This window comes from Bacteroides sp. 2_2_4 (assembly GCF_000157055.1).
Classification (GTDB): Bacteria; Bacteroidota; Bacteroidia; order Bacteroidales; family Bacteroidaceae; genus Bacteroides; species Bacteroides ovatus.
On the sequence record NZ_EQ973360.1, the window covers coordinates 423,940 to 480,655 of the forward strand.

Here is a 56,716-nt window from a genome sequence, read left to right on the forward strand (position 1 = left end):
AAAGCTAGTTATACCCAACAAAAGCAAAGACAGATAGACAGCCTGAAAATAATATTAAGACAATCCAGGGATATTCGAAAGAAAGTTGGGACAGCACAGTCTCTTTGTTTTGAGTATTCATCTTTCCAAAAAGATTCCGCTTTAGCCTATGCCATCCACATGAACAGGTTCGCTCAAGAAAGTAATGACAAAGAACTTTTAATTGAAGCTAAACTGGATTATTCAAGAATATTATCTTCGATGGGCTTTTTCAAAGAAGCTTTGGCAATTACCAATTCGATGCAACAAAAGCAACTATCTCCTAAACTCAAAGCTGAATATTTTCTCGGACAAGTCACGATCTATAATCACCAGAAAGCTTTTGCTTCCAACGAGGACGATTCACAAGAAAATGATCTGATAGCACAAATATATCGCGATTCGCTGCTCCAATGCAAAGAAGTCCCATCAAACGTACGAGCTTTTATAACTGCACCGACTCTTCTTTTCCATAAAAAGTATGATGATGCTATTCATATACTGGACAGCACTTATCAAAGTTATACACCCTATTCAAGAAATGCCGGAATCATAGCATATTCTCTGGCATCTGCCTATCAAGGTAAAAATGACCGTGAAAATACGATTAAATATTTCGCAATATCCGCCATTTCTGATGTATTAAATGGAGCTAGAGAAAATCTCTCTTTAAAAATATTAGCCAAGCTGATCTTTGAGAGTGGGGATATAGACCGGGCATCTAAATATATGAAAAATGCAATGGAGGACGCTATCCTATGCAATGCGAGAATTAACACCATCGAAGCCTCAGATATGTATCTTTTCATAGATAAGGCATTTCAAGAAAAGGAGAAACATAAATTTATCATCATAACGGCATTGCTCATTGCATTATGCATTGTCTGCATTCTGCTATTCATCCTGTCCGTACAACTGAAAAAACAAAAAGGTAAAGTGGAACAAGCTAATGAGAGTTTGTCTTATCATCTTTACGAAATACAACAAATGAACTCAATATTGGCAGATAACAATAAAATCAAAGAAGAATATGTAGGGCTGTATATGGAACAATATACCAGTTATATCAGTAAAATTGCCAATTTTAAGAAAAGAGCACTCAAAATAGCCAAAAGTGAAGATATAAAGAAAGTAACCTCTTTCCTCCACTCCTCTCTCAATACAGAAGAAGATCTGGCTGAATTTTATAATAACTTCGACAAAGCAATCCTGAATCTCTTTCCGAATTTCGTCGAAGATTTTAACGCATTGCTTTTACCGGAAAATGCAATCATTCCAGGACCCGGCAAACTCTTAACACCCGAGTTACGGATCTTCGCACTTATCCGACTTGGAATTACAGACAGTGTGAAAATAGCTCATTTCTTACAGTATTCATTATCGACCATCTATAATTACCGCTCAAAAATGCGGATCAAAGCAAATGGAGACCGGAATGAATTTGAAGAAAAAGTAGCTCGAATCGGACAACAAATCCGGGAATAACAGTGTATTAATCATACAGCATCATTTACATTTATCAGAGACTCTCCGATCAAAGACTCTCTGATTATCAACAATATACCCCAAACAATCATTTACAATCTGCTCACTCCCCATTTAAAAAGTAACCGAAATAAGGTATTTTTGTAGAGTCACAATAAAACCTGCGAACTCATTCAAATTACTATTTATATAAACACCACTTAAATAAAAAATTATGAACGGCCTATTACTTAATGTTATTTGTGCTTTCACCATTGCAAACGCAAATCCTAACATAGAAAAAGCACAGCAAACTTTGGATGCTCTTTACCAAAACTATGCAGCAACCAACACTTGTCTGTTACGTGAGAATTATCCTTTTGACCAGGACAATAAGGCAACTTATCTGGCATCAGAAGAACAAGCAAAAAGACGCAATGAATATTCCTACCTTTGGCCGTATTCGGGTACATTCTCTGCAGTAAATGCACTACTGGAGAGCACTGAAAATAAAAAGTATAAAAAACTTTTGGAAAATAAAGTACTACCCGGATTAGAAGAGTATTTCGACACACGAAGGAAACCATTCGCTTACTCATCTTATATCAGCAGTCAACCTCTCTCCGATCGTTTTTATGATGACAACGTCTGGTTAGGTATCGATTTTACCGATTCTTATCGTATGACAGGAAAACAAGCTTATCTGGAGAAAGCTAAACTAATATGGAAGTTTATCCTTAGTGGTAAAGATGACGTACTCGGCGGAGGAATCTACTGGTGCGAACAAAAGAAGGAATCTAAAAATACTTGTTCTAATGCACCGGGAGCCGTATTCGCTCTCAAACTATTTCAAGCTACTCAAGATGATGCCTATTTAAAAGAAGGAAAAGAGTTATACGAATGGACTAAAAAGAACCTGGAAGACTCAAAAGATCATCTATACTTTGACAACATCTCACTCAACAAGAAAATCGGTCGTGCCAAATTTGCCTATAACAGTGGACAAATGATGCAGGCAGCTGCCCTACTCTATCAAATTACCAAACAGAAAAGTTATCTGGAAGATGCACAAAATATAGCAGAAGCGTGTCACAAGCACTTCTTCACTCAGTTCACCTCTCCAGACGGACAAACATTCCAATTACTGAAAAAAGGAAATATTTGGTTCACAGCCGTTATGCTTAGAGGCTTTATTGAACTTTATCAGATAGACCATAACAAGACTTATCTAACCGATTTCCAGAAAAGTCTTGATTACGCATGGCATCATGCCAGAGATGAACGGGGCTTGTTCCAGACAGATTGGAGCGGCACAGATAAAAACGAGAAAAAATGGCTCTTGACACAAGCTGCTTTCATAGAAATGTATGGAAGACTAGGCGGAATCGATTTGCAATAATCACTTTTAATAACCCTCTTAAAAACAATAGAGATATGAAGAAAAGAAATATCGGAATATGTATCATCACGACCACCCTATTAATGGGAGGTCCTGCCAAAGCTACAGAACTTATCCTGGCTAAGGATCATACCAATGTGGTCAATCAAGCAGCTGAAATTGCCGCTTATAAAAGTAATCGTCCACCCGTAAACAAGCGGCTTTTTAAATCAAAAGCCGTGGAAGCAGAAATCATCAGGGTGAAAAAGCTACTTACTAATCAAAAATTGGCATGGATGTTCGAGAATTGTTTTCCAAATACCCTTGAGACAACAGTTCATTACCGTACAACAGACGGTAAGCCTGATACTTTCGTCTACACAGGAGATATCCATGCCATGTGGTTACGTGACTCAGGAGCACAGGTTTGGCCTTATATACAATTAGCGAATAAAGACCCGGAATTGAAGAAAATGCTCGAAGGAGTGATACGCAGACAATTTAAATGTATAAATATCGATCCATACGCCAATGCTTTCAATGATGGGGCTGTGGGAGGAGATTGGATGTCCGACCTGACCGATATGAAACCGGAACTGCACGAACGTAAATGGGAAATAGATTCTTTATGTTATCCATTACGTCTGGCCTATCAATATTGGAAAGAAACCGGTGATGCAAGCATCTTTGATAATGAATGGATACAGGCTATCGCCAACATACTGACAACTTTCAAGGAACAACAGCGCAAAGAGGGAGTGGGTCCCTATAAATTCCAGCGTAAGACAGAACGCGCACTCGACACATTAAACAATAACGGTCTAGGTGCTCCTGTAAATCCTGTCGGACTCATTGTTTCAGCTTTCCGTCCGTCTGACGATGCAACCACTTTACAGTTCCTCGTACCGTCTAATTTCTTCGCTGTTTCTTCTCTAAAGAAAGCTGCGGAAATTCTGAATGTTGTAAACAAAAACACCAGTCTGGCGAAACAATGCACAGATTTGGCACAAGAAGTAGAAACCGCATTAAAAGAATATGCAACTTACAATCATCCTAAATATGGTACAATCTATGCTTTTGAAGTAGACGGATTCGGAAATCATCTCTTAATGGACGACGCCAACGTACCAAGCCTGCTGGCAATGCCTTATCTGGGAGATGTAGACATCAACGATCCTATTTATCAAAACACACGTCGTTTTGTATGGAGCAAAGACAACCCCTACTTCTTCAAAGGAAAGGCAGGAGAAGGTATTGGAGGACCTCACATCGGTTATGATATGATATGGCCTATGAGTATCATGATGAAGGCATTCACCAGTCAGGACGACCAGGAAATTAAGTCTTGCATAAAAATGCTGATGGATACAGATGCAGGAACAGGATTCATGCACGAATCTTTCCATAAGGATGACCCTAAAAACTTCACACGCGCCTGGTTTGCATGGCAAAACACCTTATTTGGTGAGCTCATTTTAAAGTTGGTCAACGAAGGAAAAATAGATCTATTGAACAATATTCAATAAAGCAAACTTAGGTTACTTCTCATTCAGGGCGCTCTTCTATAACGAAGAAGCGCCCTTTTTTAACACGTAAATTACTATTAACTTTGGCTAATTATAGCAAAGGAATTACCACATCTTCGGGTAATTCTTATCTTTGCAGTATACGATTCAAGACAAAGAAACTATGTATAGAAACCTGTTAAGCTGGCTTACTGTTTTATTAGTGCTCCCATCATGTTCTGGCACATCACCTGCTATATCTGTGGTATGTGAAGAAAATAACGTAGGAAACTGTATTATCAAATGGGAAACAGCACCGGTATTAAAAGGACAGGTAAAAGTATACACCTCTACTTCTCCTGAAGCTATTCCGGAAGATTCTCCCATTGCAATGGCAAACATTTCCAGTGGTAAAATGACAATCGTAACCAACGATCCGTCTCAACGTTATTACTACTTGATGGTATTTAATAACAAATACCGGGTTAAAGTGGCCACCCGCAACATTAACATCCCCGGCATACAGAATTTCCGCGATTTAGGAGGATACGAATCTGCTGGTACCGGAAAATCTCTTCGCTGGGGAATGATATACCGTTCCGCACAAATAGACAGTATTCCTCCCTGCTCACGCCGGGAACTCAAGAATATGGGCGTACGGACGATTATAGACTTACGTTCTGAAAATGAACGCCACAACTACCCGCAATTGCATGATGATGAATTTAATATCATACATATCCCTATTCTCACAGGGAACATGGAAGAAATTCTGCAAGGAATTCAGGAAGAGAAGATAAAAAGTGACACTATTTATCGTTTGGTAGAACAAATGAATCGGGAATTAGTTATAAACTACCAAAAGGAATTCAAAAAGCTGTTCACCGTCCTTCTCGACCGTACTCATTATCCGGTTGTGATTCATTGTACATCCGGGAAAGGGCGTACAGGGGTCGTTTCCGCCTTATTGCTTGCCGCTCTTGGAGTCAACGAAGACGTCATTATGGAAGACTATCGTTTGAGTAATGACTATTTTAATATTCCCAAAGCTTCTCAATATGCATATAAGTTATCGGTCAATTCGCAAGAAGCCATTACAACCATCTACTCTGCAAAAGAAGATTTCCTGAACGCTGCCAAAGAACAGATTGAGGCTGAATACGGGAGCGTACAGACCTATCTGAAAAAGGGAATCGGACTTTCTGCAGAAGAAATTGAACAGTTACGCAGCATCTTACTAACTGATAATTAATAGTTGATAAGTGATAAAATAGGGTGGCGTCTATAATAATTATCTACTATCAATCATTCATTATCAACTAAATTAACTATCTTTGCAGCCGAAATAAAAGATATACAGAGATTTAATGAAGACATTTGAAGAGCTTGGCGTTTCTCCGGAGATACGTAGAGCAATTGAAGAAATGGGATACGAGAATCCCATGCCGGTACAAGAAGAAGTGATTCCGTACCTTTTAGGAGAAAATAATGATGTAGTAGCTCTTGCACAGACAGGAACAGGTAAAACAGCCGCATTCGGTTTGCCCTTGCTCCAACAAGTTGACGTAAAAAACAGAATTCCACAATCGCTTATCCTCTGCCCTACCCGCGAGCTCTGTCTCCAGATAGCAGGAGATTTGAACGACTATTCCAAATACATTGATGGACTAAAAGTATTACCTGTATATGGTGGTTCTTCTATTGACAGCCAGATACGCAGCCTCAAACGAGGAGTACACATCATTGTAGCTACACCCGGACGCCTGTTGGACCTGATGGAACGCAAAACCGTTTCCTTGTCTACCATCCACAATGTAGTAATGGATGAAGCGGACGAAATGCTTAATATGGGGTTCACAGAAAGCATCAACGCCATTCTGGCTGATGTACCGCAGGAACGCAACACTCTATTGTTTTCCGCAACAATGAGTCCGGAAATCGCACGCATTTCCAAAAATTACCTGCGCAATGCGAAAGAAATCACTATTGGCCGTAAGAATGAAAGTACCAACAACGTTAAACACGTTGTTTATACCGTACAGGCTAAAGACAAATACGAAGCTTTAAAGCGTATCGTCGATTACTACCCACAAATATACGGTATCATTTTCTGCCGTACCCGTAAAGAGACTCAGGAAATTGCAGACAAATTAATGCAAGAAGGCTACAATGCCGATTCTTTGCATGGTGAGCTTTCTCAAGCACAACGGGATGCTGTTATGCAGAAATTCCGCATCCGCAACTTGCAACTGCTCGTGGCAACTGACGTGGCTGCCCGCGGACTTGATGTAGACGATCTGACGCATGTTATCAATTACGGATTACCAGACGATACAGAGAGTTATACACATCGCAGCGGACGTACAGGACGTGCCGGAAAAACAGGAACTTCCATTGCCATCATCAACCTCCGTGAAAAAGGAAAGATGAGAGAAATTGAACGGATTATCAGCAAAAAATTCATTGTCGGAAAAATGCCAACAGCAGCAGGAATCTGTCAGAAGCAGCTGATTAAGGTTATTGATGATCTCGAAAAAGTAAAAGTAAACGAGGAAGAGATTGCTGACTTTATGCCGGAAATCTATCGTAAACTGGAATGGTTGAGCAAAGAGGACCTGATTAAACGAATGGTTTCTCACGAATTCAACCGTTTCGCCGAGTATTATCGCAACCGTGCAGAAATAGAAGTACCGACTGACATCAGAGGAGAACGTACCGGACGGGGTGACCGCAAAGAAGGTGGTTTCGAAAAAAGAAGCCGCCAAGCTGCACCGGGCTTTAACCGCCTGTTTATCAATTTGGGTAAAACAGACAGTTTCTTCCCTAGCGATCTTATCGGACTACTAAATAGTAACACAAGAGGACGTATCGAGTTGGGACGTATTGACCTAATGCAGAACTATTCTTTCTTTGAAGTGCCGGAAAAGGAAGCGACAAATGTAATCAAGGCGCTGAATAGGGCTAAATGGAACGGACGCAAGGTAGTTGTTGAGATTGCCGGTGCCGGTGAAGAAAACGGAAAAGGACGTGAAAACGGTTCAAATGAGCGCAAGGGAGGTAAACGATTCGGCGGCAAAAGCGACGAACGTGCACCGCGCTATGAAAATAAGGATAGAAAACCGAAAGATGCTTCTGCAAAAGACTCAAAGTCAACAAAAAAAGATAAGCCTAGTCGTGCTGAGCGAGGATACTCTGATGCTCGCGGTCCGAAAAAGAAAGATGACTGGCAAGAGTTTTTTAAAGATAAAGAACCTGACTTCAGCGAAGAAGGATGGGCACGTAGAAAACCTAAGAAGAAATAAATATGAAGCAAGCATAATCCGTAGATTTGTACATTATTAGTCAGAGGTCTTTATGTTACAACTAATTACCATCTTGACATTCTAATGAGAAGGAACAACATTATCCCTATTCTATCTTATTGAAAAAAGACAACTGTTCATACAGAATCTACTTTTGTGTTTCTAATAAACTTTCTTATCGTTTTTAATAAACGGTATTCCTATTTATTAAAAACGATAAGAAGTATATCTACTGCAAACAATTCAATTTTATACAACAAAAAAGGTTGCAAACTCATCAAAAGTCTGCAACCTTTAGTATATAATAAATTTCCTCTTCTTCTAAAGAGAGGTAAATCGTCGGCAACTCTGTTCTAATATTATACTATTCATACACATAATTTCCAATCAATAAGTTTCTTTTCTGATCACAAAGATACAAAATAAAAAGTCGTTTGTCAAGTTCTTATTTCAAAACACTCCATCTATTAGTTATAAAGCAGCTATACAAAAGCACGAAATTGGGACAAACCTCTCTATTGTAACGTGATCTATCCATTCTGCGATTATAGCAAAGGAGTGCAGTGGCCCAATGTCATCCAGCCTCGTCCGGCAGATTATACTTTCGCTTCCATGCCCAATCCGGTAGGTAGCTATCGGAAGGATTTCACTCTGCCCGATTCATGGAAGGGGAGAGATATATTCATCCGTTTCAATGGTGTAGAAGCAGTTTTTTACATCTGGGTAAACAGCAACCAGGATTACCAATCGAAAGACATTCAATAAACAGCTCTCTTTATAGGTAATTCCAAGATATGTTTTCCTGCTTCCAAATTTACTGCACGCTCTCCTTTCACATTGTCGGGTGCATAAAAGGTAGCAGTGCTATTTGCCGGAACAGTTACATGATAGACAATACGGTTCTTTTTACGTTCCCATTTAGAGCAGATTTCCCCATAAGGTGATTGATATCTGGCTTCGAACTCATTTAATCCACTGGGGAAATTAGGCCGAAGAAGAATATGTTTGAATCCGGGATTTTCGGGGTCAGGGAAGATCCCACCTAATCCTTTATAGAACCATCCGCCAATTTCACCGAACATCATGTGATTGTCCGATATGTCACGTGTGGCATTCAAATCCCAGTTCTCCAGTAATGTGGTAGCACCATTGGCAATCCAGCAGCCCCATGATGGATAAGTGTCTTGTGCAGCTAATTTATAAGCCGTTTCAGCTTCACCGTTCTCACTTAACGCATTCAATATAGCTTTTGCCCCCAACACACCTACATCCAAATGAAAGCCGGCTGCTTCCACCTGTTTTGCCAGATTCCGGGCTACTTTTCTCTTCAACTCTTCGGGAACAATGCCCCATTGCAAAGGAACGCTTTGTTCCGTCTGAACGCCGCTACCATAAATGCCCGTTTCTCTATTCAGAAACTTGTCATTAATCGCGTTCTTTATCTTATTGGCAAGAGCAGAATAATATTTATAGTCTTCCGTTTTATTAAACATCTTTGCGGCATTGGCAAGTATTTTGGTGTCCACATAGAAATAGACAGAAGAGGTCAGTTCCTTGGAAGAATGTGATTTAACAGGCACCCAGTCTCCTCTTCCCCATGAGGTCAATCCGGTCGGACTGGTGCGATCCACATAGTCTACATACCGCCTTATATTTTCATAACAGTCTGCCAACAGTTTATGATCGCCATAAAACATATAAATGTTCCATGGAATAATAGCGATAGTGCTTGTCCAATCCAGTCCATTATCCGTGCCATATCCCCAGCCTCCTGTAGGAATTATATCGGGAAGTACACCATTGGGCTGTTGCTCGTCTCTATGGTCGGCAAGCCATTTCTCATAAACAGTGATACCGTCATAATTGTATAATGCCGTTTCAATAGCAAAATGACCGTCGCCTGTCCATCCGTTCTTTTCACGCTGGGGGCAGTCGGTAGGATACCCCATCAAGTTGGACAAATAGGCATTATTTGTTGCCCACCAAAGACGGTTGATAAGTGCGTTCGAAGTATGAATCGTCCCTTTCTGCGGAACATCACTATGCACAAAGTAGGCAGTCAGACTATTCTCATTCAATACAAGGGGGGTAGTGCTTGTTACTTCCACGTATCTGAAACCTTTATAATTGAATCGTGCCATAAATTCATCCTCTCCCTTTCCACTCAAAACGAGGATGTCCGTTTGAAAAGGATCGGAGTTGTCTACCGGGCGGTGATACACATCAATATTTGACGTATTCACTCGTCCGTTGTCATATAACCGCTCACCATGTTTCAACCTCACCACAGTTCCCTCTTTCCCGAACACTTTAATGCGGGTGACTCCTGCCATATTGCGGGCAAAGTCGAATACATACGTTGTGTCATTAAGTTTCTTCCAGGTTTTTACGGGGATTGTTTCTACTGCACGAATCGGCTGCACTTGTTGTGACACCACATTCTGTGAAGGAACAGCCCTATATCCTACTCCATTCCATTTAGAATCATCAAAGTTCACGGCATTCCAGCCTTTCTGTTCCAAACGGGCGTCGTAATGCTCGGCAGTATAAATGCTATTAAAGATCAATGCGCCGGATGAAGTTTTCCAGTCCCGTTCTGTAGAAACGACTTCAACGGAACCATCCTCATAAGTAATCCGCACATCCATACAGAAAGCAGGACGGTTACGCCAAGGTGCACGATGAAAGTCCCACACGGCCATTGACTGATGATTATACCATCCATTGCCCAGCAACACACCAATCGCATTTTTCCCTTTCTGTATTTGGGAAGTAACATCATAAGTGACGTAGAAGTTACGCCTGTCAAACCGGGTATATAGCGGGTCCAGCCGGTGGTTTCCAATCTTCTCACCATTGATATACAGTTCATATAAACCTGCTACGGCAATATATGCCCTTGCCGACCGGATCTTCTTTCGTGCATCAAACACTTTCCGGAAATAGGGAGCAGGACGGTAATTAATATCTTTGTTATCGCTAATCCAAGCTCCTTGCCAGTGTTCCATCCCCATCATTCCCGTTTCGAAACTATTAATATCCGAAGAAGATTTCACTCCATCCTTATCCCATACATTCACTCTCCAATAATACTTGGTAAAAGGACGGAGTTCCTGTCCGGAATAAGTAATCAGAATCTGTTCGGAGTCCTTTTTGCCCGAATCCCAGATAGTTCCTTTCCCTGCAATCAATTCAAGAGAGTCTTTGTCTACGATGACTTGACAGGCTGTTTGTCGTGCTCCTTTTCGGGCATCATTCAGCATCCATGATAACCGGGGAGTAGGATTATCTATTCCCAAGGGATTCACCAAATAATCACAAACCAGATTCACAGGTTTACAGCTGCCTGACTCTTGTGAGAATGCTGCTTGCAGCATTAAAAATAGTAATCCCGGTAATAGTGTCAATCGTTTCATTTTATCAAAAAATTAGTTTGTATTTTCCTTCAATCGGATGCCATATTTATATCGCGTGCTAATTTACGAAAAATATTGTATGGACGCTTTATCTACTTGCCTCAAAAAAGCTATATCTTTGCGGCCCGAATATATACTTGACTATGAATAAAATTAATGGTTTACTATATGGGCTGCTTTCATCAGCCTCTTTTGGACTTATCCCTCTATTTACCATTCCCGCCATGCAAGCAGGGATGCAATTTGAATCGATACTTTTCTATCGTTTCCTGTTTGCCTGTCTGGCGTTAGGCGGAATCTTATTGGTGAATGGTCAATCATTTCGCATCAAGAGGCAGGATATTCCTTCCCTGTTTCTTCTTGCGCTTCTTTATTTAATGTCTGCCGTATTCCTGTTCTGGGGATATAAGTTTATGGCTAGCGGAGTTGCCACCACTATTCATTTCATGTATCCGGTGCTTACCACGTTAATCATGATGCTCTTTTTTAAAGAAAAGAAATCCGGCTGGCGGATCGCTGCCATTGCATCCGCAGTGGCAGGAGTTTATTTCTTATCCGGCGGAGATACAAAAACGGGGAGCTTTTCTTTCCTGGGACTTTTCATTGTTCTTCTGTCGGCACTCGGATATGCGCTTTATCTCGTCACAATGAGCCAATTAAAGATTGGACAGATGAAAGGGCTACTGCTTACTTTCTATGTATTCCTTTTCGGAGGTATTCTCCTTTTTATCGGAACGGAAACCATCAGCCAGCTTCAATCCATCAGCGAATGGCATACTGCCGGCAACCTGATTCTATTAGCTTTAATCCCTACCGTAGTTTCTAATCTTGCTCTAGTAAGAGCCGTAAAAAGCATCGGCTCCACACTCACCTCTGTGTTGGGAGCTATGGAGCCGGTAACTGCTGTATGTGTAGGTATCTTTCTTTTCGGAGAAGCCTTCACCACAAGTATTGGTGTAGGTATTGCACTGATTATCGCTGCCGTAATCGTTATTATATTAAAACGATAAAAAGTCCGGTTTCATCGGAATATTTACTTCATCGGCCCATTTTTAATTCCTGAATAAGATGGGCTGCCTTGCCGTATTTCTCTATGATAAAGAGCATATACCGCACATCTACCCCAATGCAACGCTGCAAATCTGGTTCGAATACGATATCACTACTCATTGCTTCCCAGTTGCCATCAAAAGCCAAGCCTAATAATTCTCCTTTGGCATTGAACATGGCGCTGCCGGAATTACCTCCTGTAATGTCATTGTTGGAGATAAAACAAACATTCATGTCTCCCTGCGCATTGGCATATCTTCCGAAATCACCGGAAGAAAGCAAACTCAACAACTCCGGCTGAACGGCAAAGTCAATATCACCCGCATGTTCTTTCACTTTCTCAAAAATGCCTTTCACGGTTGTGTAATAATCATAAGTGGCCCCATCAAAAGGAGTATATCCTCCAACCGTTCCGAAACTAAGCCGCATGGTAGAGTTGGCATCCGGATAAAAATTACGATCAGCATACATACGGCGCATGGCTGCATTGAATAAACGCTCCCCCTGCTCTATCTGCTCGGAAGCCTCGGAAATACTCTGATTCATCTCATAATACTTCACAATCAAATCCAGACTCAAGGAAACAGCCGGATCCTCTATGAGATTATATGTAGTATCTCGCTCCAGAAAACGTTTTAAGCCCTTAGGAGACGTTATATTGGAAGTTGCATACAAAGAGTCTACATAGGTCTGAATATTCCCGTTGTAGAGCGTATCTATCTTCTCATACATAGCAGGCAGAAACTTTTTATCCACTTTCGACTGATACTCTTTGAGCATGGCAGCAAAAACCTCCTTATCAATGGAAAGATCGAGATTATCATACTTCTCCAGTAACTTTTTCATGCGGGTTATCACCAACTTCTCTTCCGCCTCAAAGTCGAAATTGAGAATTTCAAGAGCGAGCTGCACTAACTCGGGACCATTTATAAACGATTCACCGAAATAAGCCAACGCACGATTGGTTTCACGGCGATTACTATAACTCAACTCTAAAGAAGAAAATAAACGAATCAGTTTCTCTCTCTCTTCCGGATGAGACTGAATCCAGTTACGAAGCTCTGCTTCAGCCACCCGCTTCTTTTCCAACACTTTCAAATGCTTGATGGCTTTATTCGTTCCGATGCTATTCTTCCAATAATTGGAGCTTTCATCGTATTTTGAAGCATACTTAATGCGAATATCCGGACGACGGTCCATCTCCCGTTTCCAGATGGTTTGTTTCACTCCCCGTACATCAATCATTGCCTGATTGATTCCATTCATCATCTCTTCGATACCATACGAGGAAAGGTAACGTTCCGTACTGCCCGGATAGCCAAGCGTCATGCAGAAAGAACCTTCTTTGTATCCATCCAAAGAAATGGGTGCTACATATTCGGGATGATAAGGGACGTTTTCAGGAGAATAATCCGCCGGACCATTCTTGGCATTAGCATAGATACGAAATACGCTGAAATCGCCCGTATGACGCGGCCACATCCAATTATCCGTATCCCATCCGAACTTCCCGACAGAAGAAGGAGGTGCAAAAACCAGGCGGACATCATTATAATCACGATAAACAGAAAGCCAGAATTCATTCCCTGCATAATAAGCATCTACAATACCAGTCAATGTAGAATCCTTTTCGGAGACTTCCATACTGATTACATTCATAATCGAATCAACAGCCACACGACGTTCTGTTTCCGTTTTAGCATGCCGGGCGGCAGACAATACGCGTTTAGTAACATCTTCCGTACGAAGCAGGAAACGAACATACAACTCCGGATTCGGCAGTTCTTCCTCAAGACTACGTGCAAAGAAGCCATCTTTCAGATAATCATGTTCCACTGAAGAATGTTGCTGAATACTGCTAAAGCCACAATGATGATTAGTAAACACCAGACCGTCTTCAGAAACCACCACTCCTGAACAGAAGCCTCCAAAACTGACAACAGCATCTGCCAGACATGGTTTCTTCGGATCATATATTTTATTCACAGGCATCTGCAAACCAAGTTCTTTCATTACCCGGTCAGTCTGTTTATTCTTTCGGAGATTTCCCAACAACCACATTCCCTCATCGGCAAATACATTCGACAGACAGAGAGAAAAGACTATCAAGACAGTTAGTCTGAACTTCATATTATTATTTTTAGATTCATTATTCTGTAATCAGCCTCAACTTCTTCGTTCCTACGCGGGCTTTCAGCCATTCGCTGATTTTCTCTTTTTCAGCAACAGACGGATGTCTGGCGAATTTAAGGACAGCCAATGTCACCGTATCCGTCTTCATCGAATCGACCCGCACTTCGAGCGAGTGAGCGATGGAAAGAGTTGTGATGGAAGGATAAAGTACCTTCAATTCGGGTACTAATGTACGACTCATAGCATCGTACGTTCTGTATTGCTCCAGTGTTGTCTCCAGTTGGGAAATTTTCACCGCCTGTTGTTGAAGCCGTTGCTCACTGTTTTTATAGAAGTCTTCCATGACCATGGCACGGATAGAAGATACATCTACCGCCTCATTGTTCATCCCCTGTAATACAATCAGTTTCGTATCTTCCAGCTTATACTCTTTCAACTTGCTACGAGCAATAGATATCGAAGCGTCAGGCACTTCAGGACCAATCAAAACAACCCGTACTTCTTTATGGTCATAGCTAATTTTCTTATCAAGTACCTGCGTATTCTCAAAGCTCAACTGATCGTTTATAAAACGATTGGCTGCTGCTTCATAGAAAGTGCTCTTTATAATTCCAAATGTCAGATAAACTGCAGGGCACATGGTAAGCACTACAATCAGAACGATGTATTTACGTACGGTCTTCTCACGGGTTTTATCCACAAACTCTTTCCGTTGGAAATGCATCACACGAACACCGAGGAAAGTAGCCAGGCTGATAAAAACAGAGTTGATAAAGTAAAGATAAAAAGCACCCAGGAAATAAATGAGATTACCGGAAGCCAGTCCGTAACCTGCCGTACAAAGCGGCGGCATCAATGCAGTAGCAATGGCAACACCCGGAATCACATTTCCTTTTTCCTTGGTAGAGAGAGCCACGACACCTGCCAAACCACCAAAAAGCGCGATGAATACATCATAAATAGTGGGCGATGTACGTGCCAGCAACTCTGACTGTGAACCGGCAATAGGGGCAAGAAGGAAAAAGATTGTTGCCGTAGTCACACTGAAAGCAGTCGTTATGAGAAAGCTCTTCAAAGAGCGTTTCATTAATTCAAAGTCATTCAGTCCGACAGACAGTCCTACTCCCATTATAGGTCCCATCAATGGAGAAATCAACATGGCACCGATAATAACGGCAGTGGAGTTCACATTCAATCCGAGTGATGCCATGAATATGGCAAAGATCAGAATCCATAAATTGGCACCTTTAAACTCTACCCCCTTACGGATAGAATCCACTGTGGCCAGTTCGTTATCCTTATCTTTCCTCAAGTCCAGATATTCTCCCAGAAAGGACTTGATAGCAAACTTATTACGTTCATCTGTCTTCATAGTTATTTCTTCTTTATAAATCGATTAATAACAGGAATCTGACTCAATGGTAAATCCTTCTTGATAACATAAGCTATAAATAGCAATAAGAGTACGGTACGGAAAGCGAGACGAAGCACTATATTAGAGATAGGAACCTGCTCTCCAATAACGTAAAGTACCGCTGCCAGCAGAACATAAAGTCCGAGGCTCTTCAAGTCATAATGAATCGGGTATTCTTTCTGTCCTATCCAGTAGGATAGCAACAAGATGACTGCATAGCCCGCAACAGAAGCCCATGCTGAAGCAAGATAACCGTAAACCGGCACAAACAGGATGTTCAATACGACAATAATAACACAACCAATCACCGAGAAGTAGGCTCCCCAATAGGTCTTATCCGTCAGTTTATACCAAAAGGAGAGGTTGAAATAGATCCCTTTACAGATCTCTGCAAGCATTACAATGGCTACTACCCCCAGGCCTTCCCAGTAACCCCTTGCCACCAGATAACGCAACAAGTCAAGGTAGAACATGACAGCTAGGAAAGCTAGCAAGGAAAATATAAGAAAATACTTCATCGCAGCGGCATACATCTTCCGGTTGTCTCCTTCTCGGTCTTTGCCAAAGACAAACGGTTCGTAAGCATAACGGAAAGCTTGCGTAAACATTGCCATCACCATCGCAATCTTACTGGTTGCCGCATAGATACCCAATTGCACCAACCCTTCCTGCCGGTCTTCAAAAAGAAACGGATAGATCATCTTATCCACAGTCTGGTTTAGAATACCTACCAAACCTAAGATTAATACCGGGAAAGAATATACGACCATTCGTTTCAGCAATACCTTGTCCAACTTATAAGCAAAACCTGTCAGTTCCGGAATAAAGAAGAACATCTGGACAACCGAAATAATCAGGTTGCTAATAAAGATATATCCCACTAAATAATCCGGATCATAAAACCAGGAGATCGTTGACGGACAATGTACATTCAGCCACGGGCACACCAATAGGAAAAATAAATTCAAACCGATGCCACCAACGATAGAGAGCAGTTTAATAGCAGCAAACTTAATAGGCCGCTTTTTATACCGTAAATAGGCAAAAGGAATGCATTGGAAAGAGTCTAAAGCTACCACAACAGCCATCATCGCTATAAACTCCGGATGATCGCCATAATCCAGTAAATTGGAAATAGGTTGCAGGAATAACAAGCAAAGGAAAACAAAAATCAAAGATACCCCTCCTACCGATAACAAGGAGTTGGCATATACTTTCATCGGGTCTTCTCCCGATTTGTTGGCAAAACGGAAGAATCCCGTTTCCATACCGAACGTAAGCAGTACAAGCATCAGGGCTGTAAACGCATATACGTTTGAAACAACTCCATAACCTCCGGTGGAAGCTGGCAATACCGCTGTGTACAAAGGCACCAGCATGTAGTTAAGGAACCGTCCGACAATACTACTCAACCCATAAATTGCCGTATCTTTAGCTAATGATTTTAGTCCAGCCATGTTTTATTAGTAATTATCATTCAGATTGGTTCAACGTTTCTTCTTTTGTTTGAACAACCAATCCATAAATCCGGGATAATTGAAAGCCGGATTCCAGCTCCCATGATTGCAACCGGGGAATTCAATATATTCCACATCTGCACCGGCAGCTTTCAGTGCTTTATACGCTTCGCGAGAACCTTTCACCGGAACTACATCGTCCGCATCTCCGTGAAAGATACGAAATTTCACATCCTTGGCAACCGATAGCCGACTTGGATTGACTGTACCGCAAATAGGAACTGCAGCTGCAAAAATCTCCGGATAACGCACGACTAAATCATACGTTCCCATCGCTCCCATTGAAAGACCGATAATATAAACCCGTTGTGTGTCCACTTCGGGCATTACCAGATAAGAGTCGAGCAACTGTTTAAGCGTTTGCAATATAGGACTGATCTCTTGTCCCACTGGCATTTCTGTAGGGATAAGCGACTTCGGACGTCCTGTATAAGCCCAGTAACCGTCTGTCGGACACTGTGGAATTAGAACGAAAGCGGGATACTTCTCTTGATTGACCGGATTAAGAAACATCTGTCCACCATGAGTCAACTGTTTCTCATTATCATTTCCCCGTTCGCCGGCTCCATGCAGAAACAGTACGAGCGGATACTTTTCACCTGGCTTCACCGATTCGGGATGAATCATCCGATAAGGTAAAGAGTCTCCTTTAGAAGAGACAAAAATATCCCTCCCATATTCCTGTTGAGCCGATAAAGACAAGCTCAAAAAGAGAAAAACAAGTAAAGTAGTCCATTGCTTCATCATCCAACTATGCTTTATAAAGTTCTTTTATACCGTTAATACCACTTGTCACATGACGCTTTATGTTAGTCATTAAACAGCGTTTTTTGACTGTTATAAAGACTTCTTCCCAAATGTTTATAGGCAAGTTCGGTCACCTCACGTCCACGGGGAGTACGCTTCATAAATCCTTCTTTTATCAGGAAAGGTTCGTAAACTTCCTCAATGGTTCCCGCATCTTCTCCCAAAGCCGTGGCAATGGTAGTGATACCTACCGGACCACCTTTAAATTTGTCTATAATGGTGCAAAGTATCTTGTTGTCTATCTCATCCAGGCCGTACTTATCAATATTCAGTGCTTCCAATGCAAACTGGGCGATCTCCGTATCGATAGAACCGGAGCCTTTCACCTGCGCAAAATCACGTACCCGACGGAGCAAGGCATTGGCAATACGGGGCGTTCCGCGGCTACGGGAAGCGATCTCCGATGCTGCACGTACCGAACAAGGCACATCCAGTATGGACGCAGAACGACGAATGATATTGCTCAAAATATCATCATCATAGTACTCCAAATGAAGATTAATACCGAAACGTGCACGAAGCGGAGCCGTCAGCAGACCGCTACGTGTGGTTGCACCAACCAGCGTGAAAGGATTCAAATCTATCTGGATGCTGCGTGCCGAAGGTCCCTTATCGATCATAATATCGATGCGGTAATCTTCCATGGCCGAATAAAGATATTCCTCCACCACAGGCGACAACCGATGAATTTCATCGATAAAAAGTACATCGTTCGGTTCGAGACTGGTTAACACTCCTGCCAGATCACCCGGTTTATCGAGCACCGGACCGGAAGTTACTTTAAAGCCAACTCCTAATTCGTTAGCAATAATATTCGAAAGAGTTGTTTTTCCTAATCCGGGAGGGCCGTGCAACAGCACATGGTCGAGTGCTTCGCCACGCAGGCGTGCCGCCTTCACAAAAATGCGAAGGTTTTCCACCACCTTGTCCTGCCCGCTAAAGTCTTCAAAACTTAACGGACGGAGTGCATTCTCGAAATCCCGTTCTTTTGAAGTAAGCTGATGTTCGCGTATGTTAAAATCTTCCTGTTCCATTTATTTCTTGAAAGTAGGAGACAAAGATAGAGATTTACATTCATTTTCAGTATAAGAAAGACGAAGATTTAGTTTATTTGAAACGTAATAACTACTTTTGCACTATCTATATACACGTTATCAACTATGGTTCTAAATTACATTTGGATAGGATTCTTCGTCATAGCCTTTATCATCGCTCTTATAAAAGTGATTGTTTTGGGAGATACGGAGATATTTACGGCTATCATGAACGCTACATTCGACTCTTCAAAGACAGCTTTCGAGATATCGCTGGGACTTACGGGTGTACTGGCCCTTTGGTTAGGTATCATGAAAATTGGCGAGAACAGCGGATTGATTAATGCACTGGCCCGCTTTCTTAGTCCGGTGCTTTGCCGTCTGTTTCCAGACATTCCTAAAGGGCATCCGGTGTTAGGCTCCATCTTCATGAATATGTCCGCCAATATGCTCGGTCTCGACAATGCCGCCACCCCGCTGGGGTTGAAAGCTATGAAAGAGCTACAGGATCTGAATCCGAAAAAGGACACTGCTTCCAATCCGATGATTATGTTCTTGGTGATTAATACCTCCGGCCTCATCATTATTCCGATCAGCATCATGGTATATCGTGCACAAATGGGGGCTGCACAGCCTACAGATGTATTTATCCCTATCCTGCTAAGTACTTTCATTTCCACTTTAGTAGGAGTCATAGCAGTTAGCATCGCTCAAAAGATAAACTTAATCAATAAGCCTATTCTCCTTTTAATGGGCGTTATCTGCCTTTTCTTTTCCGGCTTGATTTATCTGTTTCTAAGTGTCTCGCGGGAAGATATGGGTACTTATTCTACGCTGATAGCGAATATTCTACTGTTCAGTGTCATCATTCTGTTTATTTTGACGGGAGTCAGAAAGAAAATCAATGTATACGATTCGTTTGTGGAGGGAGCTAAAGAGGGATTTACGACGGCTGTGCGCATCATTCCTTATCTGGTTGCTTTCCTTGTAGGAATTGCAGTATTCCGCACTTCGGGAGCAATGGATTTTCTGGTAGGAGGCATCGGCTATATAGTAGGCTCATGCGGAGTTGACACGAGCTTTGTAGGGGCACTTCCTACTGCATTGATGAAATCGCTTAGCGGTAGCGGTGCCAACGGCTTGATGATCGATACGATGAAAGAACTGGGACCGGATTCATTTGTAGGGCGTATGAGTTGCGTAGTACGCGGAGCTTCAGATACCACATTCTACATTCTGGCCGTTTACTTCGGCAGTGTGGGTATAACCAAGACTCGTAATGCAGTGACTTGCGGTCTGATAGCAGACTTCTCGGGTATCATAGCCGCTATCTTAATCAGTTATTTATTTTTCTTTTAAATCATAACATTCAATTATGGCTGTAACTTATCAAACAGAAGGCGTAAAAATGCCTGATATCAAGAAACGCGAGACTACGGAATGGATAAAAGCCGTAGCCGCTTCTTACGGAAAAAGACTCGGTGAAATCGCTTATATCTTCTGCTCGGACGAGAAGATTCTGGAAGTAAACCGCCAGTATCTGCAACATGACTACTACACGGATATTATTACTTTCGATTATTGTGAAGGCGATCGTTTATCAGGCGACTTATTCATTAGCCTGGACACGATACGCACCAATGCGGAACAATTTGGTGCTTCATACGAAGATGAACTACATCGTGTGATTATCCACGGGATTCTTCACTTGTGCGGCATCAACGATAAAGGTCCCGGAGAACGGGAAGTTATGGAAGCTGCGGAGAATCAAGCATTGACCATGCGACAAGCGTAAGCAAGCCTCAACTGCAAACGATTTCAATAAATAAACGGTTTACTAAAACAGACTATACTGCAACATACTGTATAAATTCTGTAAAACGAAGACGCCCCATTGTAATCACTACAACGGGGCGTTTCATTAGCAACAACATGCTAATATTAACACTAAATTATTAAGAGAGAGATTTATTACTTTTTGTCGGGAGTTACTTCCGGAGTAACCAGCTTCTTGATTGATTTCGTATTCAGATACAGAAAAGCCAATCGCGGCTGTGCTTCCTGAACAACCAATTCCAATGAATCAGATGTTACGTAACCAATACGTTCACGCGTCTTATACACTTCTATTTTTCCATCGTCTTCTTTGCTGAATCCTTCTATAATCAAATAGCCGTCCTCATCTATCTTCCATGTTCTAAGATCTAAAGACGGTACGTTGATGGCAGAGCATTTTCCACCTTTTTTAAACTCAAACCCCTTGAGTTCGCCTGTTGATTCATAGGTATAAGGGTTGCACCATTTACCAATAATTTGTTTCTCCACTTTTTTCTGTCCGTAGCTGCTGAATGCAAAGCAAGACAGAGCCATAACTGTCATTAATAGTTTCTTCATTTTAATTTATTTTTCTAGTAAATCATATTTCTGATCAATTCCACGTTCTCGCAAATGAATACCCTCTTTCATCCAACGCGGCTCTTTTGTTCCTTTCAGGTAATAATCAAAGAACTGTTTCATCCGGATAGTCCAGTCTTTCTGTGCAGCCTGATTACCAAGAAAATGCCCTTCACCTTTGTAATTAAGATGCCATGCCGGACGTTGTAAACGACGCATAGCTAAATAAAGTGCACGACCTTGTTCGTAGGCAACAGCCTCATCCTTATCATTATGCCAAATTAATAATGGAGTATGTATCTTATCCGCTTCTACGATAGCAGAGCTTGCCAAATACTTATCTTTGGCTTCCCATAAACTCTTTCCCATACGGCTTTGCCATTCTTCATACATGAAATAACGCGGCAAACCGCTTCCACCACGAATACCCAAATAACCGGTTACCATATCAGTAATAGGAGCCCCGATATTAGCACAAGCGAATATATCCGTCTTCGTCACCAGATAACTAGCTTGGAAACCTGACCAACTATGTCCCTGAAGACCTATTTTTCCCGGATGCGCTATCCCCTGCTCTATCAAGTATTTCATTCCGCTTACTACTGCATCATAACTACTCTGTCCCGGTGTTCCTATGGTGAAATGCACATCCGGCATAAATACAATGTACCCATTACTTACAAAGTACATCACATCCGCCATTGCGCTACTCAACATAGGAGCGTGATAAGTGTTCAGTCCTCCGGAATGTGTTTCATAGAACTGTACCAGAACGGGATATTCTTTCTTAGCGTCATAATCTTCCGGCAAGTAAAGTATTCCCTTGTTAGGCTTATTCTCATAATTAGTCCATTCCACTAACTTTGCAGTACCCCATTTGTATTCGCTTTGTTGAGGATTAGCGTTCGTTATACGAATCGGATCAGAGAAATCCGATTTACTCCACCACAGATCACGGAATTCTGATACATTCTGACGATTCCAAATACAATACTTCTGATTGTCAGAAAAACGATGAATTGAATAGATGTAAGGACCTTCTGCGAGCTTCTTCAAGCGACCTTTCATGTCAAGTGAATAAATACCTTCATCCATTGTGTTTTCATCCCATACACTAACTATAATCGTCTCGTCCGGATTGAATACTTCTTTGTCAATATTGCTGGTCATTTTACGGATAGATCTCTGATTTTTGCGACCATACCCCTTAGTGATACATTCCGGCTGACGTTCTCCGGTCAAATCGATCTTCCACCAGTCATAAGCATCATAAATCAACACATTATTACCATCAGCAGTCCAACCAGCAATACCATAAGCAGGTGCAGGATTTGGTTTGTCATAAGTTTCCTCGAATATCGGATACCCAATAGCTGTTGAAATATCGGTAACCTCACCCGTTTTTCCGTCAAACTTATTCCATACCTGTGCAACAGGATCATACATCACAGCCCATTTGCCGTTCACCGACCACCTCGGTCTTGTCCGGTAGCTACGTCCTACCAATTGCTTTTCTCCCGTATGTACATTCACAGAATAGATGTCAAACGGCATTTCATTAAGCCAGTCTTTCTGCGAACGATAAGGCGTTTCGTCCGTATAAAGCACATAATGAATCTCTTCCGCACGGTCCGGCTCCAACAAATCAGCATGTCCAGGAGCTACTTCCGTCAATTTTTGGGAAGTAATGTCATAGATATATTTCGAATATTGAGGATGGGAATAACGGCTACGAGTCTGCAAAGTAGGTACTTCATATTCATCCCAGGTCCACAACTCCAGTTCAAAACTCTTATCCGGCTTTATTTCCTCTTCTTTCTTATCTTTATTTACTTTCTCCTGATAAGGTCTGAGTTCCATTGTCAGAAACTTCTGGCTACTTGACAGACTAGCCCGGACAAGTTCCATTCCCGCAGGAATGACAATCTCCTTACGGTCGAATACAAGGTCGCAAGTATTATTCTTCAAAGAGAAATTATACCATAATGAATCCTTCACAGTAAACTCTCCGGTCATCCGTTCTTTGTCAAGACTGAAAGAAGAAAATCCTTTCTTGACAGAACTTTGATAAATAGTCCGGTAGGGACCTACCAACGGGCCATAACACAAAGCATTTCCTTTGGCTTGTTTACGAATAAAAAGAATCGAACGATTCTGATTATACAACGTATAATAGCCTATACTATCAATCTGAAATGCAGTTCCAGTCTTAAGGTGACGTACCACCAAACAATCGAAAGACGGAATATGGTTGACCGTATCTTCCGGTACATTGCTCACAGACACCGAATAAGGAACCCCTTCCACAGGACGGAAAGATTCTTTATACGTCCACTCCGTCTTCACTCCGGAAGGTAACGACATCAATATAGTCTTCATATTTCCGGCAGTATCCGCCTGTTCGTAATAAACAGCTCGGTCTGCATCATAATATTGGATCTGTTCGACATCAGGCAATACTATTTCTTTTCGTGTACGCGAATCAAACAGATGCAATATCTTCGACTCCTTATCATCCGAATTATATTCCATCGGAGCAATGCGATAAGTCACCCATCGCCCTGTCGGGGAAATATCTGGTGATTCGACGCGCTTCCACGACATACAAGCTGCTATATCCAACGGTTTCAATAAATGAGACTGTTGTTCCGCAGACTGATCTTTCGCTTTTTGTTGTGCTTCGACAGAGGTGTATGACAGCAGCACAGCTACCAAAAACAAATACCTAAAGAAAGAGTTCTTCATATAGTTTATCGTCTTATTTACTACGGTTTATGTCTTCCCAACAGTCTGCACGAGTATCGCCCAGTAAATGTTTGGCAAAAAAGCGGTACATTTTCCTTTCAAAATACTTATCAGCAGAACCATATCCATGACCAGCCTCCGGAATCACTAACATATCAAAGTCTTTACCGGCTTCAATCAGTGCCTTAGCCATACGATAAGTATGTGCTGGATTGACATTCTTATCCATATCTCCTGTTACAAGCATCAGATGACCTTTCAGGTTCTTAGCAATTTCTGCATTCGACTTCACGCTAAACTTATATTCATACTCTTTCGTCTCATTACCCAGACTGTCTTTCACAACCTTTTCCACTTCTTTCACACCATTATAGCACTCTCCCCAACCACGATTGTAGATATTATTATCATGGTTTCCGGAACAAGAAACAGCAGCCGTATAAAAGTCCGGATAAGTACAAATAGCAGCCGCAGCCATAAATCCACCACCAGAGTGCCCGTAAATACCGACTTTCTTACCGTCAATAAACGCATGACGTTGAGCTAACTGTTCAATCGCATATTTATCATCTGCCAGCGGATAATCACGCATATTGCCATAACCATAACGGTGATATGCTTTACCACGCATCGGCGTATCACCCCTATGTCCTACTGTAATTACAATAAAACCAAGCTGCGCCATACGAGTACAATAACTATCATCCAACGTAAAACTTGTAGGTACAAATCCAAAATAAGGTCCAGGATAAACGACTGAAATAATCGGATATTTCTTTTCCGGATCAAAGTTGGACGGTTTCCACATCACCCCATACAAATCGGTAACATTATCAGCAGCTTTCACGACAAAACGTTCCGGTTTTTTCCAACCTGATGCATAGACCAGGTCCAAATCCGGTTTTGCCAGTTCCATAATCACCTTGCCTCTTCGATCCTTCAACATAATCTTAGGCTCCATATCCACTCTTGAATAGGTATCGACATAGTAATTATGAGATTTCAAGAAATTCACATTATGCTGTCCGTCTTCCGTGCTCAAAGGAGTTACTCCTTCTCTGTCAATGTCAACTTCATAAAGCATGTAATAGAAAGGATTTACTTTTTTATCTTTACCATATCCATACAGATAAACTTTGCGTTTCAGCGTATCAATAGAATTAATATAGCCTGTTACCCATTCACCGGAAGTCATCACATTCTTGAGATTTCCATCTCCATCATAGTGATAATAATGCCCCCAACCAGTACGTTCTGAACGGAACAGAATATCTTTTCCATCATTTAAGATCGCAACATTACGAGCATGTGGATCACGGTATGGCTTATCTTCTTCATGAATGATTTCTTTCACCTCCAAAGTTGACAGATTAACAGAGCATACATCTACTTCATCCCAAGTACGCTTAGTACGTTCAAAAAACAAGTATTTGCTATCCGAAGTAACATGAAGAGGCCTTATATATTGGTCCTTCCATTTATCTATCTTTGCTTTTTTCACTGTTTTCTCTACAATATCGATAATCGCCAATTCATTCTGAGTAACATACTTGTCACCAGGAAACTCATATTTATACTTTATCAATGAAGGAGAATCTTCCAATGAATTAATTACCCAAAAATCCCGCAACAAACGGTTATCATCACGTACTACATAAATATGACGATTATCCGGACACCAAAGTGCTGTTGTCGGCACTTCTCCGTTCTCCCCCGCTTCTTCTTCACGAGCATAAGAAAAATTTTCCACCCCATCCGTAGTCAACTGTACCTCGGTTGTATCCACTCCCAATGCTTTATTTCCTTTTACATACAGGTTGTGATTCTTAGCATACAAAATATACTTTTTATCAGGTGAAAAAGTCATCCAGCTATAAACGGGCTCTTCCGGCTCCTTCTTTTCTTCCTTCTTCTCTACTAATGTCAACTTGCCCGTCAGACGATTATAGCTGTATCGTTTACTCTTATAATCAAACTCAAACGAGCCTTGGTCTTTGGCAAAAGTTACAGATGAGATATCCAGTTTATTTCTATCTACTACACCTTTGGTAAATTCACTTAACTGCATAGCCATCTTCCCTTTGTCAAATAGAGGTTCACGCTTTCCTGCAGCAGGCATTACATAATAATATTCCTTGCCTGATGTTGTTTGAAACTCAAACCAGAAATTATCTGTATCGTTAATTCCCCGAGGGTAAACCGATAGACTAATATTAGACAATTTACCTCCTAAAGTAAAATCTTGAAATTTATCTGCCAATTCATAATTGGCAAATATATTGCTTGATTTACCAATAGATACCTGAGCAATCATCTGCACCATAGTGCAAGATGTTAGTATAGCAGTTACAAAAAAAACTTTAATACTCATTATAATAATTCTTTCAAAAAAACATTCATATATTAATTAAAACTCAAACCAGAAATAATCAAACCCACGACCAAGTTTATAAAGTGCATCAACAACATTACCAAAGTGGTTATCTTCTATAACTTCATTAGGGAACAGCTTACCTAAAGTAACTTCTTCACAAACCCCAGTAGCCTGATTTTTGGTTTCTTTAACTTCATAAATACTGAATGTTCCATCCGCTAACGCAACTCCCAACTGCCCATTATAACTTGGCATATATGGAGAAGCAGACAAGTCATTAACAGCTAACGATACTATATCACTAGTCATTTCTCCTAACAAAAGCATTGCTTCATTATGGTTAGTACCAGTCTCCGGATCTTGACCATATTGACAATACCATAGTCTATTTCCATCTGCAATTACAACAAACATTTTATTATTAAAAACTGCAATGTCTTTATAACTTGGTATTACCCCTAATTCTTTCTCAAAATATTCAGTCTCTGAAATAGTTGCAACACCTCCTCCATCTTTTCCTTCCAATGCGAAATATCTCAATCCATACGAATTACTACCGGGTTCTTTCATCAGAGCGACCCAAGCAGGAACAGCTGCCGAAACATCATAATCATTTTTCCTTGCACTAGCAGCAGGAATCATATCCACAACTTCTTGAGACATTTTTTGAAAATGCTTCTGATCATTCATTTCTGTAATTTCATAAACATTTCCAGTCAGTTTAGTAGAATTCTCACTGATGGTTGTACTATAATCACTAACAGTAATACCACCGTCATAAATTCCAACTAATGTATTATCTTCCTTCAGTGCTGGAATAACGGAACAATAAAGGTCATTAATTTTAAGACTCTGAAACAGTCTACGAAACTTCATTCCATTATTTAACGGAACAGATGTATAAAATCCCGCATGAAAGTCACCCGCATCGATTTTATTATTTAAGAAAATATGCCCATTCTCATTACGAAGTAATTTTGCCGAATATGTCATAGCAGCTTCTACGGGAGAAAAATTATCAGGTAAATCATTATTGAACTCTTCAAAAGTATACAATTCATGTTCCAAAGTATTACCATTCAATTCAGCCCATTTATCTTGCTTTACAAGCAGTTCATCATATACTTCAAGACCCAATGAACTATAGTAATCCATATTACCCAGATTTTCCATTAAACCAATAGGATTCATTCCTAAATTAGGAGTTACATCCATCTTCACTCTATGATACACTAATGAATCACGTGCTTCCTCATTCCCATCTATAGTTGTAAAATAGGTTACAGTGGAAGGAATAATAAAGTTCAAAATAGACCTGTTATCATTTCCTCTAGAAAGAATAGCCCATCCCCGTTGAAACTCTGTCCGAATCTTAACAGTTGTTGATCTCGCAAACTTTACCCCCGACTTATTATCTATCACAGCAAAAGTAATTCGAGCAGTACCACTTTTAGAAGAAGAAAAAGTATAGGATGGGCCTTGTTCATCCGCTAACAATTGGCCATCCAAATACCACTCATAACTCACATCCGGTGCAATACTATCAATTGTAAACTTAAAAGTCGGTGTTAAAGTTAACTTTTCATCTACAGCAATGCTATAATCATCTTTAAGTCCTCCAATAGATTGATATCCTCCTTGAAGCTCATTTAACTTATCATAATTATAATTGTTGTCATCATCCAGACAAGCTGACATAGCTACACATAAGATTGCTATGATTATATATACAAACGATTTATTCATAAACTAACTTCCTTTCTATTACCCTGCAACAGGAACTGTAATCTCTAATTGTGTTTTCTCATCAACCAATGGCCCCAAACCTTGTGCTGCTCTTTCCGCATTAATATCTTTCAAAGTATTTTTCAACTTCAATGCATATTTACGTAGTACTTGTTTGTTCTTGCCATCAAATACCATATCATCCTTTTTCAACTCATCCAAAAACATTTTATATTTATCTTCTAAATATATCCCTAAATAATATTCTTCAACCGAATTGAGAGGAGTATCAGCACCACCTGTATCAGCTACCGACCACCAACTGGGTTTAAATAAACGATCTGTTACAGTAACAATTGCTCTTGAGTATTGTCTTGCTCCCTCTCTTACTTCTTCCTTCTCATCTATTTTTAATGCTAAAATCAATGTATTAGTACTCAATATTTCTGAATTCTTCAATTTTATACAAACACTTCCCGTCAGCTGACCTTTTTCAATCAGACACTCTGTTGGTAATTCATATAAATTGGCAGGTAAAGTTGTACGATCTTCATCTACACTTACAGAAAACTTCAGATCTTTATCCTGCACTTTACCATATACTGAAACCTCTAATGGAATCTCCGGAACTTCGCCCTCATTATAAACCTTAAATGAAACAGTTGTAGTGTCTTTAGTCATATCTTTGGCAAAGATAATATACGAGACGTCATTATCATTGACCATCAAACCTTTCTCTTCACAAGAGATAAAAAAGCTAGAGCAGCAAAAGCATGCTATAGCAGGAATTATAAAATTCTTGATATTCATTTTCTTACTCCAAGTTTAGTTATTTGATATTACTTTCCGAATCAGGTAACGGTAATACGACATATTCTTCCGTCATTGGAATTTCACCACTATCACAAGTCAAAACTTTATTTAGACGTTTAAACATGTATAATGTTTGTCCCTCTCCAAAAAACTCCCGACGTGCATCATTTACAATCATATTTACAAAATCATTCTTAGAAGAAACAGATGAATAATCTACAGTCTTAATACCGCGTCCTTTTTTCACTTTTTCTAAGTAACTTTTTGCTTCAGCTATTTTAAGCAAATCACCTTCTGTATAAATCGCTTCAGCCGCAATATAATATACTTCAGACATGCGAATCATCGGAATAATCTGATTATTTGCCTTACCGTATTCTGTACTTTCCACTTGTTTATAATATTTCAATGTACGGTAATTATATCCATAGTATTTTGATTCCAACTGATACTTAAAGCGAAAATCATTCTCTTTCTCTATACCATATACAGCATCAAGCATTTTACTACTCCAAGACAAATAGTTCTGATCAGATTCTGATTTACCATCAGTCAGATGATTAATCTCACTATCCCAGTCTACTAATTCTGTAGGAGAATACAATGCAAAAATTATATTATCATACATCTTCATATTACCGTTCTTAAAGTTATCAGAAGCATAATAAGATTCATCGGCTGCAAAATATTTTGTTTTCTCCTCTTCATCTATCAACTTCTTCGCTTCCGCATATGCTTCGTCGTTCATTCCTGCATATAAATATACTCTTGCTAATATGGCTGTTACAGCATAATAATTCAAACGGTACCCTCTTAACGCAGCAAAAGCACCTTCACCAGCCACTTTTTGCACAAAGCGCCTATCAGGATTAAAATTTGTACTCTCTGTATCTATATCAAATAAAATACGTTGTGATTCTTTTAAATCAGCAATAGCATGTTCCAGACAATAGCTAACCGTTTGTTTATCATTCACATAACTAGGATATTTGTCTACATACGGAATAAAAGTACGTGTATTAGGATTCGCAGCAGGAGCAGGAGCATACATACGAAGTAAATCAAAATGCATATATGCACGTAATCCTATTGCTTCTCCCAAAATCATACGGCGTTCAGTATCGTGATCATAAAATAATGCAGGATCAGCAACCTCTGCCTGCTGTATCAAGTTATTACAGTTGGCAATAATATTCCAAGCTGCATTCCACATAGCATCTGTTGTTGGTGTCAACTCTGAATGCTTATAATTAAAATTACAGATTTTACTCATTGCCTGTCCACTACCACTCGTTGGAGCTCTATTCTTATCATACACTTGTCCCCAAGCATCTACAATCCCCCACGTCAAATTACTTCCATACAAATCAAATGTTGATAATTTACGATAAATACCATTCAATGCTGTCCGGAATCCATCACCTGAAGAAAAAAGATATTCTTCCTTGATTTCATCAGAAGGATATAAATCAAGCCAGTCTTGGCAGGATGAAAACGTTAGTGCCAAGCAGGCTAATGATATGATTGTTCTATATATTTTTTTCATTATAGTAAGTCTTAAAATTGTGCTTTAATTGAAAAATTCACTTTCCATGATTTTGGATAACTTAATCCACGCTCTTGACGGATGGAGTTCCAATTTATAAAGTCACTTGAACTGGCCTCAAGACGAAGCATATTCATACCTAAATACTTCCTTATCCATTCACGTTTGAAATCATAACTCAATGTCAATGCACTCAAACGGATATAAGATTTATCCTGTACAAAACGTGATGTAGGCAAAGTAGTCAATTTACTATCCTTAATATTTTTAAACTGGGCAACATCACCAGGTTTTTGCCAGCGATCTGTCAATACTCGTAAATCCACATTTCCTCGCTCTATCGCTGCATTCTCCACTCGATCTACCAAAGTCTGATTGTACTCTTGCCCTCCCCATTCATATAAGAAAGAAGCAAACAGACTCCATTCTCTATAAGTAAGATTTACACCAAATGCTCCATTAAATTTCGGTTCTGTATTACCCACAACAACTTCTTGCGTAGCATCCCATTTATCGGACACTGTACCATCTCTATTCAAATAGATCTCTTTACCAGTAGTTGGGTCGATACCTAATGATTTAACTGCCCAAATGGATGTCAATGATTGCCCCTCTTCATATTGTGCAATGGGCACAGAATAATTAGCATCTTTCAATGAATAATTTATATTCTGTGCATCCTGCTCCTTTTTATAAAATTCAGCTACACGTTGATTATATGCTTTCTGTGAATCAGATATTTTCAATATTTTATTGGTATTGTGTGCCATATTTCCCCACAAAGCTACTATCCAATCACGATTCCGATACACATCAGTACGTACAGTCAACTCAAACCCCTTATTCATAACTTCACCCATATTACTTTTATAGGTAGAAAAACCTGAAGTATTAGAAAGACTGACATCATTAACTAAATCTATCGTTTTCTCATAATAATAGTCAGCTTCTACTGTTAAACGCCTGTCAAAGAACTGCGTTTCTACACCAATATTAAACTTGTCTGTTTTTTCCCATGTTAAATCCTTGTTACCCAAAGCTTTTAATACAGCTCCGTAACCAGTTGCATACCATTCATCGAAAAGAGTTTCATACATTGTAGTTGCTGCATAGGAAGGGAAATTTACTTTTCCCGTACGTCCGTAAGAACCACGTACTTTCAATTTATTCACCCAGTTATTTCCTTTTAAAAAATCATAATTATGCAAGTTTACTCCCAAACCTCCTGAGAAAAAGGGTGCCCACCTTTGATTAGAACCAAATGCAGAAGAACCATCAAAACGTACCGAAACATCCGCTAAGTAAATATCATTCCATGTATAGTTAGCTGTAGCCAATACACTCACCATGCGAGAAGTTCCTTCTGTACGTGTTGGTTTTTTATAGATTTCTGAAGCATAATTTAAAGAGTGAAATTGTCCTGATGAAAATCCACGATAATGGGCACTCGTATTATCCTGCGAACCTGCCGAGGCTTCCCATCCTATAGATACATTTAAATTATGTTTTTTCTCAAATGTACGTGTATAATACAAAAAAGCATTTGCATTCCAGTCTAAATTATTCCCATTAGTTGTATATAGGTCCCCTACCTTATCTTCATTTCCACTTGAAGATTCCCCCAGCACACTAGTTTTAGACGATAACGGATCTATAAATTTCTCACTATTAGCATACTTTCTAGTCACACTAAATTGGCCTCTTACAGTCCAATGGTCAGTCAAGTACCAATTTAAACTTAAATTATTTGTAATCTCATCATATGCATTCCAATCATAATTCGCCAAAGTTGCCTCGTATAAAGGATTATTTGCTGCACTATTCCTATCCGTTTTCGAGAAGGCTAGTTGTTCTACTAATATTCCATCTTCATAAGGAGTATCATAAGGTTGCATGCTCGTGTAATCACTGAATGAGCCATAGGGTGATTCAGTTGATTTCGTATGAGTAAAAGACACTGTATTTTTTACTTGAAGGCTTTTCATTCTATAATCCAAAGAGAAACCGACACTATAACGATCGCGAGAGGATCCTTTCATAACCCCTTTTGTTCCATTATAAGAAGCATCCACACCATACCTTAGGTTTTGTGTTCCTCCTTCTACGTACACACTATGTTTATGATCAAAAGAATTTCTTAATGGCAATACTAACCAATTTGTATCCACTCCTTTTCGTATCTGCACATATTTTTTACTATATGAATTTATGATATTTCCCATATTATCTCCTGCCGATACATCAAACAACCCGGCAAGTCTCTCTATTTCCAACTTCTCGGATGCGTTAGCCAAATTATAATCTCTCAAGTCAGGCATTTCCAAAGTCCCTGTAAAATTATACGACACACGTACCTCACCCGGTTTAGGAGCCACTGTAGTAATGACAACAACCCCATTTGCTGCACGTGAACCATAAATTGCAGTTGCAGCAGCATCCTTCAAAATTGTCATACTTTCAATTCGGGTAGGATCAAGATCATACACCTTCTCTATACTCACTTCAAAGCCATCCATAATGAAAGTAGGCAAGTTAGGATTATTCTCTAAATTTGATTTAGAAAGTTGATCTTTATCCAAATCCCTCACTCCAACTCCTGAACGTCCACGAATATACATCTCTGGTAATGCATTTGGATCTGAACCAAATTGCGTATTTGTCATAAGACGGAAAGAAGGATCAAAAGACTGCATAGCATCAATTACATTAGTTTGCGATACCTTCCGTAAATCATCGCCTGTAATCTGCGTAGAACTACCAGTAAAGCTAGTTTTACGAACATTACTATATCCTGTCACAACCACATCTTCCAGTGTTTTTACGTCATCAACCAAAGTAATTTCAAGACTTTTCCGACGAGTAGCATCCACTTGAAGAGTCTGCTTTTTCATACCAATAAAAGAGATTTCCAAAGTCACTTTGTCACTTTTCACATCCAACGTAAACTCACCTTCGATATTGGTAGAAGTACCCGTACGAGTACCTTTTACGATGATGCTGGCTCCTGGAATCGGCTCCTTATTCGAATCAACAACCGTACCATGGATACGATTATCACGCTTCTCGGTCTGCAATTTACGAACAACAACAATACCATCTTTCACCACATAATCAAATCCCTGGGGATTTAAAATCAACTTTAGAGCGACTTCCCATTTCTCATTTTTTGCATTAATTGATACGGGAGGAACTCCTTTAAACATTTGTGAATTATACAACATATTCACTCCTGTTTGTTTCTTCACTGCATCCAAAACTGTCTCGATAGAGACATTATGCAGATTCAAAGTTACCGTCTTATCCTGTGACGGTAGAGCCCATGTGCTAAATGTGCAACACACTGCCACTAAAAAACATAGTAGCCATCGTTTTTCTCTCATAAATTAATGATTAAACTTTACCTAATATTCTATTTATTCTTACTCTTTCATTCCATCGTATATCAACACTTTCCGGCCACTGATTTTATAAGTCAGATCGCCTGTCAGTTCCAAAGCATCCAAGAAAGAATTGACTGCTCCATAACGTTTCAAACTACCACTGTAAGTTATATCGCGTAGATCCGGCGTTTCATAATAAACCTGTATATCATACCAGCGTTCGAATGTCTCCATAATCTCCCCTAAAGAGCGGTTTTTAAAGTTGTACACACCGTTTACCCAACCGATATATTCGTCCAGATCAACGGTACGTTTCTCTGTGCCATTGGCAGAGACTACTGCTTGTTCGCCCGGCTGAAGAGTTACCGTTCCGACATTCGGTGCAGAGAATTGTACTTTTCCGCGCACCAATGTAGTGTAACAAACGGAAGCATTAGTATAAGCATTCACATTAAACGCCGTACCAAGCACCATCACTTCACCAAGATGAGTTTGTACCACAAATGGATGAGATTCATCCTGCACAACTTCAAAATAAGCCTCACCCTCCAGAGCTACAACCCTGCGTTTACCCGCAAAACGTACCGGATAAGTCAACTTAGAACCAGCATTCAAATGAACTGTCGTTCCATCAGCGAGGATTACAGTATTTTCCCCTCCACGTGGTATAATAAGTTCATTTGACTTAACCGGCTTCTCTTCGACGTTTTTCTCTTCGTGTTGTGTTGTGACGGTTGGTTCATATGACAGCACTCCTTCCTTATATTTTACCTGGACGCCGTCTACTATTACGTTAACTTCTTTCTTATGCACATCAATAATGCTGCCATCGGGTAAAGTCAATTGTGCCTGTTGAACTCCCGGCTGAATCAATGGTCTGCTTTCCTCTTCAATCGAACCATAATTCGACATATAGAAAGATAAACCGATTACTAAAAAAACAACAGCTGCTGCAACAGACCACCAAACCCGGAAAGTACGAGGCTTCTTTATTACCTCCGGTTCCGTTTGTCCGATTTTCTGAAGGAAAGATTCATAGGCTTTCTTTGATGAATAATTTTTATATTCTCCAAATGCAACTCTTAATGTCTCACCATTCTGCAATTGCTCATACACTTTTTGCAAGTCCGGACATTCCGCCAATCGCTTTTCAAGCTCTTGCTGTTCCGATTCATTAGCTTCTCCTAAAAGAGCTTTCTTCATTAAAGCGGCATCTTGATATACATTTTCGAACTTCTTCATCTTATTTCTCCTTTTTAAATTAAACAACTGTTTAATTTGCTTTATTATAGATATACATAACTCACAGAAAAGGGTGACAAAAAGATGATATTTTTTTGAGATAAGATTATAAAGAAGAGGATTTTAAGAGTAAGAATATAACATTATATCACGATATAAAAGGAATCCGTTCGCTTTTAACAAAGAAAACAAATCTTAAGTAATCAATAAAAAGATGAAGATGTATCAAATTGACTTTTTTATCTTTTTAGAGAAATAAACAAAGAATAATAGAATGAACAGAGTCGCCCAGCCTCTCACGAAGGAATTTATAGCTGCGTGTCTTTTGAGTTTTAACAGTATTGATACTTATTTCTAAACGTTCCGCTATCTCTTCCCATGTATGTCCTTCGATTCTCATTAAGATAATCCGGCGTTGCTCGGACGGAAGTTCTTCGATATAGCAATAGAGTTGCCGGATAATTTCTTCTTTCACCGTCAATGCATAAATCATATCTTCGTCCTCCACGCTTTCTTCTTCGGCTAAAGAATTCAATATGGTATCATGAATTTGATTATTGCGTATATATAATAAGGTATTATTATAGCAGGCACGATAAAGATAATTGGTAAGCTCTTTTATATCGGAAAAGGTACGCTTCCCTTCCCATACAGAAATAAAAACGTCTTGCACCAAATCTTCTACCGCATCGGGGACCGGCAATATCTTTGATACATAAACACATAAGGCAGTATAAAAACGATCGTAGAAATCGCCCCACATCTTTTCATCCTTCCGGTTTACTCCCGCTACTATGGTGTCAATTTTATCGTTCATACTGTCACATTACCTGCGAAAAAAGGAAACAGAATTCATAAAAATCGCCGTAACTACTTACTTTTGCGATATTTACGATTGCAAATATATTGTTTTTTTTCAAAAACGCAGACTTTGCCGGCTTACAAAATAGAAAATAAAAAAGTTCTTTCTCATACATAGAGATTTTTTCACTTTCATCTTTCATCTATCACCAGACTTCTTGAAACAGTTTATTCATAGTACTTTCAAGCATGGTGATAGATTGCCGGTAACCTATCACCTTATCTATCATCTATCACCACCATTTATCGCTCTGATTTCTTGCTTTTTCCCTTCAATTTTACCGGGAATCTTGTCCTATGATAGCCACCAGACTTTATTTTTTGATTTCAAATATGAGTCAGACAAGACAAATGCTGACAAAACAATCGTAAGCTATAGGACGGCAGTTCGTATCCCACAAGACGACGATCTGTTTCATGCTTTGAAACACTCTGTTTCATTACGGGAAACACTTTGTTTCACACCGAGAAACGAATCGTTTCAAGCCTTGAAACAAAGTGTTTCAAATAAGGTTGAAACTAATTGAATCCAAGCAAATAGCAAATTGACCAAAAAGAAACTTAAACGAGCTTACCTTACAGTTCAAATGAGAAGCAAAAGAAAATAATAGTTGAAAACGAAAGGGTACAAAAAAAGAGCGAATCATTCCGCTCCACATTTAAAGAATCCCCATAAATGGGATTCTTCTTTTTCTTCATCTTTCATTTACTCGTTACCTGAAAACGTCTTTTTCCTAATACCTAATCAAAACAATCTTTTTCCTAAAAACTAATCTTAAAATCTAATACCTTAATTTTATAAACCAATACCTTTTAATTATTACCTTTTTCTAATACCTAAAAATATAAGTAGTTTCACAACTACGCTGCAAAGGTATAGTTGTTTGCGAAAACAACAAAAGCCACTATACAAAAAAACACATTCAGGCTTGTTTTTTTGACTTATGTCAAGACGTAGGGTAGATTTTGAGTGTAAACCTCAAGTTTATTCCCACAGCAATCCGTATTTTCAACAAATCTTTCCTTTTACTCTCTAGTTGCACTCATAATTGAGCAAGCACATAACTAACAAAAAGAAAGCAAAACAGGGGATTGAAAAGACAAACTATTGCCATTCCATCCAAAAATATACAATCACAAAAGCCAATAAGCGGTCTATTTTCGAACAATCTGCATATTTCTAACCCGAAATTACGGCGTTTTTTTCAGTTAAGCCGGATTCCTCCTCGGATTTTCAGAAGCAAAAACAGCTTGAAGATACAAGTCTCACAACTTTTCTGTAACTTTGCAGCGTTTGATAATAAATAAGATAGGAATGGATTTTAAGTACGACGTAATTGTAATTGGTGCCGGACATGCTGGTTGTGAAGCAGCGGCAGCCGCTGCTAATTTAGGTTCCAAAACTTGTCTCATCACTATGGACATGAACAAGATTGGACAGATGAGTTGCAATCCGGCTGTAGGAGGAATCGCCAAAGGACAAATTGTACGTGAAATAGATGCATTGGGTGGACAGATGGGATTAGTGACAGATGAGACTGCCATTCAATTCCGAATTCTAAACCGCTCGAAAGGTCCAGCCATGTGGAGCCCCCGCGCCCAATGCGACCGGGCTAAGTTCATTTGGTCCTGGCGAGAGAAACTGGAAAATACACCCAACCTTCATATCTGGCAAGATACCGTATGTGAACTGCTCGTAGAAAACGGTGAGGTCACTGGATTGGTCACCGCATGGGGCGTCACCTTCAAAGCGAAATGCATTGTGCTCACCGCAGGAACTTTCCTCAACGGACTGATGCATGTAGGACGTCATAAATTGCCGGGAGGAAGAATGGCCGAGCCGGCTTCTTATCAGCTGACCGAATCCATCGCCCGTCACGGTATCTCTTACGGAAGGATGAAAACCGGTACTCCGGTACGAATCGACGCGCGTAGTGTTCATTTTGACCAGATGGAAACACAAGACGGTGAATCGGACTTCCACAAGTTCTCATTCATGAATACTAGCACGCACCACTTAAAGCAACTTCAATGCTGGACATGCTACACCAATGAAGAAGTACACCGGATTCTGCGTGAAGGTTTGCCGGATTCTCCCCTGTTCAACGGACAGATTCAAAGTATCGGGCCACGCTATTGTCCGAGCATCGAAACTAAGATTGTCACTTTCCCGGATAAAGATCAGCACCAGTTATTTCTCGAACCGGAAGGAGAAACGACACAAGAGTTATATCTTAACGGATTCTCTTCTTCGCTTCCGATGGAAATACAAATTGCAGCACTGAAACAAATCCCGGCTTTCAAAGATCTGGTTATCTACCGCCCGGGATACGCTATCGAATATGACTATTTCGATCCGACTCAATTAAAACATACGTTGGAATCGAAAATTATCAAAAACTTGTTCTTTGCCGGACAAGTAAACGGAACCACCGGATACGAAGAAGCAGGAGGACAAGGATTGATAGCCGGTATCAATGCACACATTAACTGCCACGGCGGAGAAGCATTTACTTTGGCTCGCGATGAAGCATATATTGGCGTATTAATCGACGATTTGGTTACCAAAGGTGTGGATGAACCTTACCGTATGTTTACCTCGCGTGCGGAATACCGCATTCTGCTTCGCATGGATGATGCCGATATGCGCTTAACAGAGAAAGCGTTTAAGCTTGGGTTGGCAAAAGAAGATCGATATCAGTTAGTAAGAGGCAAGAAAGAAGCCGTGGAACAAATCATTTCTTTCGCGCGCAACTATTCGATGAAACCGGCACTAATCAACGATGCTCTCGAAAAGATAGGGACAACTCCCCTACGTCAAGGTTGTAAGTTGATAGAGATTCTGAACCGCCCGCAAGTGACAATAAAAAATATAGCAGAATATGTTCCGGCGTTTCAACGCGAATTGGAAAAAGCGACGAGTTCGGATCAAGACCGGAAAGAAGAGATTCTCGAAGCTGCAGAAATCCTAATCAAGTATCAAGGATATATTGACAGGGAGAGAATGATTGCTGAAAAACTAGCACGATTGGAGAGTATCAAAATTAAAGGAAAATTTGACTATTCTACCATTCAGTCCCTTTCCACCGAAGCTCGACAAAAGCTGGTAAAGATAGATCCGGAAACAATCGCGCAAGCGAGCAGAATCCCGGGAGTCTCTCCTAGCGACATCAACGTGCTGCTGGTACTTTCGGGACGATAAGCGGCAACGTTTCACGTGAAACAAAGCATTTAAAGAAACGATATAATTCAATGATTATGAGCAAAGAAACACTAATCAAAAGCATTCGGGAAGTACCCGATTTTCCGATTCCCGGAATCCTGTTCTACGACGTCACCACTTTATTTAAAGATCCATGGTGCTTGCAGGAATTATCCAATATCATGTTCGATATGTATAAGGATAAAGGAATCACCAAAGTGGTAGGTATAGAATCAAGAGGCTTTATTATGGGACCGATTCTGGCAACCCGTCTGAACGCCGGTTTTATTCCAATCCGCAAGCCGGGCAAACTCCCGGCAGAAACGATTGAAGAAAGCTACGATAAGGAGTATGGCAAAGACACGGTGCAAATTCACAAAGATGCACTGGACGAGAATGACGTAGTTCTACTACATGATGATTTGCTGGCAACAGGAGGCACCATGAAAGCGGCTTGCGAATTGGTGAAAAGATTAAAGCCTAAAAAGGTGTATGTAAACTTCATCATCGAACTGAAAGAGCTGAATGGAAAATCGGTATTCGGAGATGATGTAGAAGTAGAATCCGTATTGACTTTATAAAGGAGTTGCATCTATTTGCAGAAAATGTATTAACAGCTCCAATGGTTTATCTTTTAGGCACGGATTACGCGGACTTCACGGTTTTTATTTTTCCGCGAAATCCGCGTAATCCGTGCCTAAACAGCAATAAGATAGTGAAGTTTAGCTTCAAAACAGCCCCCTTTTTATTTTAGTAGTCTTTCATCCCTAATGATTATGAATACAAAACCAGAAAGCAGAGCCAATGAATATTTGAAAGGGATTGTAGCCAACCTTCCCGAGAAGCCGGGCATTTACCAATACCTGAACACGGAAGGTACAATTATATACGTTGGAAAGGCTAAAAATCTAAAGAAAAGAGTCTACTCCTACTTCAGCAAAGAGCATGAACCGGGAAAGACACGAGTGCTGGTCAGCAAAATCGCCGATATTCGTTATATTGTAGTCAACACGGAAGAAGATGCGTTATTGCTGGAGAATAATCTGATAAAGAAATATAAGCCGCGCTATAACGTTCTATTAAAGGACGACAAGACATACCCTTCTATTTGCGTACAAAACGAGTATTTTCCCAGAGTTTTCAGAACAAGGAAAATTATCAGGAACGGTTCTTCGTATTATGGACCGTATAGTCACATACCATCCATGTATGCGGTACTGGATCTGATAAAGCATTTATATCCTTTGCGAACTTGCAGTTTAAACCTAACTCCGGAGAATATACGGGCAGGAAAGTTCAACGTATGTCTGGAATATCATATAAAGAACTGTGCAGGACCATGCATCGGACTACAATCACAGGAGGATTATCTCAAAAACATTGATGAAATCAAAGAAATCCTGAAAGGAAATACACAAGAAATCAGCCGTATGCTACTGGAAAGGATGCAGACATTAGCCGGTGAGATGAAGTTTGAAGAAGCACAGAAGGTGAAAGAGAAATATCTTCTGATAGAAAATTACCGTTCTAAATCGGAGGTAGTAAGCGCTGTATTGCACAACATAGATGTATTTTCTATTGAAGAGGACGAGTCCAATTCCGCTTTCATCAACTATCTGCATATTACAAATGGCGCCATTAACCAGGCGTTTACATTCGAATATAAAAAGAAGCTGAATGAATCAAAAGAGGAGCTTTTGACACTGGGTATTATCGAAATGCGGGAACGCTATAAGAGTCAATCCAGAGAGATTATAGTACCTTTTGAACTTGATTTGGAGCTAAACAACATCGTATTTACCGTTCCACAGCGGGGAGATAAGAAGAAATTGCTGGATCTTTCGATTCTAAACGTGAAGCAATACAAAGCCGACCGTCTAAAACAGGCGGAAAAGCTGAATCCGGAACAAAGAAGTATGCGATTAATGAAAGAGATACAGCAAGAGTTGCATCTGGACAGACCGCCTTTGCAAATTGAATGCTTTGACAACTCAAACATACAGGGTTCTGATGCCGTGGCCGCTTGCGTTGTCTTTAAAAAGGCCAAACCCTCAAAGAAGGATTATCGGAAATACAATATAAAGACGGTTGTAGGACCTGACGACTATGCATCCATGAAAGAGGTCGTCAGAAGACGTTATCAGCGCGCTATTGAAGAAAACGCCCCTCTACCCGACCTGATTATCACCGATGGCGGAAAAGGCCAAATGGAGGTCGTTAGAGAGGTGATCGAAGATGAGCTGAACTTAACAATCCCGATTGCCGGATTGGCAAAGGACAATCGCCATCGCACATCGGAACTGCTTTTTGGATTTCCTCCGCAGACTATCGGCATCAAACAGCAAAGCCCGTTATTCCGTTTGCTGACACAGATTCAGGATGAGGTGCACCGCTTTGCCATTAGTTTCCATCGTGATAAACGCAGCAAACGGCAGGTAGCATCGGCATTAGACAATATCAAAGGGATTGGAGAAAAGACAAAAACAGCGCTTCTGAAAGAATTTAAAAGCGTAAAGCGGATAAAAGAAGCCTCTTTTGAGGAGATTTCCGCTGTGATCGGAGAAGCGAAAGCCAAGACTGTAAAAGCGGGATTGAGCGATGAATCATCAGAAAATTAATAAGAAGTTGGGGAGTAGGCCTGTTATCTTTCTATCACTTTTAGGCACGGATTACACGGATTTCACGGTTGAATTACTAAAAAACCGTGTTATCCGTGTAATCCGTGCCCCAATAATAAATCATTAACGCTTTCGGCAAAGCCTTATAATATTTTCCCACCAACACACCGTTTTCTCTTCTGAATTTTGTAAATTTGCCTTTCCTAATCATGAAATAGAATAAATAACAATGAGAATAGTCATACAACGGGTAAGCCATGCGTCAGTAACCATTGAAGGACAGTGTAAGTCGTCCATTGGGAAAGGGATGCTAATATTAGTCGGTATTGAAGAAGCAGACGGGCAGGAAGATATCGACTGGCTCTGCAAGAAGATTGTAAATCTACGTATCTTCGATGATGAGAATGGTGTAATGAACAAATCTATTTTAGAAGATGGAGGTGAGATTCTGGTTATCAGCCAGTTCACGTTACACGCTTCTACCAAGAAAGGAAATCGCCCCTCCTATATCAAAGCTGCCAAGCCGGATGTCTCTATCCCACTCTACGAACAATTTTGCAAAGATTTAAGCGGTGCATTGGGAAAAGAAATAGGCACAGGTATCTTTGGAGCGGACATGAAAGTTGAACTTTTAAACGACGGCCCCGTTACTATATGCATGGATACAAAAAACAAAGAATAATAACTAACCATCAACAATTATGACTCTGGAAGAAGCACAGAAACAAGTGGACCAATGGGTGAAAACATACGGTGTCCGCTACTTCAGCGAGTTGACCAATATGGCAGTTCTGACGGAAGAGGTAGGAGAACTGGCGCGTGTCATGGCCCGCAAATATGGAGATCAATCCTTTAAAGAGGGAGAGAAAGATAATATAGATGAAGAGATAGCAGACGTTTTATGGGTACTTCTCTGCATTGCCAACCAGACAGGTGTAGACATAACCACTGCTTTCCAGAAAAGCATGGAAAAGAAAACGAAACGAGATAATAAAAGACATATCAACAACCCAAAACTGAAAGATCATGGAAGAGAATAACTCACAGCCCAACAAGTACAATGCCGCATTGGCAAAGTATAATACCAATCTGAGCGATGCAGATATTCAAGCTCGCGTAGCTGAATTGATTGAGAAAAAAGTGCCGGAAAACAACACGGAAGATGTTAAGAAGTTCCTGTTCAACTGTATTGATCTGACTACTTTGAATAGTACAGACAGTGACAAAAGTGTGATGCACTTTACCGAAAAAGTCAATCAGTTTGACGACGAATATCCTGATCTGAAAAATGTTGCAGCAATCTGTGTATACCCCAATTTTGCAGCCATCGTTAAGAATACACTGGAGGTAGACGGAGTCAATATAGCCTGTGTATCAGGAGGTTTCCCCTCTTCCCAGACATTTATTGAAGTAAAAGTGGCAGAAACAGCATTAGCAATCGCAGAAGGCGCAGATGAAATAGATATTGTCATTTCCATCGGCAAATTCCTAAGCGGAGACTACGAAGGAATGTGTGAAGAAATACAGGAATTAAAGGAAGTTTGCAAGGAACGCCACCTCAAAGTGATCCTCGAAACTGGTGCACTAAAAAGCGCTTCCAACATCAAGAAAGCCTCTATCCTATCCATGTATTCGGGCGCAGACTTCATCAAAACTTCCACCGGCAAGCAACAGCCTGCCGCTACTCCGGAAGCCGCTTATGTGATGTGTGAAGCCATCAAAGAATACTACCAGAAGACCGGAATCAAGATTGGATTCAAACCGGCAGGTGGCATCAATACCGTTAATGATGCGATTATTTACTACACAATTGTAAAAGAGCTATTGGGTGAAGAATGGCTGGATAATCAACTGTTCCGCCTGGGAACCAGCCGCTTAGCCAACCTCCTTCTTTCTGACATCAAAGGGGAAGAAATCAAGTTCTTCTAAGCTAAAGGCTACATTAGCAATCAAATACGCCTTACCGCGCGATTCCCGTACTCCGGGAACCGACGCGGTATTTTTCATTTAAGAAAATCTAAAGATAGTTACAGGAGAATTCGGAAAAATACTTATCTTTGTAAAAGGTTTAGCGATGAAAATATAGCTAATTAGTTATATTAGAGAACGTTTCATTTATTACCAATTCCTGGAATTCGGCAAAATTCAAAGTTATGAATGGTAATAAGCAAACGGGTCTCACGCACCTTCATGTATATACTTTTGTTATATATCGAATGGAGCGTGGGACTGTTGCTTGTATACTCATAACGGCTTGCCGAAGCCTCAGGAAAATACATGGCAACAGTTCTCACGCTTTTCATGAACCTTTGGAGGTATTAGGATGGACGCATATACAAGAACCTTAAGATTCAATCACAACCCTCTGAACCTCATCCTCGGAGCAGAGAAAAAGAAGGGGCTACGCATCGGTTATATGGAAGCCGGACTGCAAGGCTTCTATCTCAACTCCATAGAGACCGGAATCCATCCGCAAAAGCTATCCAAACTGCTAACAGAGGAGTTTCACTGCACCGATAATGAGTCCGCCACCGGACTATTCCAGTTCCTTATCAACGAAGGAGACAGAGTCTCCTACCAGATTATGCTCCCCTATTTACTCTCTACAGAGAACATCAACGAGTTCGAAAACATCATTCAAAAGCGTTTTTTCGGAGTGGAACGCTTTATCCGTCAAGGAAAGAATCTATACAAATTTGTGAAATATACAGAGGAAAGAAGGGACCCTATTATATGGATAAATGACTTGGAAAAAGGCATTATCGGATGGGATATGGGACTGCTTGTGAGCCTGGCGCGCGCCTCCCAAGCATGTGGTCACATCACCAAAGAGAAAGCCTGGGACTACATAGAGCAAGCCACCAAATTATGTTCTTTAGATCTTCATACAGCAGAAGAAATAGACAAGAGTTTCCTTTTAGGAAAAGCGATGAAATCGGAAAAGATAGAAGATTGGGACCGGTTATTATTGTGCTATTCACTTCTGGCAAAATACCGGAAGTAACTATTTTTCGCGGTCTACTACGTAATCCAGATAAGCCCGGAGAGCTGCACAGATATCGGAATCCGGCAAAGAAGCCAATAGATTGAAGGCTTTTTGCTTATAGACATTCATAGTCTGAACCGCATATTCAATACCTCCGTTTTCTTTAATAAACGAAATCAAATGAGCTATTTCATCGAGAGTAGCCGTACCCTCCTTTACTTTGATTGCAATTTCTTGCGCTTCCTCGTTTTTCGTCGTATTCAGCACATACAAAGCGGGTAATGTCAGTTTACCTTCAAGCATATCATTACCCGTAGGTTTACCGATCTCCTTATTATCAAAGTAATCGAAAATATCATCCTTTATCTGGAAACAGATACCAATATATTCGCCCAGCAAACGGGCAAGTTCAGCTTCTCCCTCACCCACACCCACCGAGAAAGCGGCAGCCTTTGTGCAGGCAGCAAAAAGAGCAGCAGTTTTCTTGCGGATTACATCAAAATAGACTTCCTCGGAAAAACTGTGATTACTTACATTTGAAAGCTGAAGCAACTCACCGTCAGCAAGATCCTGTCCAAGAGTGGACACCAGCTGAATAATACGATGACTGTTTGTCAATTCAGCGTGTACGAGGCTGGTTGCCAATAAATAGTCACCCGTCAGCACCGCTACTTTATTATTAAAGATAGCATTTACCGAGAGCTGTCCACGACGTTCGGAGCTTTCATCCACTACGTCATCATGTACCAGGCTGGCCGTATGAAGGAGTTCCAATGAAACAGCCGCATGAAGAGTGGAAGGACATATTGCGCCATAAAGACGTGCCACGAGTAAAACAAGAATAGGCCGCATCATCTTACCATTCCTCTGCCGTATGTGAGATACGACGCTATCGAGCAATGCATTTGAACTGGAGAGAGAACTATCAAAAAGTTCTTTGAAGTCGCCCAGTTCCGCTTCAATCGGAGTTCTGATAAGTGAGATACTGTCCATTTATTACACAATTTGAGCACAAAAGTAATAATAAAACGCTTAATACCGTATTTTTTTGTACTTTTACCATGAAAAATTAATTAAATCTATGGATTCAGGTAATAAATTATTTCTTTTAGACGCTTATGCATTGATATATCGGGCGTATTACGCCTTTATTAAGAACCCAAGAATCAATTCCAAAGGATTCAACACTTCAGCCATACTGGGTTTTGTGAACACCCTCGAAGAAGTACTGAAAAAAGAGAATCCCACTCATATAGGAGTAGCCTTCGACCCCGCAGGTCCCACCTTCCGCCACGAGGCTTTTGAACAATATAAAGCGCAACGCGAAGAAACTCCGGAAGCAATCCGTCTTTCCGTACCTATTATAAAGGATATTATACGCGCCTACCGCATCCCCATTCTGGAAGTGGCAGGCTACGAAGCCGACGATGTGATAGGTACGCTCGCTACTGAAGCCGGTCGCCAGGGTATCACTACCTATATGATGACTCCCGACAAAGATTACGGGCAGCTGGTAAGTGACAAAGTATTTATGTATCGCCCTAAACACACAGGAGGTTTCGAAGTGATGGGCGTTGAGGAAGTGAAAGCCAAGTTTGACATTCAGTCTCCGGCACAGGTGATCGATATGCTCGGACTAATGGGTGACTCTTCGGATAACATCCCCGGATGTCCCGGAGTAGGAGAAAAGACTGCTCAAAAACTAATCTCCGAATTCGGAAGCATCGAGAACCTATTGGAACATACCGACCAACTGAAAGGAGCATTGAAAACAAAAGTGGAAACTAACCGGGAAATGATTACGTTCTCGAAATTTCTCGCCACCATTAAAATCGATGTCCCCATCCAACTTGAAATGGATGCTCTTGTCCGCGAAGAAGCAGACGAAAATTCACTTCGTAGCATTTTCGAGGAATTGGAATTTAGAACACTCATTGACCGGGTGCTCAAAAAAGATATTTCCGGAAACGGAATAACCTCTGCCACCGGAAGCAAAGTTGCCACTGGGAAAAGCACCCCCTCTCCTCTTCCACTTTTTCCCGAAGAAGGAGGCGGAATGCAAGGCGATTTATTTGCGAATTTCACGCCCGATGAACCGGGTGAAGCAAAAAAATCGAACCTAGAGACGTTAGAATCGCTCACTTATAACTACCAACTCGTTGATACAGAGGAGAAAAGACAGGAAATTATTCAAAAGTTACTTACATCGAAAATTCTCTCGTTAGATACGGAAACCACCGGAACTGAACCAATGGATGCCGAATTAGTCGGAATGAGCTTTTCGATTGCAGAAAATGAAGCTTTTTATGTTCCCGTACCATCGGACCAAGACGAAGCGTTAAAAATCGTAAATGAGTTCCGTCCGGTCTTCGAAAATGAGAATTCATTAAAAGTCGGACAAAATATCAAGTACGACATGATTGTTCTTCAAAATTATGGCGCAACAGTAAAAGGTCCGCTTTTCGATACGATGATCGCTCATTATGTTCTTCAACCGGAACTTCGTCACGGCATGGATTATCTTGCGGAAATTTACCTGCACTATCAGACTATCCACATTGACGAACTGATAGGTCCCAAAGGAAAGAATCAGAAGAACATGCGCGATCTCGATCCGAAAGATGTATATCTGTATGCCTGCGAAGATGCAGACGTAACTCTGAAACTGAAAAATGTACTGGAGAAAGAACTGAAAGAGAATGACGCAGAACGTTTGTTCTATGATATAGAAATGCCGCTAGTTCCCGTATTGGTTAATATAGAACGGAACGGGGTATTGCTGGATACGGAAGCATTGAAGCAGTCGTCCGCCCATTTCACCGCCCAGATGGAGCAAATCGAAAAAGAGATTTACGAATTGGCCGGTGAGACTTTCAATATCGCTTCGCCCAAACAAGTCGGTGAGGTACTGTTTGACAAACTGAAAATCGTAGAGAAGGCAAAAAAGACTAAGACCGGCCAGTACGTCACCTCAGAAGAAGTGCTCGAAAGCCTCCGGCACAAACATCCGGTAGTAGAAAAGATTTTGGAACATCGAGGACTGAAAAAGCTATTGGGCACGTATATCGACGCACTCCCCCAGCTTATCAATCCACGCACAGGAAGGGTACACACCTCTTTCAACCAGACTGTAACCGCTACGGGACGCCTTAGTTCAAGCAATCCGAACTTACAAAATATCCCTATCCGCGACGAGAATGGAAAAGAAATCCGCAAGGCTTTCATCCCCGATGAAGGCTGCCTCTTCTTCTCTGCCGACTATTCGCAAATCGAATTGCGCATCATGGCACACCTTAGCGAGGATAAGAATATGATTGATGCTTTCCTTAGCAATCACGATATTCATGCGGCCACTGCTGCCAAAATTTATAAGATCGACCTGAAAGACGTAGGTTCCGACATGCGCCGTAAAGCCAAGACTGCCAATTTCGGTATCATCTATGGCATATCCGTATTTGGTCTTGCCGAACGAATGAATGTAGATCGTAAAGAAGCCAAAGAGTTAATCGACGGTTACTTTGAAACTTATCCAGGAGTGAAAGCATATATGGATAAAAGCATTCAGGTGGCCCAGGAAAAAGGCTATGTGGAAACAATCTTCCATCGGAAGCGCTTCTTACCGGACATCAATTCGCGGAATGCCGTTGTACGCGGATATGCGGAACGAAATGCCATCAACGCCCCTATCCAGGGAAGTGCGGCAGATATTATAAAAGTAGCAATGGCACGTATCTATCAACGGTTCCAGGCCGAAGGAATACAAGCCAAAATGATCCTGCAAGTACATGACGAATTAAATTTCAGCGTTCCTGTCAATGAAAAAGAGCGTGTAGAAGAAATCGTCATCGAAGAAATGGAGAAAGCATACCGCATGCACGTCCCCTTGAAAGCTGATTGCGGATGGGGCAAAAACTGGCTTGAGGCACATTAAATCATCAAGTGAATAAAAGCCACCTCAATAAGGAATTGCTATCTTTTAGACACTAATTGCACAAGGAGACTCCATCTTATCAGGGGCTTCCGCTTACAAAATAGAAGCAAGTATGGGTAATAACATTATTTAACTCTGTATCCAGAAAGCTAGAAAAAAGATTCCTTTTTCGACGAAGTGATTCATTCTATATCCGGCAGATTGACTGCCGGATATTTTTTTGTCACCAATATTGGCAAAAAGCTAGTTATCACCCGCCTCCACTCTTGACATTTTGACAATCTTTTATCTTCAAAAATGCATAAATACCAAATTAATATGTAGATTTGCAGCATAAAACCAATGTATTTGGCAGACAAATGAAAGTATAACCCAAAAACTTAAATAGCCATGAAAGCAAAAGTATCTTTAAAAATGTTCGTTTTATCTGCAGCTCTTCTTGTTGTATCGCTTGCTACTTCTGCACGTAGCTACGATAATCAATTGATTTATAATCCAATCGAAGAGAATGGCATGACAGTGGGACAAACCGTTTACAAAATGGACGGAAATACACTTGCCAACTACATGAAGTACAACTACAAGTACGATGACAACAAACGTATGATTGAAAGCGAGGCCTTGAAATGGAACAATAGCAAAGACGCATGGGAAAAAGACCTACGCATCAATTACACTTATGAAGGCAAGACCGTTACTACGAATTATTATAAATGGAACGCTAAAAAACAAGCCTACGTACTGGTACCCGAAATGACCGTTACGATGGATAATACAAATATGTAACATAAACTCTCTCTCATTCTAATATTCTAACAAAAGGATACGCCGCTTCTGCTGAAGAAGTGGCGTATTTCATAATATGAGGTCTACATTACAAAACAAAGAAACGCTCTTGCAGTTCTTTTAGATAACTTCGGGAAATAATCAAATCGTTCTTATCGTGAAAAGGCGGATAAAGTTGACAGCATTTACCATCAATCATTGCCAGATAATTAACATTTACAATAGCAGATTGGCTAATCTGTACAAAAGCTTGTGAATAACTGATAATATCTTCTGCTTTTGTATTTCGCTTCAAATTCAGACAAGTTTGATTAAACAAGACCACCTGCCATTGACGTTTATCTTTCAGATATTCAAAAAAGCCGATTTCTTCCAGTCGCAAGAGTTTGAAGCCTGTCACTGTACTAATCATAAACATGCCTTGCTGGGGCATCAATGCACTAATAGAAGAAGCAAAAGAAGGCAAAAGAGGAAGCGAAGTAGAGGTCATAGCCTTCCGGTAACGGTCCATAATTACTTTCAGGTCTTCTGCTTCAAAAGGCTTCAGCAGGAAGTCGAAAGCCGACTCACGCAACGCCTGAAGCAAGTATTTGTCATAAGAGGTGTAAAACACAACCTTCATATCCCACAAAATATCCTCCCTGATTTCACTTAATAGATTGAGTCCCAACGTATCCGGAAGTTCCACATCAAGAAACAATAAGTCCGGATGCAACTCCATAATCATCTTTTTACCTTTTGCACCATTCCCTGCGATTCCTTTTACTTCAAATTCACGATAGGGCTCCAACTCTCGGCGCAAAGCATCAATCGCTGTACGTTCATCGTCAACGATGACTACCTTATACTTTTCTTCTGTCTCCATCATAAATCATAAGAAAAACGAAACGGGATATATACCGACACTTCCGTACCGGTTTGTCCATCGCTTCTGTTGGTTATATTAAAACGTATTTTATCACTCTTGTTCTTTGTATTCAGTAATTGAATGGTCTGATACAACACTTTCAATCCTGTACCAGTACCCCGTGTGGCGGAAACTACCTGCGGGAGATACCCGCGTCCGTTGTCGGTAACCGTTATGCGAATCCCATTTGTTTCACGGGAAACATATACCATTAGCTCCTTTTTTCCGTCCTTTCCCGCCAGTCCATGTTTAATAGCATTCTCCACCGGAATTTGCACAATCATAGATGGAATCATGATGCGGGTTGCATCTAAACCGTCCTCCACCGTGATTGTTGCGACAAAATCTTCTCCGACACGTCCACGTTCCAGTTCGATGTATGTACGGACGAAATCCAGTTCGTCTTGCAAAGATACGCTCAATTTCTCGGTAAGTTCGAGGCTACGACGGAGATATTTCACCAGTTCCATCAGATTATGTTTCACCTCTTCCGAGCCGTTAAACTGATTGATCTCACGTCCCAGTACATTAAAAGTAAAATGAGGAGAAATCCGGCTTCTCAAATTCTCCATGCGGACACGGTTGATTTGCTGGAAGAAACGCTGGCGAAGAAACTCCCTCTTTTTACGCATATACCAGACAACTACCCCTGCCACAAGCAACACGCAGACAAGTACCCAGATAGATACGCTCAACTTGAGTACTCTCACCTCTGCCGCCTGTCGCTGAATCTTCATTTCCTTACGAAGCACTATCGTATCCTGCCGGTAACGCATATCCAATTCGGCAACACGCATCTGTATCCGTTCGCTCCGGATGGAATCGTCCAGATGGCAATCACGTTTCAGGTATTCATAGGCACGGCGGTAATCACCGGTATGCTCAAAATAATGTTGCAGATACTGATTGCGTATAGTCAACATATTGGCGTCAAGATGCCCCACAGGAGCAGTCCGGGCGATCATAGTCTTCGCTTGGGCTATATTACCTTTCTTCAATGCCAGTTCAATCATCTGGGTTTCAATGTAATGAACAGCCGAGTTATGCTGTATATCGGAGAAGAAACGATAACTTTCGTCCAGGCAGATCTGTGCGGAGTCCAGTTTGTCAGTCAGCAAGTACAATTCTCCCAGGTTTACTTTGATAAAGTTCTGTTCAAACACCATCTGCGGATAAGAAGATACGAGTGCATTGGCCCTGCACATATATTTCAAAGCCTCCTGATAGTTTTTCCGGTAATAATAATGGTTGCCGCGATTGTTGAGATAGGTCCATTGCTCGCTCACGTTCATTACATCGAAGAACTGCCCGGCCAATTCATAGTAATGATTGGATAAATCGAAATCGCGCAGTTCCATGTAAGTCTGCCCCAATCCGTAGTAGACAGGAAATTTCGTGTGCTCGGACAAGTTCAAAGAATCACAGAGAAACAGGGCGCGCCGGTAATACGAAGCAGTGTGCGCCAAGTCACTGCGATGCAGATAGGCATCAGCTATATTGATACAAATATCCGGAAGCAGGTGTATTTTTTTTCCTTTCAGGCGATATCCATAGGCTTTCTTATAGTCGATAATTGCAGAATCAGGGCGGTTCAGTTGCATCCATACGTTGCCTTCGATATTATAGACATCGGACAATACATCATTCCATCGTGGAGACTGGAGAGATTCAGAAGATTGGGAAGCATTGCGGGAAAATTCTTTTACCCGGCGGTTGTAATAGAGTATAGAATCAAAATCGGAAGAGACAAAAAATGTTTTCCCGTAAAGGGCGAGCAGACGATAATAAACCAGGGAATCTTGCGTCTGCGTCAGTGCCTCAAGCAGTTGTGAGCGGGAATAATGCACATTGGAAAACAAAGAATCCTGTACACGAACTTCCAGAGAATCAACCAACGCCTGTTCGCATGAAGAGCTATTGCGGTGTCTATCAGCATATCCGCAACTCAACAACATCAACAGCCCCAACAGTCCAAATAGTTTCATAGCAGTCTTCTGATTCATCAGTCCCCTTATTCATGTCATGTTTTGAATGTGACAAAAATACATTATTTATCCTGAATCCCAGCGAATTTTATTATTTTTTTAATACCTTTGTGCCCATATAAATATGAGCAACTGACCTAATGAGTCCACTGAACTTCACCCACATTTTGACACAGGCAGTCGATGAGCTATCGGAAAGCGAATCTTATAAAGGACTGTTTCATCAGCACAAAGATGGCGAACCACTGCCCTCTGCAAAAGTCTTGTATGAAATTATTGAGCTTTCACGCTCCATTCTTTTCCCCGGATATTACGGAAATTCTACTATTAACAGCCGGACTATCAATTATCACATCGGTGTAAACATTGAAAAATTGTTTGATTTACTTTGTGAGCAAATCTTGGCCGGATTATGTTTTAGCACTTCCATAGAGGGGAAATGCAACGTCTGCTCCGACTCCAAACGAGAAGAAGCTGCACGTCTTGCTGCTAAATTCATCAGTAAGTTACCCGCCATGAGGAGGATACTGGCAACGGATGTGGAAGCCGCCTACAACGGTGACCCGGCTGCCGAAAGCTATGGAGAGGTCATATTCTGTTATCCGGCCATTAAAGCGATCAGCAATTACCGTATCGCGCATGAATTGCTGGAACTGGGTGTTCCTCTGATTCCCCGTATCATCACGGAGATGGCGCATAGCGAAACGGGAATTGATATCCATCCGGCCGCAAAGATTGGCACTCACTTCACCATCGACCATGGTACGGGTGTCGTAATCGGCGCCACGAGTATCATCGGAAACAACGTCAAACTATATCAGGGTGTCACGCTGGGAGCCAAGAGTTTCCCGCTGGATGCCGACGGAAAACCTATCAAGGGAATCCCCCGCCATCCGATCCTGGAAGACAATGTAATTGTTTATTCCAACGCCACTATTCTGGGAAGAATCACCATCGGACGTGACGCAACCGTAGGCGGTAATATCTGGGTAACAGAGAATGTTCCTGCAGGAGCAAGAATCGTACAAACTAAAGCAAAAAAATAAAATCAAAAGAATCTATATGAGCGAACAATTCGAGATGATAGCCAAGACTTTCCAGGGACTGGAAGAGATACTTGCAGAAGAACTGACAGCATTAGGAGCCAACGACATTCAAATAGGACGCCGCATGGTTTCATTCACAGGAGATAAACGTATGATGTATAAGGCGAATTTTTGCCTTCGCACCGCCATCCGTATCCTGAAACCAATTAAAAACTTTACAGCCAAAGATGCCGATGAGGTTTATAATCAAATACAGGCTATTCCATGGGAAGAATATCTCGATGTGAACAAGACGTTCGCTATCGATGCAGTAGTATTCAGTGATGAGTTCCGCCATTCGAAATTCGTTTCGTATAAGGTGAAAGATGCGATTGTGGATTATTTCCGTGATAAAACAGGAAAACGTCCGTCGGTACGTATCAACAATCCGGATGTACTTCTGAATATTCATATTGCACAGACTACCTGTACGTTGTCTTTGGACTCGTCCGGAGAATCACTTCACCGTCGCGGTTATCGCCAGGAAGCAGTAGAAGCCCCGTTAAATGAGGTATTGGCTGCCGGCATGATTCTAATGACCGGATGGCGCGGAGAATGTGATTTGATCGACCCGATGTGTGGTTCGGGTACTATCCCTGTTGAAGCGGCACTGATTGCTAAGAATATCGCTCCGGGAGTATTCCGCAAAGGATTTGCTTTTGAGAAATGGGTAGATTTCGATGCGGATATGTTCGATGAGATTTACAATGATGACAGTCAGGAGCGCGAATTTGCTCATAAGATTTACGGATACGATAACAATCCAAAAGCGAATGAGATTGCGACTCACAATATAAAAGCTGCCGGTGTATCGAAAGATATCGTGCTGAAATTGCAACCGTTCCAGCAGTTCGAACAGCCGAAAGAGAAATCAATCATCATCACCAATCCTCCTTATGGGGAACGTATCTCTACGAATGATTTGCTCGGTCTTTACCAGATGATCGGCGAACGTCTGAAACATGCATTTGTAGGAAACGAAGCATGGGTGCTTTCTTATCGGGAAGAGTGTTTCGACCAGATTGGCTTGAAGGCAAGCCAGAAGGTTCCTTTGTTCAATGGACCGTTGGAGTGTGAATTCCGCAAATATGAGATTTTTGACGGAAAATATAAAGAGTTCAAGAGCCAGGAAGAGGGCGAAGAGAAGAAAGAGGGTGAAGGAGAACAAGCTCCAAGATTCAGAGAAAGAAAAGAATTTAAGCCACGCCGCGAAGGTGAGTTCAAGCCGCGTCGGGACGGCGAATCCAGACCTCGCAGAGAGGGAGAATACAAGCCACGCAGAGAAGGTGGCGACTTCAAAGGTGGCGATGAAAGAGATAGAAAACCACGGGGAGAATTCCGCGGAGGAAGAGATTCAAGAGGACCAAGAGAATTTAGGGGAAACCGGGAGCCGAGGATTCCGAAGAAGGAAGAGGAATAAACGGTTATAATCCCAACAACTTATTCACCCTGTAATTCACTAGTTAATAATTAATTAAAAACTTGAAGTTCCAAATTGGAACTTCAAGTTTACATCATAGTTCTAATGTTCAGTCACAAATTGGAACCTGTCTAAACAAAAAATGGATGATATAGCTATTATAGAAAACAAAATATACGAAATCAGAGGGCAAAAAGTTATGCTTGACTTTGATTTGGCAGAAATGTATGGAGTTGAAACTAAACGCCTCAAGGAACAAGTACGTCGTAATATTGAACGCTTTCCTGCTGAATTCATGTTCGAGCTAACAAAAGAAGAAGTTGCAATTTCAAGGTCGCAAATTGCGACCTTGAAAACAGGACAAGGATATAACATCAAATATCTTCCGTTTGCATTTACTGAATATGGTATAGTTATGTTATCCAGCGTCCTCAAGTCCAAGACCGCTGTGGAAGTAAATATCAATATTATCCGTGCTTTTGTACGTATGCGCCAATATCTTCTATCCAATATACCTAAAAAGGAGTTGGAAGAATTAAAACAACGCATCGAATATCTCGAAGAAGATATTACTTCTGATAGGGAAAGTTACGAAAAACAATTTGACGACCTATTTAATGCCTTTGCTAAAATAAGTGCAATTATCCAATCAAGACAGACTCCTTTGGACAGAGTAAAAATAGAAGGATTTAAAAACAAATAATAAAGAAAAGAGCAATGAGTAAAATTGGAAAAAGAGCCATTCTGTTATTGTTGGCACTACCAATCGGATTCAATGTTATGGCACAAGAAACCAAAAAGCCGACACTGGAAGAATTGATTCCGGGTGGCGAGAGTTACCGCTATGCAGACAACCTGTACGGACTGCAATGGTGGGGTGACGAATGTATCAAGCCGGGCGTAGATACCCTTTATTCTATCCAACCCAAAACGGGGAAAGAAACAATGGTTATCACTCGTGAACAGATCAACAAAGTGCTTGAAGAGAACAAGGCAGGAAAGTTATCACACCTGTATTCCGTCAGTTTCCCATGGGCCGATAAGCCACAAATGCTATTCAAGATAGCAGGAAAGTTCATTGTATATGATTTCAAGAACAATCAAGTTGTCAGCACTCTCAAACCCAAAGACGGAGCAGATAATGAAGACTATTGCGCAGCCAGTGGAAACGTGGCATACACGATAGGTAACAATCTGTATGTAAACGAGAAAGCGGTAACTAATGAACCCGAAGGCATCGTTTGCGGACAGACTGTACACCGGAATGAATTTGGTATCAACAAAGGCACTTTCTGGAGCCCGAAAGGTAACCTGCTCGCTTTCTACCGTATGGACGAGAGCATGGTGACACAATACCCGCTTGTAGACATCACTGCACGCGTAGGCGAAGTGAACAATGTACGTTATCCGATGGCAGGCATGACGAGCCATCAGGTAAAAGTAGGCATTTACAATCCTGCCACAGGCAAAAGCATTTATCTGAACGCAGGTGATCCCACAGACCGTTATTTCACCAATATCAGCTGGTCACCGGATGAAAAAAGCCTCTACCTGATTGAAGTAAACCGTGACCAGAACCACGCCAAACTTTGCCAGTACAACGCAGAAACAGGAGAGCCGATGGGCGTTCTCTACGAAGAAATGCATCCTAAATATGTGGAGCCGCAAAACGCAATCG

At 40.9% G+C, this 56,716-nt stretch carries 40 protein-coding genes; 22 read left to right on the forward strand and 18 right to left on the reverse strand.

The window, feature by feature from the left end; all coding sequences use genetic code 11:
* The 6 genes from BSCG_RS13120 to BSCG_RS13095 form a co-directional block, all read left to right on the forward strand.
* Positions 1–1,503, forward strand: a 1,503-nt coding sequence (locus BSCG_RS13120; RefSeq protein ID WP_008776136.1) for a DUF6377 domain-containing protein, incomplete at its 5' end; no start/stop codon positions are given.
* 214 nt (positions 1,504–1,717) lie between these two features.
* On the forward strand, positions 1,718–2,881 hold the full coding sequence (locus tag BSCG_RS13115; protein WP_008776137.1) for a glycoside hydrolase family 76 protein: 1,164 nt from the start codon (positions 1,718–1,720) through the stop codon (positions 2,879–2,881).
* A 35-nt stretch (positions 2,882–2,916) separates the two neighbouring features.
* Entirely contained in the window at positions 2,917–4,386 is a 1,470-nt protein-coding gene (locus BSCG_RS13110) for a glycoside hydrolase family 125 protein (RefSeq protein WP_008776138.1), read from the forward strand.
* Between the two features lie 163 nt (positions 4,387–4,549).
* Positions 4,550–5,617, forward strand: coding sequence for a tyrosine-protein phosphatase (locus BSCG_RS13105; RefSeq protein WP_004311910.1), 1,068 nt, complete (start codon positions 4,550–4,552; stop codon positions 5,615–5,617).
* Positions 5,618–5,732: 115 nt separating this feature from the next.
* Positions 5,733–7,667 (forward strand): DEAD/DEAH box helicase, encoded by a 1,935-nt coding sequence (locus BSCG_RS13100; RefSeq protein ID WP_004311911.1) that lies wholly within the window; start codon positions 5,733–5,735, stop codon positions 7,665–7,667.
* A gap of 525 nt (positions 7,668–8,192) precedes the next feature.
* Positions 8,193–8,432 carry a sugar-binding domain-containing protein gene (locus tag BSCG_RS13095; protein WP_004311912.1) on the forward strand — a complete coding sequence of 80 codons (240 nt, stop codon included), beginning with the start codon at positions 8,193–8,195 and terminating at the stop codon, positions 8,430–8,432.
* Here the strand turns inward: BSCG_RS13095 and BSCG_RS13090 are convergent.
* Positions 8,426–11,083 (reverse strand): glycoside hydrolase family 78 protein, encoded by a 2,658-nt coding sequence (locus tag BSCG_RS13090; protein ID WP_032849534.1) that lies wholly within the window; start codon positions 11,081–11,083, stop codon positions 8,426–8,428. The genes BSCG_RS13095 and BSCG_RS13090 overlap by 7 nt on opposite strands.
* A 143-nt stretch (positions 11,084–11,226) precedes the next feature.
* Here BSCG_RS13090 and BSCG_RS13085 point away from each other — a divergent pair, with 143 nt between their 5' ends.
* Positions 11,227–12,093, forward strand: a complete 867-nt coding sequence (locus tag BSCG_RS13085; protein WP_008776141.1) for a DMT family transporter — start codon at positions 11,227–11,229, stop codon at positions 12,091–12,093.
* A gap of 28 nt (positions 12,094–12,121) precedes the next feature.
* Here the strand turns inward: BSCG_RS13085 and BSCG_RS13080 are convergent, their stop codons facing one another.
* The 5 genes from BSCG_RS13080 to ruvB all read right to left on the reverse strand — a co-directional run bounded on the left by BSCG_RS13080 (position 12,122) and on the right by ruvB (position 19,038).
* Positions 12,122–14,263, reverse strand: a complete 2,142-nt coding sequence (locus BSCG_RS13080; protein ID WP_008776142.1) for a S46 family peptidase — start codon at positions 14,261–14,263, stop codon at positions 12,122–12,124.
* A gap of 19 nt (positions 14,264–14,282) precedes the next feature.
* Entirely contained in the window at positions 14,283–15,638 is a 1,356-nt protein-coding gene (locus BSCG_RS13075) for a TIGR00341 family protein (RefSeq protein ID WP_004298044.1), read from the reverse strand.
* Positions 15,639–15,640: 2 nt separating this feature from the next.
* The gene (locus BSCG_RS13070) at positions 15,641–17,137 is read right to left on the reverse strand and encodes a polysaccharide biosynthesis C-terminal domain-containing protein (protein ID WP_008776143.1); all 1,497 of its coding nucleotides are present in this window, start codon (positions 17,135–17,137) and stop codon (positions 15,641–15,643) included.
* Between the two features lie 30 nt (positions 17,138–17,167).
* Positions 17,168–17,944: a dienelactone hydrolase family protein gene (locus BSCG_RS13065; RefSeq protein WP_004298042.1), complete on the reverse strand. Its 777-nt coding sequence runs from the start codon at positions 17,942–17,944 to the stop codon at positions 17,168–17,170.
* A 62-nt stretch (positions 17,945–18,006) separates the two neighbouring features.
* Positions 18,007–19,038: a Holliday junction branch migration DNA helicase RuvB gene (ruvB, locus tag BSCG_RS13060; RefSeq protein ID WP_004298040.1), complete on the reverse strand. Its 1,032-nt coding sequence runs from the start codon at positions 19,036–19,038 to the stop codon at positions 18,007–18,009.
* 126 nt (positions 19,039–19,164) lie between these two features.
* Between ruvB and BSCG_RS13055 the strand changes: the two genes are divergently transcribed.
* Positions 19,165–20,397, forward strand: a complete 1,233-nt coding sequence (locus BSCG_RS13055) for a nucleoside recognition domain-containing protein (protein WP_004311917.1) — start codon at positions 19,165–19,167, stop codon at positions 20,395–20,397.
* Between the two features lie 16 nt (positions 20,398–20,413).
* Entirely contained in the window at positions 20,414–20,833 is a 420-nt protein-coding gene (ybeY, locus tag BSCG_RS13050; protein WP_008776145.1) for an rRNA maturation RNase YbeY, read from the forward strand.
* 176 nt (positions 20,834–21,009) lie between these two features.
* Here ybeY and BSCG_RS13045 read toward each other — a convergent pair whose 3' ends face one another.
* The 9 genes from BSCG_RS13045 to BSCG_RS13005 all read right to left on the reverse strand — a co-directional run bounded on the left by BSCG_RS13045 (position 21,010) and on the right by BSCG_RS13005 (position 36,074).
* Positions 21,010–21,432, reverse strand: a complete 423-nt coding sequence (locus BSCG_RS13045; protein ID WP_008647168.1) for a lipocalin family protein — start codon at positions 21,430–21,432, stop codon at positions 21,010–21,012.
* Positions 21,433–21,438: 6 nt separating this feature from the next.
* Positions 21,439–24,177: a prolyl oligopeptidase family serine peptidase gene (locus BSCG_RS13040; protein WP_032849535.1), complete on the reverse strand. Its 2,739-nt coding sequence runs from the start codon at positions 24,175–24,177 to the stop codon at positions 21,439–21,441.
* Positions 24,178–24,190: 13 nt separating this feature from the next.
* Positions 24,191–26,500, reverse strand: coding sequence for a S9 family peptidase (locus BSCG_RS13035; protein WP_004311920.1), 2,310 nt, complete (start codon positions 26,498–26,500; stop codon positions 24,191–24,193).
* 84 nt (positions 26,501–26,584) lie between these two features.
* Positions 26,585–28,297: a PKD-like family lipoprotein gene (locus tag BSCG_RS13030; RefSeq protein WP_004311921.1), complete on the reverse strand. Its 1,713-nt coding sequence runs from the start codon at positions 28,295–28,297 to the stop codon at positions 26,585–26,587.
* 18 nt (positions 28,298–28,315) lie between these two features.
* The gene (locus tag BSCG_RS13025; protein WP_008647164.1) at positions 28,316–29,086 is read right to left on the reverse strand and encodes a DUF4843 domain-containing protein; all 771 of its coding nucleotides are present in this window, start codon (positions 29,084–29,086) and stop codon (positions 28,316–28,318) included.
* 19 nt (positions 29,087–29,105) lie between these two features.
* Positions 29,106–30,635: a RagB/SusD family nutrient uptake outer membrane protein gene (locus BSCG_RS13020; protein ID WP_008776150.1), complete on the reverse strand. Its 1,530-nt coding sequence runs from the start codon at positions 30,633–30,635 to the stop codon at positions 29,106–29,108.
* A gap of 11 nt (positions 30,636–30,646) precedes the next feature.
* Positions 30,647–34,015, reverse strand: coding sequence for a SusC/RagA family TonB-linked outer membrane protein (locus BSCG_RS13015; protein WP_008776151.1), 3,369 nt, complete (start codon positions 34,013–34,015; stop codon positions 30,647–30,649).
* Positions 34,016–34,054: 39 nt separating this feature from the next.
* Positions 34,055–35,257, reverse strand: coding sequence for a FecR domain-containing protein (locus BSCG_RS13010; protein ID WP_004307825.1), 1,203 nt, complete (start codon positions 35,255–35,257; stop codon positions 34,055–34,057).
* A 247-nt stretch (positions 35,258–35,504) separates the two neighbouring features.
* Positions 35,505–36,074, reverse strand: coding sequence for an RNA polymerase sigma-70 factor (locus BSCG_RS13005; protein WP_004307824.1), 570 nt, complete (start codon positions 36,072–36,074; stop codon positions 35,505–35,507).
* A 1,359-nt stretch (positions 36,075–37,433) separates the two neighbouring features.
* Between BSCG_RS13005 and mnmG the strand changes: the two genes are divergently transcribed.
* The 7 genes from mnmG (at position 37,434) to BSCG_RS12960 (ending at position 44,942) form a co-directional block, all read left to right on the forward strand.
* Complete coding sequence (gene mnmG, locus BSCG_RS12995; protein WP_008776154.1) at positions 37,434–39,320, forward strand: tRNA uridine-5-carboxymethylaminomethyl(34) synthesis enzyme MnmG; 1,887 nt, start codon at positions 37,434–37,436, stop codon at positions 39,318–39,320.
* A 50-nt stretch (positions 39,321–39,370) separates the two neighbouring features.
* Positions 39,371–39,901 carry an adenine phosphoribosyltransferase gene (locus BSCG_RS12990; RefSeq protein ID WP_004313735.1) on the forward strand — a complete coding sequence of 177 codons (531 nt, stop codon included), beginning with the start codon at positions 39,371–39,373 and terminating at the stop codon, positions 39,899–39,901.
* A gap of 195 nt (positions 39,902–40,096) precedes the next feature.
* Positions 40,097–41,938 (forward strand): excinuclease ABC subunit UvrC, encoded by a 1,842-nt coding sequence (gene uvrC, locus BSCG_RS12985; protein WP_008776155.1) that lies wholly within the window; start codon positions 40,097–40,099, stop codon positions 41,936–41,938.
* Between the two features lie 229 nt (positions 41,939–42,167).
* On the forward strand, positions 42,168–42,620 hold the full coding sequence (gene dtd / locus BSCG_RS12980) for a D-aminoacyl-tRNA deacylase (RefSeq protein WP_008776157.1): 453 nt from the start codon (positions 42,168–42,170) through the stop codon (positions 42,618–42,620).
* A gap of 19 nt (positions 42,621–42,639) precedes the next feature.
* Positions 42,640–42,978, forward strand: coding sequence for a nucleotide pyrophosphohydrolase (locus tag BSCG_RS12975; protein WP_008776158.1), 339 nt, complete (start codon positions 42,640–42,642; stop codon positions 42,976–42,978).
* The gene (deoC, locus tag BSCG_RS12970; protein WP_008776159.1) at positions 42,965–43,867 is read left to right on the forward strand and encodes a deoxyribose-phosphate aldolase; all 903 of its coding nucleotides are present in this window, start codon (positions 42,965–42,967) and stop codon (positions 43,865–43,867) included. Before BSCG_RS12975 ends, deoC begins: the two co-directional genes overlap by 14 nt.
* Positions 43,868–44,261: 394 nt before the next feature.
* Entirely contained in the window at positions 44,262–44,942 is a 681-nt protein-coding gene (locus tag BSCG_RS12960; protein WP_008776160.1) for a DUF1266 domain-containing protein, read from the forward strand.
* On the opposite strand, the gene BSCG_RS12955 is transcribed toward BSCG_RS12960, so the two are convergent.
* Positions 44,943–45,917 carry a polyprenyl synthetase family protein gene (locus BSCG_RS12955; RefSeq protein ID WP_004296710.1) on the reverse strand — a complete coding sequence of 325 codons (975 nt, stop codon included), beginning with the start codon at positions 45,915–45,917 and terminating at the stop codon, positions 44,943–44,945.
* An 88-nt stretch (positions 45,918–46,005) separates the two neighbouring features.
* Between BSCG_RS12955 and polA the strand changes: the two genes are divergently transcribed.
* Together polA and BSCG_RS12945 are read left to right on the forward strand one after the other, a co-directional pair.
* Positions 46,006–48,855, forward strand: coding sequence for a DNA polymerase I (gene polA / locus BSCG_RS12950; RefSeq protein WP_008776161.1), 2,850 nt, complete (start codon positions 46,006–46,008; stop codon positions 48,853–48,855).
* Positions 48,856–49,245: 390 nt separating this feature from the next.
* Positions 49,246–49,641, forward strand: coding sequence for a DUF3836 domain-containing protein (locus tag BSCG_RS12945; RefSeq protein WP_004296707.1), 396 nt, complete (start codon positions 49,246–49,248; stop codon positions 49,639–49,641).
* An 88-nt stretch (positions 49,642–49,729) separates the two neighbouring features.
* On the opposite strand, the gene BSCG_RS12940 is transcribed toward BSCG_RS12945, so the two are convergent.
* Both BSCG_RS12940 and BSCG_RS12935 read right to left on the reverse strand, forming a co-directional pair.
* On the reverse strand, positions 49,730–50,509 hold the full coding sequence (locus BSCG_RS12940; protein ID WP_004296706.1) for a LytR/AlgR family response regulator transcription factor: 780 nt from the start codon (positions 50,507–50,509) through the stop codon (positions 49,730–49,732).
* Positions 50,506–52,551: a histidine kinase gene (locus BSCG_RS12935; protein ID WP_032849538.1), complete on the reverse strand. Its 2,046-nt coding sequence runs from the start codon at positions 52,549–52,551 to the stop codon at positions 50,506–50,508. Before BSCG_RS12935 ends, BSCG_RS12940 begins: the two co-directional genes overlap by 4 nt.
* Positions 52,552–52,673: 122 nt before the next feature.
* Here BSCG_RS12935 and BSCG_RS12930 point away from each other — a divergent pair, with 122 nt between their 5' ends.
* From BSCG_RS12930 to BSCG_RS12915, 4 genes are all read left to right on the forward strand, one after another.
* Positions 52,674–53,579 (forward strand): serine O-acetyltransferase, encoded by a 906-nt coding sequence (locus tag BSCG_RS12930; protein WP_004296704.1) that lies wholly within the window; start codon positions 52,674–52,676, stop codon positions 53,577–53,579.
* A 16-nt stretch (positions 53,580–53,595) separates the two neighbouring features.
* Positions 53,596–55,038 (forward strand): class I SAM-dependent RNA methyltransferase, encoded by a 1,443-nt coding sequence (locus BSCG_RS12925; RefSeq protein ID WP_004307818.1) that lies wholly within the window; start codon positions 53,596–53,598, stop codon positions 55,036–55,038.
* 142 nt (positions 55,039–55,180) lie between these two features.
* On the forward strand, positions 55,181–55,741 hold the full coding sequence (locus BSCG_RS12920) for an ORF6N domain-containing protein (RefSeq protein ID WP_004296702.1): 561 nt from the start codon (positions 55,181–55,183) through the stop codon (positions 55,739–55,741).
* A 14-nt stretch (positions 55,742–55,755) separates the two neighbouring features.
* Positions 55,756–56,716, forward strand: a 961-nt coding sequence (locus BSCG_RS12915; protein ID WP_008776166.1) for a DPP IV N-terminal domain-containing protein, incomplete at its 3' end; no start/stop codon positions are given.

What these genes read in the sequence shown, in the direction of transcription:
- BSCG_RS13115 (WP_008776137.1), top strand. Translation starts at nt 1,718, where the DNA reads ATGAACGGCCTATTACTTAATGTTATTTGTGCTTTCACCATTGCAAAC.
- BSCG_RS13110 (WP_008776138.1), top strand. Translation starts at nt 2,917, where the DNA reads ATGAAGAAAAGAAATATCGGAATATGTATCATCACGACCACCCTATTA.
- BSCG_RS13105 (WP_004311910.1), top strand. Translation starts at nt 4,550, where the DNA reads ATGTATAGAAACCTGTTAAGCTGGCTTACTGTTTTATTAGTGCTCCCA.
- BSCG_RS13100 (WP_004311911.1), top strand. Translation starts at nt 5,733, where the DNA reads ATGAAGACATTTGAAGAGCTTGGCGTTTCTCCGGAGATACGTAGAGCA.
- BSCG_RS13090 (WP_032849534.1), bottom strand. Translation starts at nt 11,083, where the DNA reads ATGAAACGATTGACACTATTACCGGGATTACTATTTTTAATGCTGCAA.
- BSCG_RS13085 (WP_008776141.1), top strand. Translation starts at nt 11,227, where the DNA reads ATGAATAAAATTAATGGTTTACTATATGGGCTGCTTTCATCAGCCTCT.
- BSCG_RS13080 (WP_008776142.1), bottom strand. Translation starts at nt 14,263, where the DNA reads ATGAAGTTCAGACTAACTGTCTTGATAGTCTTTTCTCTCTGTCTGTCG.
- BSCG_RS13075 (WP_004298044.1), bottom strand. Translation starts at nt 15,638, where the DNA reads ATGAAGACAGATGAACGTAATAAGTTTGCTATCAAGTCCTTTCTGGGA.
- BSCG_RS13070 (WP_008776143.1), bottom strand. Translation starts at nt 17,137, where the DNA reads ATGGCTGGACTAAAATCATTAGCTAAAGATACGGCAATTTATGGGTTG.
- BSCG_RS13065 (WP_004298042.1), bottom strand. Translation starts at nt 17,944, where the DNA reads ATGATGAAGCAATGGACTACTTTACTTGTTTTTCTCTTTTTGAGCTTG.
- ruvB (WP_004298040.1), bottom strand. Translation starts at nt 19,038, where the DNA reads ATGGAACAGGAAGATTTTAACATACGCGAACATCAGCTTACTTCAAAA.
- BSCG_RS13055 (WP_004311917.1), top strand. Translation starts at nt 19,165, where the DNA reads ATGGTTCTAAATTACATTTGGATAGGATTCTTCGTCATAGCCTTTATC.
- ybeY (WP_008776145.1), top strand. Translation starts at nt 20,414, where the DNA reads ATGGCTGTAACTTATCAAACAGAAGGCGTAAAAATGCCTGATATCAAG.
- BSCG_RS13045 (WP_008647168.1), bottom strand. Translation starts at nt 21,432, where the DNA reads ATGAAGAAACTATTAATGACAGTTATGGCTCTGTCTTGCTTTGCATTC.
- BSCG_RS13040 (WP_032849535.1), bottom strand. Translation starts at nt 24,177, where the DNA reads ATGAAGAACTCTTTCTTTAGGTATTTGTTTTTGGTAGCTGTGCTGCTG.
- BSCG_RS13035 (WP_004311920.1), bottom strand. Translation starts at nt 26,500, where the DNA reads ATGGTGCAGATGATTGCTCAGGTATCTATTGGTAAATCAAGCAATATA.
- BSCG_RS13030 (WP_004311921.1), bottom strand. Translation starts at nt 28,297, where the DNA reads ATGAATAAATCGTTTGTATATATAATCATAGCAATCTTATGTGTAGCT.
- BSCG_RS13025 (WP_008647164.1), bottom strand. Translation starts at nt 29,086, where the DNA reads ATGAATATCAAGAATTTTATAATTCCTGCTATAGCATGCTTTTGCTGC.
- BSCG_RS13020 (WP_008776150.1), bottom strand. Translation starts at nt 30,635, where the DNA reads ATGAAAAAAATATATAGAACAATCATATCATTAGCCTGCTTGGCACTA.
- BSCG_RS13015 (WP_008776151.1), bottom strand. Translation starts at nt 34,015, where the DNA reads ATGAGAGAAAAACGATGGCTACTATGTTTTTTAGTGGCAGTGTGTTGC.
- BSCG_RS13010 (WP_004307825.1), bottom strand. Translation starts at nt 35,257, where the DNA reads ATGAAGAAGTTCGAAAATGTATATCAAGATGCCGCTTTAATGAAGAAA.
- BSCG_RS13005 (WP_004307824.1), bottom strand. Translation starts at nt 36,074, where the DNA reads ATGAACGATAAAATTGACACCATAGTAGCGGGAGTAAACCGGAAGGAT.
- mnmG (WP_008776154.1), top strand. Translation starts at nt 37,434, where the DNA reads ATGGATTTTAAGTACGACGTAATTGTAATTGGTGCCGGACATGCTGGT.
- BSCG_RS12990 (WP_004313735.1), top strand. Translation starts at nt 39,371, where the DNA reads ATGATTATGAGCAAAGAAACACTAATCAAAAGCATTCGGGAAGTACCC.
- uvrC (WP_008776155.1), top strand. Translation starts at nt 40,097, where the DNA reads ATGAATACAAAACCAGAAAGCAGAGCCAATGAATATTTGAAAGGGATT.
- dtd (WP_008776157.1), top strand. Translation starts at nt 42,168, where the DNA reads ATGAGAATAGTCATACAACGGGTAAGCCATGCGTCAGTAACCATTGAA.
- BSCG_RS12975 (WP_008776158.1), top strand. Translation starts at nt 42,640, where the DNA reads ATGACTCTGGAAGAAGCACAGAAACAAGTGGACCAATGGGTGAAAACA.
- deoC (WP_008776159.1), top strand. Translation starts at nt 42,965, where the DNA reads ATGGAAGAGAATAACTCACAGCCCAACAAGTACAATGCCGCATTGGCA.
- BSCG_RS12960 (WP_008776160.1), top strand. Translation starts at nt 44,262, where the DNA reads ATGGACGCATATACAAGAACCTTAAGATTCAATCACAACCCTCTGAAC.
- BSCG_RS12955 (WP_004296710.1), bottom strand. Translation starts at nt 45,917, where the DNA reads ATGGACAGTATCTCACTTATCAGAACTCCGATTGAAGCGGAACTGGGC.
- polA (WP_008776161.1), top strand. Translation starts at nt 46,006, where the DNA reads ATGGATTCAGGTAATAAATTATTTCTTTTAGACGCTTATGCATTGATA.
- BSCG_RS12945 (WP_004296707.1), top strand. Translation starts at nt 49,246, where the DNA reads ATGAAAGCAAAAGTATCTTTAAAAATGTTCGTTTTATCTGCAGCTCTT.
- BSCG_RS12940 (WP_004296706.1), bottom strand. Translation starts at nt 50,509, where the DNA reads ATGATGGAGACAGAAGAAAAGTATAAGGTAGTCATCGTTGACGATGAA.
- BSCG_RS12935 (WP_032849538.1), bottom strand. Translation starts at nt 52,551, where the DNA reads ATGAATCAGAAGACTGCTATGAAACTATTTGGACTGTTGGGGCTGTTG.
- BSCG_RS12930 (WP_004296704.1), top strand. Translation starts at nt 52,674, where the DNA reads ATGAGTCCACTGAACTTCACCCACATTTTGACACAGGCAGTCGATGAG.
- BSCG_RS12925 (WP_004307818.1), top strand. Translation starts at nt 53,596, where the DNA reads ATGAGCGAACAATTCGAGATGATAGCCAAGACTTTCCAGGGACTGGAA.
- BSCG_RS12920 (WP_004296702.1), top strand. Translation starts at nt 55,181, where the DNA reads ATGGATGATATAGCTATTATAGAAAACAAAATATACGAAATCAGAGGG.